This is a genomic window from Larkinella ripae (genome assembly GCF_054780775.1).
The window spans coordinates 288,358-346,028 of sequence record NZ_BAAGVR010000008.1 but is presented as its reverse complement, the minus strand read 5'-3'; the positions used below and the strand labels follow the sequence as shown (position 1 = coordinate 346,028).

At 54.9% G+C, this 57,671-nt stretch carries 49 protein-coding genes (2 of these 49 only partly in view); 12 read left to right on the top strand and 37 right to left on the bottom strand.

All coding sequences use genetic code 11. The features are described from left to right. From ACYVHX_RS06290 to ACYVHX_RS06260, 7 genes are all read right to left on the bottom strand, one after another. Window positions 1–1,000, bottom strand: partial view of an FG-GAP repeat domain-containing protein gene (locus ACYVHX_RS06290; protein WP_460670776.1) — the 5' portion only. The gene continues 188 nt to the left of window position 1, outside the view; only the first 1,000 of its 1,188 coding nucleotides appear in the window; the start codon lies at window positions 998–1,000; its stop codon lies off the left edge, out of view. 56 nt (window positions 1,001–1,056) lie between these two features. Beyond that, window positions 1,057–1,932, bottom strand: a complete 876-nt coding sequence (locus ACYVHX_RS06285) for an MBL fold metallo-hydrolase (RefSeq protein ID WP_460670775.1) — start codon at window positions 1,930–1,932, stop codon at window positions 1,057–1,059. Window positions 1,933–1,985: 53 nt separating this feature from the next. After that, window positions 1,986–2,699, bottom strand: a complete 714-nt coding sequence (locus ACYVHX_RS06280) for a glycosyltransferase family 2 protein (protein ID WP_460670774.1) — start codon at window positions 2,697–2,699, stop codon at window positions 1,986–1,988. 64 nt (window positions 2,700–2,763) lie between these two features. After that, window positions 2,764–3,789, bottom strand: coding sequence for a methionine synthase (locus ACYVHX_RS06275; protein WP_460670773.1), 1,026 nt, complete (start codon window positions 3,787–3,789; stop codon window positions 2,764–2,766). A 17-nt stretch (window positions 3,790–3,806) separates the two neighbouring features. Beyond that, entirely contained in the window at window positions 3,807–4,592 is a 786-nt protein-coding gene (locus ACYVHX_RS06270; RefSeq protein ID WP_460670825.1) for a sugar isomerase domain-containing protein, read from the bottom strand. Further along, a complete protein-coding gene (locus ACYVHX_RS06265; RefSeq protein WP_460670772.1) occupies window positions 4,592–5,497 on the bottom strand; it encodes an ROK family protein in 906 nt (301 codons plus the stop codon). Before ACYVHX_RS06265 ends, ACYVHX_RS06270 begins: the two co-directional genes overlap by 1 nt. Before the next feature lie 176 nt (window positions 5,498–5,673). Then, window positions 5,674–6,465, bottom strand: coding sequence for an SDR family NAD(P)-dependent oxidoreductase (locus tag ACYVHX_RS06260; RefSeq protein WP_460670771.1), 792 nt, complete (start codon window positions 6,463–6,465; stop codon window positions 5,674–5,676). Window positions 6,466–6,593: 128 nt separating this feature from the next. Between ACYVHX_RS06260 and ACYVHX_RS06255 the strand changes: the two genes are divergently transcribed. Together ACYVHX_RS06255 and ACYVHX_RS06250 are read left to right on the top strand one after the other, a co-directional pair. Continuing rightward, window positions 6,594–7,325: a GntR family transcriptional regulator gene (locus tag ACYVHX_RS06255; protein ID WP_460670770.1), complete on the top strand. Its 732-nt coding sequence runs from the start codon at window positions 6,594–6,596 to the stop codon at window positions 7,323–7,325. Window positions 7,326–7,501: 176 nt separating this feature from the next. After that, entirely contained in the window at window positions 7,502–10,003 is a 2,502-nt protein-coding gene (locus tag ACYVHX_RS06250) for a PAS domain-containing sensor histidine kinase (protein WP_460670769.1), read from the top strand. A gap of 51 nt (window positions 10,004–10,054) precedes the next feature. Here ACYVHX_RS06250 and ACYVHX_RS06245 read toward each other — a convergent pair whose 3' ends face one another. Next, on the bottom strand, window positions 10,055–11,683 hold the full coding sequence (locus ACYVHX_RS06245; protein ID WP_460670768.1) for a sensor histidine kinase: 1,629 nt from the start codon (window positions 11,681–11,683) through the stop codon (window positions 10,055–10,057). Window positions 11,684–11,880: 197 nt separating this feature from the next. Next, window positions 11,881–13,074, bottom strand: a complete 1,194-nt coding sequence (locus ACYVHX_RS06240; protein ID WP_460670767.1) for a Gfo/Idh/MocA family protein — start codon at window positions 13,072–13,074, stop codon at window positions 11,881–11,883. A 309-nt stretch (window positions 13,075–13,383) separates the two neighbouring features. Here ACYVHX_RS06240 and ACYVHX_RS06235 point away from each other — a divergent pair, with 309 nt between their 5' ends. From ACYVHX_RS06235 to ACYVHX_RS06225, 3 genes are all read left to right on the top strand, one after another. Further along, window positions 13,384–13,749: a hypothetical protein gene (locus tag ACYVHX_RS06235; protein WP_460670766.1), complete on the top strand. Its 366-nt coding sequence runs from the start codon at window positions 13,384–13,386 to the stop codon at window positions 13,747–13,749. Window positions 13,750–13,939: 190 nt separating this feature from the next. Beyond that, entirely contained in the window at window positions 13,940–16,237 is a 2,298-nt protein-coding gene (locus ACYVHX_RS06230; RefSeq protein ID WP_460670765.1) for a TonB-dependent receptor, read from the top strand. A 251-nt stretch (window positions 16,238–16,488) separates the two neighbouring features. Beyond that, on the top strand, window positions 16,489–16,800 hold the full coding sequence (locus ACYVHX_RS06225; RefSeq protein WP_460670764.1) for an isoamylase early set domain-containing protein: 312 nt from the start codon (window positions 16,489–16,491) through the stop codon (window positions 16,798–16,800). Window positions 16,801–16,887: 87 nt separating this feature from the next. Here ACYVHX_RS06225 and ACYVHX_RS06220 read toward each other — a convergent pair whose 3' ends face one another. From ACYVHX_RS06220 to ACYVHX_RS06210, 3 genes are all read right to left on the bottom strand, one after another. After that, complete coding sequence (locus ACYVHX_RS06220) at window positions 16,888–17,823, bottom strand: hydroxypyruvate isomerase family protein (RefSeq protein ID WP_460670824.1); 936 nt, start codon at window positions 17,821–17,823, stop codon at window positions 16,888–16,890. Window positions 17,824–17,847: 24 nt separating this feature from the next. Then, window positions 17,848–20,958: a PVC-type heme-binding CxxCH protein gene (locus ACYVHX_RS06215; protein ID WP_460670763.1), complete on the bottom strand. Its 3,111-nt coding sequence runs from the start codon at window positions 20,956–20,958 to the stop codon at window positions 17,848–17,850. Window positions 20,959–21,074: 116 nt separating this feature from the next. Then, on the bottom strand, window positions 21,075–21,956 hold the full coding sequence (locus tag ACYVHX_RS06210; protein ID WP_460670762.1) for a sugar phosphate isomerase/epimerase family protein: 882 nt from the start codon (window positions 21,954–21,956) through the stop codon (window positions 21,075–21,077). Between the two features lie 195 nt (window positions 21,957–22,151). On the opposite strand from ACYVHX_RS06210, the gene ACYVHX_RS06205 reads away from it, so the two are divergent. After that, the gene (locus ACYVHX_RS06205; protein WP_460670761.1) at window positions 22,152–22,919 is read left to right on the top strand and encodes an SDR family oxidoreductase; all 768 of its coding nucleotides are present in this window, start codon (window positions 22,152–22,154) and stop codon (window positions 22,917–22,919) included. Window positions 22,920–23,058: 139 nt separating this feature from the next. Here ACYVHX_RS06205 and ACYVHX_RS06200 read toward each other — a convergent pair whose 3' ends face one another. The 7 genes from ACYVHX_RS06200 to ACYVHX_RS06170 form a co-directional block, all read right to left on the bottom strand. Continuing rightward, window positions 23,059–24,048 (bottom strand): Hint domain-containing protein, encoded by a 990-nt coding sequence (locus ACYVHX_RS06200; protein ID WP_460670760.1) that lies wholly within the window; start codon window positions 24,046–24,048, stop codon window positions 23,059–23,061. A 39-nt stretch (window positions 24,049–24,087) separates the two neighbouring features. Next, entirely contained in the window at window positions 24,088–25,650 is a 1,563-nt protein-coding gene (locus ACYVHX_RS06195) for a flavin monoamine oxidase family protein (RefSeq protein WP_460670759.1), read from the bottom strand. A gap of 89 nt (window positions 25,651–25,739) precedes the next feature. Beyond that, window positions 25,740–26,942 carry a pyridoxal phosphate-dependent aminotransferase gene (locus tag ACYVHX_RS06190; RefSeq protein ID WP_460670758.1) on the bottom strand — a complete coding sequence of 401 codons (1,203 nt, stop codon included), beginning with the start codon at window positions 26,940–26,942 and terminating at the stop codon, window positions 25,740–25,742. A 612-nt stretch (window positions 26,943–27,554) separates the two neighbouring features. Further along, the gene (locus tag ACYVHX_RS06185) at window positions 27,555–28,025 is read right to left on the bottom strand and encodes a hypothetical protein (protein ID WP_460670757.1); all 471 of its coding nucleotides are present in this window, start codon (window positions 28,023–28,025) and stop codon (window positions 27,555–27,557) included. A 203-nt stretch (window positions 28,026–28,228) separates the two neighbouring features. Continuing rightward, window positions 28,229–29,596 (bottom strand): M28 family metallopeptidase, encoded by a 1,368-nt coding sequence (locus ACYVHX_RS06180; protein WP_460670756.1) that lies wholly within the window; start codon window positions 29,594–29,596, stop codon window positions 28,229–28,231. 20 nt (window positions 29,597–29,616) lie between these two features. Next, on the bottom strand, window positions 29,617–29,910 hold the full coding sequence (locus tag ACYVHX_RS06175) for a hypothetical protein (protein WP_460670755.1): 294 nt from the start codon (window positions 29,908–29,910) through the stop codon (window positions 29,617–29,619). A gap of 5 nt (window positions 29,911–29,915) precedes the next feature. Beyond that, window positions 29,916–30,437 (bottom strand): hypothetical protein, encoded by a 522-nt coding sequence (locus tag ACYVHX_RS06170; RefSeq protein WP_460670754.1) that lies wholly within the window; start codon window positions 30,435–30,437, stop codon window positions 29,916–29,918. Window positions 30,438–30,632: 195 nt separating this feature from the next. Between ACYVHX_RS06170 and ACYVHX_RS06165 the strand changes: the two genes are divergently transcribed. Both ACYVHX_RS06165 and ACYVHX_RS06160 read left to right on the top strand, forming a co-directional pair. Next, complete coding sequence (locus ACYVHX_RS06165; protein ID WP_460670753.1) at window positions 30,633–31,043, top strand: Rrf2 family transcriptional regulator; 411 nt, start codon at window positions 30,633–30,635, stop codon at window positions 31,041–31,043. Between the two features lie 72 nt (window positions 31,044–31,115). Next, complete coding sequence (locus ACYVHX_RS06160) at window positions 31,116–31,760, top strand: NAD(P)-dependent oxidoreductase (protein ID WP_460670752.1); 645 nt, start codon at window positions 31,116–31,118, stop codon at window positions 31,758–31,760. Window positions 31,761–31,870: 110 nt separating this feature from the next. On the opposite strand, the gene ACYVHX_RS06155 is transcribed toward ACYVHX_RS06160, so the two are convergent. From ACYVHX_RS06155 to ACYVHX_RS06140, 4 genes are all read right to left on the bottom strand, one after another. Further along, window positions 31,871–33,046, bottom strand: coding sequence for a sensor histidine kinase (locus tag ACYVHX_RS06155; RefSeq protein ID WP_460670751.1), 1,176 nt, complete (start codon window positions 33,044–33,046; stop codon window positions 31,871–31,873). A 214-nt stretch (window positions 33,047–33,260) separates the two neighbouring features. Then, window positions 33,261–35,261: a plastocyanin/azurin family copper-binding protein gene (locus ACYVHX_RS06150; protein WP_460670750.1), complete on the bottom strand. Its 2,001-nt coding sequence runs from the start codon at window positions 35,259–35,261 to the stop codon at window positions 33,261–33,263. Between the two features lie 10 nt (window positions 35,262–35,271). Then, entirely contained in the window at window positions 35,272–35,610 is a 339-nt protein-coding gene (locus tag ACYVHX_RS06145; protein WP_460670749.1) for a tRNA-binding protein, read from the bottom strand. Between the two features lie 3 nt (window positions 35,611–35,613). Then, window positions 35,614–37,374 (bottom strand): PA14 domain-containing protein, encoded by a 1,761-nt coding sequence (locus ACYVHX_RS06140; protein ID WP_460670748.1) that lies wholly within the window; start codon window positions 37,372–37,374, stop codon window positions 35,614–35,616. 206 nt (window positions 37,375–37,580) lie between these two features. Here ACYVHX_RS06140 and ACYVHX_RS06135 point away from each other — a divergent pair, with 206 nt between their 5' ends. Continuing rightward, complete coding sequence (locus tag ACYVHX_RS06135) at window positions 37,581–38,957, top strand: PQQ-dependent sugar dehydrogenase (protein ID WP_460670747.1); 1,377 nt, start codon at window positions 37,581–37,583, stop codon at window positions 38,955–38,957. 44 nt (window positions 38,958–39,001) lie between these two features. Here the strand turns inward: ACYVHX_RS06135 and ACYVHX_RS06130 are convergent, their stop codons facing one another. Next, on the bottom strand, window positions 39,002–39,766 hold the full coding sequence (locus ACYVHX_RS06130; protein WP_460670746.1) for a creatininase family protein: 765 nt from the start codon (window positions 39,764–39,766) through the stop codon (window positions 39,002–39,004). 192 nt (window positions 39,767–39,958) lie between these two features. Here ACYVHX_RS06130 and ACYVHX_RS06125 point away from each other — a divergent pair, with 192 nt between their 5' ends. Next, window positions 39,959–41,326, top strand: a complete 1,368-nt coding sequence (locus tag ACYVHX_RS06125; RefSeq protein ID WP_460670745.1) for a cytochrome ubiquinol oxidase subunit I — start codon at window positions 39,959–39,961, stop codon at window positions 41,324–41,326. A gap of 19 nt (window positions 41,327–41,345) precedes the next feature. On the opposite strand, the gene ACYVHX_RS06120 is transcribed toward ACYVHX_RS06125, so the two are convergent. After that, window positions 41,346–41,765: a four helix bundle protein gene (locus tag ACYVHX_RS06120; RefSeq protein WP_460670744.1), complete on the bottom strand. Its 420-nt coding sequence runs from the start codon at window positions 41,763–41,765 to the stop codon at window positions 41,346–41,348. A 26-nt stretch (window positions 41,766–41,791) separates the two neighbouring features. On the opposite strand from ACYVHX_RS06120, the gene cydB reads away from it, so the two are divergent. After that, window positions 41,792–42,826 (top strand): cytochrome d ubiquinol oxidase subunit II, encoded by a 1,035-nt coding sequence (gene cydB, locus ACYVHX_RS06115; RefSeq protein ID WP_460670743.1) that lies wholly within the window; start codon window positions 41,792–41,794, stop codon window positions 42,824–42,826. A 108-nt stretch (window positions 42,827–42,934) separates the two neighbouring features. Here cydB and ACYVHX_RS06110 read toward each other — a convergent pair whose 3' ends face one another. From ACYVHX_RS06110 to nfi, 8 genes are all read right to left on the bottom strand, one after another. Continuing rightward, window positions 42,935–43,966 carry a S41 family peptidase gene (locus ACYVHX_RS06110; protein WP_460670742.1) on the bottom strand — a complete coding sequence of 344 codons (1,032 nt, stop codon included), beginning with the start codon at window positions 43,964–43,966 and terminating at the stop codon, window positions 42,935–42,937. A 17-nt stretch (window positions 43,967–43,983) separates the two neighbouring features. Continuing rightward, on the bottom strand, window positions 43,984–44,799 hold the full coding sequence (locus ACYVHX_RS06105; protein ID WP_460670741.1) for a hypothetical protein: 816 nt from the start codon (window positions 44,797–44,799) through the stop codon (window positions 43,984–43,986). A 23-nt stretch (window positions 44,800–44,822) separates the two neighbouring features. Next, on the bottom strand, window positions 44,823–46,271 hold the full coding sequence (locus ACYVHX_RS06100; RefSeq protein WP_460670740.1) for a S41 family peptidase: 1,449 nt from the start codon (window positions 46,269–46,271) through the stop codon (window positions 44,823–44,825). Between the two features lie 105 nt (window positions 46,272–46,376). Then, window positions 46,377–47,198: a LytR/AlgR family response regulator transcription factor gene (locus ACYVHX_RS06095; RefSeq protein ID WP_460670739.1), complete on the bottom strand. Its 822-nt coding sequence runs from the start codon at window positions 47,196–47,198 to the stop codon at window positions 46,377–46,379. Next, window positions 47,173–48,225 carry a sensor histidine kinase gene (locus tag ACYVHX_RS06090; RefSeq protein WP_460670738.1) on the bottom strand — a complete coding sequence of 351 codons (1,053 nt, stop codon included), beginning with the start codon at window positions 48,223–48,225 and terminating at the stop codon, window positions 47,173–47,175. The genes ACYVHX_RS06095 and ACYVHX_RS06090 overlap by 26 nt, the downstream gene beginning before the upstream one ends. Window positions 48,226–48,404: 179 nt before the next feature. Then, window positions 48,405–49,307, bottom strand: a complete 903-nt coding sequence (locus ACYVHX_RS06085) for a manganese catalase family protein (RefSeq protein WP_460670737.1) — start codon at window positions 49,305–49,307, stop codon at window positions 48,405–48,407. A 220-nt stretch (window positions 49,308–49,527) separates the two neighbouring features. Then, the gene (locus ACYVHX_RS06080) at window positions 49,528–49,716 is read right to left on the bottom strand and encodes a hypothetical protein (protein ID WP_460670736.1); all 189 of its coding nucleotides are present in this window, start codon (window positions 49,714–49,716) and stop codon (window positions 49,528–49,530) included. Between the two features lie 131 nt (window positions 49,717–49,847). Beyond that, a complete protein-coding gene (gene nfi, locus ACYVHX_RS06075) occupies window positions 49,848–50,549 on the bottom strand; it encodes a deoxyribonuclease V (protein ID WP_460670735.1) in 702 nt (233 codons plus the stop codon). 136 nt (window positions 50,550–50,685) lie between these two features. Here nfi and ACYVHX_RS06070 point away from each other — a divergent pair, with 136 nt between their 5' ends. Further along, window positions 50,686–51,396, top strand: a complete 711-nt coding sequence (locus ACYVHX_RS06070; protein WP_460670734.1) for a hypothetical protein — start codon at window positions 50,686–50,688, stop codon at window positions 51,394–51,396. Window positions 51,397–51,442: 46 nt separating this feature from the next. Here the strand turns inward: ACYVHX_RS06070 and ACYVHX_RS06065 are convergent, their stop codons facing one another. The 4 genes from ACYVHX_RS06065 to ACYVHX_RS06050 all read right to left on the bottom strand — a co-directional run. Next, a complete protein-coding gene (locus ACYVHX_RS06065; RefSeq protein WP_460670733.1) occupies window positions 51,443–52,825 on the bottom strand; it encodes a serine hydrolase in 1,383 nt (460 codons plus the stop codon). Between the two features lie 72 nt (window positions 52,826–52,897). Further along, window positions 52,898–55,825, bottom strand: coding sequence for a carboxypeptidase-like regulatory domain-containing protein (locus ACYVHX_RS06060; RefSeq protein ID WP_460670732.1), 2,928 nt, complete (start codon window positions 55,823–55,825; stop codon window positions 52,898–52,900). Window positions 55,826–56,049: 224 nt separating this feature from the next. Then, window positions 56,050–57,192 carry a helix-turn-helix domain-containing protein gene (locus tag ACYVHX_RS06055; RefSeq protein ID WP_460670731.1) on the bottom strand — a complete coding sequence of 381 codons (1,143 nt, stop codon included), beginning with the start codon at window positions 57,190–57,192 and terminating at the stop codon, window positions 56,050–56,052. A gap of 121 nt (window positions 57,193–57,313) precedes the next feature. Beyond that, a protein-coding gene (locus ACYVHX_RS06050; RefSeq protein WP_460670730.1) for a hypothetical protein crosses the window boundary here: on the bottom strand, window positions 57,314–57,671 show its 3' portion. Its footprint extends 56 nt past the window's final position; only the last 358 of its 414 coding nucleotides appear in the window; its start codon lies off the right edge, out of view; its stop codon occupies window positions 57,314–57,316.

Genomic DNA, 57,671 nt, shown 5'->3' with positions numbered 1-57,671 from the left:
CTTTCTTCTCGGCGTTGGGATTCCGCCAGCCGACGGCAATCTGATCCACGCCCAGTTTCAGAAAATCTCCGCAGGCCAGCGCGTGGCCCTGGCTCAGTTGTTCAGTCAGTGTTTGCTGAACGCCGTACATCAGTTTATCCGGGGCGTCGGCAATCGGGCCGTTTTTGTAGACCACCAGTTTATTACCGTGCATGGGCTCCACGGCGGCCACAAACGGGACTTTGCCGTTTTGAAAACCGCGCCGGACTTCCCCCATGCCGTTTCCCGCACCAATCCAGCGATCGACCGGAGCCCATTTTCCGCCTTTGAACGCGACGGTTTTTCCGCCCTCCTTGCTTCCGATCAGCACCCGGGTTTCGGCCCCATCTTCCCAGATTTCAAAATTGTGCGTCAGGTGCATGGTCGAATCGACCAGTTGCATCGGCCACGGATCGCGCGGATTTTTCGGTTTTTCATACCCCAGAATCCGCACTCCGCGCCCTTCGCCGTTTTTGTTTCCCAGGCCGTGCAGCGGCACCACAATCAGCTGGTACCGATTGGGGGCCACGCGCGCCCAGCGCATCCGGTGCGTCGTGATTTCGTGGTGCAGCCGAACCGCTTCCCAGGTTTTCGTTGGATCGCTGGGGCGGATGAGGTAAAAAACCGCCCCGGATTTGGTGGTATCATTGGTTTCGGAAGGATTCCAGCCCGCACCAACGGCCACTTCGACCTTCCCGTCGCCGTCGATGTCGCGGGCCGCAATACAGACGTTATCCTGCGGAGTCAGGTTCTGGGCCATGACGTGCCGTTGCCAGACATCACCCGGTTTTCCGGGATTCCGGTACCAGACAATTTCTTTCTGGTCGGCCATCAGAATGTCCGGTTTTCGGTCGCCATCGACATCGCCAATGGCCAGTCCGTACCCAATATCAATCTGGTTATCAACGACCTGAACGGTGAAGTTCGGTTTTTGGGCGTAGAGCGGGGCAGCAAGCAGGACTAAAACGGCTAATTTTTTCATGGTGAAGAAAGGCAGGGATTGTGGCTAGACGTTCTCCAATATTCGGCATTCGGTACTCAATAATCAATAGCCGGTTTCGAATCCTTCTGACCGCGCCAGTGCTCACCCAATTGCATCACGTAGTAAGGGGTCTGGTGCCGCTCGGCTTCCCGAACAAAGTTGGCCGGATCTTCGGTGTTGAATTCAAACAGATGATAGTGGTGCGGAATAACCAGACCAGCACCCATCTCCCGACCCAGCCGGGCGGCCTCCTCGGCATTGAGGTTTCCGGCCACCCGCCGTTCGGGTTTGTTGCCGTTGATGGGCAAAAAGGCAACGTCAATTTGATACGGTTTCAGGACATCAACCAGGCTATCGTACCAAAGGGTGTCCCCGCTGTGGTAGAGCGTCCACGGTCCGGCCTGCACCACGAAGCCCATGAATTTGCACCGGTTTTGTGCATCGCGCTCCACGGTATTGTGAGCCGCCGGAACGCCATGGATCGTAAAACCGCCCGCTTCTACGGTTTCGCCGTCGTTTAGCCCGGTCGGAAAACCCGGATCGCATTGCAGCCGATCGACCACAAACGCCCGGTTTGCTTCCGGAATGATAAACCGGCTGGCGGGATTGGCCCTGAACAAGGGCAGCAGGGTGTCGGCATCCAGATGATCGGTGTGGTTGTGACTGGACGTAATTACATCGATACCCGTCAACCAAGCCGGATCGACCACCCGTTCCGACATCCGGACGTGCGGTTTATCGGTATTGGCGTATTTAACCGACAACGAATCCGAGAGATACGGATCGAACAGAAGTCGCCGACCCTGCCATTGAAGCAAAAAACCGCTTTGCCCCAGCCACCAGATGTGCAGTTGATTTGGCTCCGAACGAGCGGTTTCCAGGTCCGTCAGGAAAGCTTGCTGTTTTTGAAAAGCGGGAATTAATTCCTTCATAGTCTGTATGGTGTCAGCCTTCCATGTCCGCTTCCCGACTGAAAACGAATGACTTACGTCCGTAAAACCGGACGGCCCGGTAGCGGTTTTCGGGCAAAATTGGCAACTTGCCGCAGGAAATTAAGCAAACCGACGTACTGCAAAACCCCGGCGTACATCATTACATCCTTGTAAAAGCCTTCTACCGGACCGTTCTTTGCTAATTTGTACGTATTTCGCGCCGACCACGGTACCCAGCGAACCTCCTTCTGATGGTTGCCCATGTATTGATTGATTGCCATTTCCAGCTGAAAACCGTCCACCGGTCCCTGTAAAATGGCAGTCAGATCCGCAGTGCGCAGAATGCGTTCGCCGGAAAACAGAATATCGGCCCGGTTCATCTTCACAAACCATTCGGCATGCAACCGGCGCAGAATGATCATATCCACTTCCGGGCACTCGCCTACCGTCCGGACGATTTGCGCCAGTTCATCCGGATCGATGCTCCGCAAATCAGCATCCATCAGCATCACGTACGGCGATTCGACAGCCTGCAGGGCGCGTTTAACGGCTGCGGTTTTTCCCTGATTTTCAGCCATCCGCATGACCGTAATGCGCGGCCACCGTTGCCGGATGCGGGCCAGCGTATCGTCTTGCGAACCATTATCGACGCAAATAATCTGGTCGAAGGAATTCAGGCTCGTCACGATTTCCAGCACGGAAAAAATGCATTCTCCTTCGTTGTAAAACGGAATGATGCAACTCACTCCCGATTTCGTCGTCTCCATACCCCACACGTTTGATTGGCTTCTGAGGTAACAACTCTAAACCATGCGTTGGGGTTTTGACGGATTAGCCCCGGCGGACTTTCTCCGCCCCCGCCACCAGGTTGATCAGCTTCTGACGAGCCGCCCAGCGGGCCGTTTGGCTCAAACCGCAATCGGGCGCAACGGCTAATTTCTCGGCCGGAATGTGTTTCAGACAGGTTTCGATCCGCTCAACGACGTCTTTCACGGTTTCGATGTAATAATTTTTCACGTCGATGATGCCGACTGCAACGTCCATTTTTTGCGCAAACTCCGCAATCCGTTCAATTTCATCGAATTCCCGGTTTGCCATTTCAACGTGGACTTCATCGACCGCCAGATCCAGAAAGTCCGGCAGCATCGGGTGAATTTTCCGGTAGCCCACCGGCCGGCCCTTGAAGTTCCCGAAACACAGGTGCGTCGACAGGCGGCATTTCCCGACCACCGGCGCAACCGTTCGGTTAAAAATATCGACAAACCGCTTCGTATCTTCCTTGTAGGCATAACACGACATCGACGGCTCATCGACGGTAATCTCCTCACAACCAGCCGCCACCAACTTTTCCAGTTCGTCCCGAACGAACGGCAACAGCGCTTCCGTGATGTCGTAGCGGTCCTTGTAGCGATCGTTCGGCAGCATCCGGCCGCTCAGGGTATACGGCCCCGGAATGGACGCTTTCAGGGTTGGGCCTACCGGAGCAAGTCTTTTCAACCGCTGGTATTCTTTCACCGCACCCAGGCCGTTCGGAGCCGTCAATTCTTCAACAATGGAATGCTTGCCGCGCTGGTCGTGGGCGGGCGGCCCGAATTTCCGGGTTTCCGCATGATTCGGCTGGAGTCCTTTGATGTAACCGTAAAACGACAGATTGAAATCCAGCCGGGTTTGCTCCCCGTCGGTAATGACGTCCAAACCGGCGGTCGTCTGGTCGTGAACAGCCGCAATAACGGCGTCTTCGATCATTTCTTCCACGTCGGCGGGGCCAAACTGATCAAGATTCTGGGAAGCAAATTCGAGCCAGCCCGGAAACGGGTAGCTGCCAACGACGGTTGTGCGGATGGGTCTGGGTTGCATGGAGTAGGGGTCTAAAATCAGTGGGTACGTAAAGCGCCAACCTCGGCGTATAGTTTTGAAAGCCGGTGGGCGTGTTCGTCATAGGCCGACTCAAACAGTTCGGTGGCCCGTTCCGAGCCAACAACAACACCGGCAGTCAGCACTTTCGGCGGTTGACCCGCTTCGGTCAGCAAACGGGCCAGCTCGGCTTTGATGCTGTTGATAATCAGGGCCCCGCCCACGGTACTGCCGGGAGCAACCGGCGTTTCCAGGCCCGGAACCGTCACCATCGCATCCCCGACGGGCGCGCCGGTGTCCAGCACCAGATCGGCAAAATCGCTCAGTTTCAGCCCGTCTTTCCGTTTGCTGGTGCTCCGGTCGGAATGTTCTTTCGTGATCAGCGCCACCACTTTTACCCCCCGTTTCCGGAATTCCTCGGCCATTTCAATGGGCACTACATTGCAGCCGCTCGACGAGATCACTAGGGCCGAATCCTGCTCCGACAGGTCGTAATTGCGCAAAATCCGCTCGGCCAGGCCGGAGACGTTTTCCAGAAACATTGCCTGCCGCTGTCCGTTGGCCCCCACCACCAGGTTATGAAAAGTAAGTGACAACTCGACAATCGGATTAAAACCGGGAAACGAACCGTAGCGCGGCCACATTTCCTCGACCATGATCCGGCTGTGGCCCGAGCCAAAAACGTGCACCATCCGGCCCGCCAGTATGGTGTCGGCAAACCAGTGGGCTGCCTGTTGCAATTGCGTAGTCTGCCGCTCCACGGTATCAACCAGTTGGCGGCATTTGTTCAGGTACGATTGTATCATCATAGGGTATGTATCTCGCTAGTCAATGGAACCGCAAAACCGGCCGCACCGATGGCCCCGGCCCAGTCTTCAAAATGAGCTTTGCGAACCGTTGTTTTTTTGCCCGCCGGGCGCCATTCAAATAAATCCAGAAACGACTGCAACGGCCCGAACAAAGCTTCCCCGGCCTGCGTAATCCCTCCGCCCAGCACAACAACTTCCGGCGAAAACGCATTGGCGAGTCCGGCCAGCGTCACGGCCAGTTGCCGCACGGACGTCAGCCAGACCAGCGTCGCCAGCGGTTCGTGCTGGCGGTAGGCTTCGACCAGTTCGTACGTCATTGCATACCGCCCGTACGACCGCCGGGAAACCGTGGCATTGCCAATGGCGTCTTCCAGGTTCGCGGGTGTGCCGGTAATGCCCAGCTGGTTGCTGTCGGCATCGACGGACAGGTGGCCCAGATGACCGGCCATCTGGTAATAGCCCTGGTACAGTTTTCCGTCGATGAGCAAACCGCCCCCCACGCCCGTACCGAGGGTCAGCATCAGCGCGTGCCGGATGTTGCGGGCGGCTCCGTAGCGGGCTTCGGCCATCAGGGCCGCGTGGGCATCGTTCAGCACCTGCACCGGTTCGCCCAGAAAGTCGGACCACACCAATCCCTCCAGACCCGGCAACCGCCCCGGCATGCAGGCAATGGCGTCGTTGGCAGGGGTTGGCAAACCCGGCGCCGACAGCCCAACGCCCGCCAACGACGCCGTGGACGCGGCTTTCAACTGCTGAAATACGTCGGCCACGGCGGTTTTCCACTGGCCTTCCAGCCCGTCGTTGGTCGGGCTGATGACCCGGTGCACCACTTCGCCGGTTTCCGCATTCAGCAACACGCCTTTGATGCGCGTTCCACCGATGTCGATGCCGATTGACTGCATTTGTTTACGGTTTGTTGGTATACGGTTTTCAGTTTACGGTTTTCGGTATACGGTTTTTGATTTCCGCCGGGCCGTCGTTACGGTGTGGTTTCTCACCAGGGCCGTTCATTATTCGCTATTCAGGAATGAATGCGTCAGCCCACCGAAAACCGTATACCGAAAACCGTACACCGTTCTCAGTATTGCCCTTCGCTCACGACCCAGCCGCCATCGACCGCCAGCACCTGACCGGTGGTGTACCGGGAATAATCGGACATAAAATAGATAGCGGCTCCATCCAGGTCCGTGGGCTGACCAATCCGGCCACCGTCCAGCGGCTGTTTGGTGCCGATAAAATTCAGGATGATTTCGTCATTGGCGGCCCGCTGCGCCATCGGCGTTTCCACCAGGGCGGGGGCCAGCACATTCACCCGGATGTCGTGTTGGGCGTAATAGGCGGCAATGGATTTCGTAAACCCGATGATGGCTGATTTGGTAGCCGCGTAGGCGTGGGTAACAAAGTATTTCGGCGACGGCGAAAAGCCCAGCACCGACCCCATGTTGAGAATCGTCCCGCCGGTTTTTTGCTCCAGAAATGCCTGCACAGCCGCCTGATTGGACAGCATCAGCGAAGTCAGGTTCAATTCCACCGTTTTGTTCCAGCCTTCGAGCGTCAGATCGTGCAGCGGACCGTCGCCAAACCGTCGGCCACTGCCGCCGGCCACGTGGTATAAACCGTCAAAACCGCCGTATTCGCCCCGGCACAGCGCAATGGCCGAGATGGCCGTTGCAGGATCGGTGGCGTCGCCGTTCAGCGCCAGGCCAAAACCGCCCAGCTGCGCTTCGGCGGCCTGGCAACTTTCTTCATTCCGCCCGACCACGATCACGCGCGCGCCCTGCCCGACAAACGCCTGGGCTGCCGACAAACCCAGACCCGTTGTACCGCCCACCACCACAATCCGTTTATTTGCCAGCCAGAGTTGGTCCATATTCTAATTTTAGCCGGAAAAAATCCCGACGACGAAGGTATAAAGGCAATTTCAGGATTGCAATGACTTATTATAATAAGTTTCTGTTCGGCCCGTTTTTCGTAACTTGTCGCCAACAACCATCCTCTATGAACGATCGGCCAACCCGTATTCCGCAGTACCAGTACCTGTACGAATCGCTCCGCCAGCAAATTATCCGGGGCGATTATAAATCCGGTGATCTGCTGCCCTCCGAGAAAGACCTGCAGAATCAGTTTCGGCTGACCCAGCCAACCATCCGGCAGGCGCTGGGGCTGCTGGTGCAGGACGGCTACATCCGCAAACACCAGGGTAAAGGCAGTATCGTTCAGCCTCTACCGATTGGGCTGGGCGTTATGTCGATTGTCGGACGGCTGGCCAACACGGCCAATGCGACGAAATCCGAACGGATGTCAACCACCATTTTGACCAAACCCCGGCTGCATGCTTTTCCGGACGACTTTCTGTTTACGCCTACCGAAGACGATCTGAAAGCCGGTTTTTATTTTTTCGAACGCTTGCGGGCGGTGGAAGAGGAGCCGGTTTTTTTTGAAAAGATTATTCTGCCGAACCGCTACTTACCCGGTTTTTCGCGCCAGCGGCTCGAAAACCGTTCGCTGTTCGATTTGCTCCGGACCAAATACGGTTTGCTGGTGAAAGGCGGGGAACAGAAGGTGCTGGCCGTTACGGCCGAGGGGGATCTGGCGCGGCAACTGGGCGTAGCGGCAAACACGCCCGTGCTGCGGCTCGACAAACGGCTCGATACCAATCGCCCCGACTTTAGCTTTTATTCATCACTCTACGCCCGGACCGACCGTTACATTCTGCACGGACGATTCTGAGCCGCCGGAGTCCGGGTCAGCGGCCGTCCGAAAAGCACCTGCCCTTCCTGCCTGCCGGGTCAGCGCGCCGGTCGACAGCGAATAAACGTGGTTATTTGTCCAAAACAACCACCAATAACCCAACCAACCAGCCGTCTCGTGAGTTAATACGCGTACGGATCAATACCCTTGTTTAGATGTCTGGCCAGAAAGCGCCCTTCGATCACGATACAACCGCCCAAAACGAACGGTTAACTTTTGCCCTCCAAGCTGCCGGAATCGGCACCTGGGATTTTGATATTCAGAACCAGCGGGTCTGGTGGGATGAGCGCTGTAAAGAACTTTACGGCTTTCCGAAGGACGATGTCGTTCCGTATCAGGAGGTGCTGGCGTTTGTCTACCCTCAGGATCAGGAGCGGGTCAGGAACGCGGTTCAGTGGGCTTTGAATCCCCAATCCAAGGGTCAGTACGATATTCTGTTCCGCACGCTCGGGGCCACCGATCAGCAAATCCGCTGGATTCATTGCAAAGGCAAAGCCTATTTCGATGCCGAAGGGACGGCCTACCGCTTTTCGGGTACGGCGCAGAATGAAACCGAGCACGTACTGGCCCGCCAGCAGGTGCAGGAAAGTGAAGCCCGGTTCCATAGCCTGATCGAAGAAGCGCCGGTGGCAACCTGCGTTTTCGTGGGTCCGGAACTCCGGGTGGAAATGGCGAATCAGGTCATGATTACCATCTGGGGCAAAGGCTGGTCGGTAATCGGGAAGCCCATCCAGGAAGCTCTTCCCGAGTTGGTGAATCAGCCTTTTCTGGACATTCTGAACCGAATTTACGGCACCGGCGAAATCTATACCGCCAAAGCAATGCCGTGTAAGCTGGACATTGACGGCACGATCCAAGAGTTTTATTTTGATTTCACGTACAAGCCACTGCGCAACTCAGCCGGGGAAATCTACGCCATCATGAACATGGCCATCGATGTAACCGATCAGGTGCTGACCCAGCAGCGGATTGAGGAGAGCCGGCAGCAGTTGCTGGCGCTTTTCGAGCAATCACCCGTCGGAGTCGCCATCCTTGGAGTCGATAAGCTGACGTTTCGCATGGCGAATCCCTTTTACGGTTTTCTGGTCGGACGTTCTCCCGAGCAGCTGGTGGGAAAATCCCTGCTGGAAGCCCTGCCGGAACTGGCCGGGCAGGGTTTTGACGATTTGCTGCGGGAAGTCGTCAAAACCGGCAAACCGTATATTGCGAAAGAGGTGGCCGTGGATTTGATTCGGCAAAATCACTACGAAACAATCTATGTCGATCTGACGTACCAACCCCGGCGCGAAACCGAAACCGGTCCCGTCGTGGAAATTCTGGTCGTGGCCACCGACGTTACTCAGCAGGTTCGGAACCGGCAAGTCGTGGAAAACAGCGAATCCCGTCTGCGGAGCCTGGTGGTCAGCGCGCCCTTCCCGATCGGGGTTTACATTGGCCGTCAGATGGAAATCCAGTTTGCCAATCAATCCATTCTGGATGTGTGGGGAAAAGGAAACAACGTCATCGGAAAACGCTACGCGGATGTTTTGCCCGAACTGGCCGATCAGCAGATTTATGAGCAGTTGGACGGCGTTTATACGACGGGCGTTGCGTTCCATGCCAACAACCAGCGGGTTGATCTGGTGGTGGACGGACGCTTGCAGCCTTTTTACTTCAAATACAGCTTTACCCCCCTGTTTGATCAGGATGGCCGGGTTTACGGAGTAATGAATACGGCCGCCGAAATAACGGATCTGGTGCGGACGCAGCAAGCCCTGGAAGCCAGTGAAAACCGGTACCGAAACCTGTCCATCGAATTGGAACGTCAGGTGGACGAGCGAACGCTGGAGTTGGCCGCGGCCAATGAAGAGCTGGCGGCTGCCAATGAAGAACTGGCCGCGGCCAACGAAGAGCTGGCGGCAACAATCGACAATTTGTCGGAGTCCAACCAGCTTTTAACCCGCTCCAACCTGGATCTGGAACAATTCGCGTACATTGCCTCCCACGACCTGCAGGAGCCCCTGCGCAAAGTGCAGCAATTTGGCGACCTCCTGAAAAGCCAGTACCAGACGCAGCTGGGCGAAGGAATCGGCTACCTCGAACGCATGCAGGTTGCCGCCAGCCGCATGTCGCTGCTGATCCGGGATTTGCTGTCCTTTTCGCGCATCTCGACGCAGCGGGAGGTGAATGCCTGGGTCAATCTCGATCAGGTGGTGAAAAATGTCTTGACCGATCTGGAACTGGTGATCGGGGAAACCAACGCCGATGTCGTGATTGATGCGCTGCCCACGATCCGGGGCGATGCGGTGCAGTTGGGGCAACTGTTCCAGAATCTGCTCAGCAATGCGCTGAAATTTCACCGGAAAGAGACGACTCCCCTCATTCAGATCCGGTGCCAGGTGGTGCCCGGGACCCAGTTGCCGTTTGGCATCAACCCGACCCGGATGGCGGCCAATTACTTTCAGATTGACGTCGCTGACAACGGCATTGGCTTTGACCAAAAGTACACCCGCCGGATTTTCCAGGTGTTTCAACGGTTGCACGGCAAAACCGAGTACGCCGGCACGGGCGTTGGTCTGGCAATCTGCCAGAAGGTGGTCGAGAATCACGGAGGAGCCATTACTGCCACCAGCGAACCGGGGCAGGGCGCCACGTTCACCGTTTATCTGTCGGCCTGAAAAACCGCATTGCCCTGAAAACCGGCGTCACGGATGCAGCCGCTCAGAGCCTCAGGCCGGAATGACAATGGTAAAAGTTGCGCCCTGGTTCGGAAAACCGCTGGCGGTGATGACGCCACCGTGGTTTTCGACGATTTTTTTACAAATGGCCAGACCGATTCCGGTGCCTTCAAACTCTTTCCGGACGTGCAGCCGCTGGAAGATGGCGAAGATTTTGCTGGCATAGCGGTTGTCAAAACCGATGCCGTTATCGGCAATTTTCAGTTCAAGATACGGCCGGCCCGCCGTCAGACCGGGCGGGCGGTTTTCGTCGGGTGCCAAAAACCGGTGCGTAATCCGAATCACCGGCGGAATGTCTTTTCGGGAAAATTTAAACGCATTCGTCAACAGGTTCTGGAAGAGTTGCCGGAACTGCGACGCTACCACGGGAGCCGCAGGCAGATTTTCCGCGTGTACCTCGGCCTTCACCTGTTCGATTTTGTGTTCAAGGGATTGCAGAACGTCGTTCAGAATCAGGTGCAAACTTTGGTTTTCAAAACGCTGGTTCGCCGAAATCAGCGAAACCGACAGCACATCGTCAATCAGGGTGTGCATCCGCTGGGCCGCATCCATAATCTTCGACAGATACAGTTTTCCGCTGGCGTCAATTTTCTCCTGCTGGCTGATCAGCAGCCGCTCCCCGAAGGTGGTAATTTTCCGCAGGGGCTCCTTCAGGTCGTGGCTGGCAATGTAGGCAAACTCCTGCAAACTGGCGTTCGACTGCTCCAGTTGCCGTTTTTTTTCGTCGGCCAGCAGCACACTCTGTTTTTCCAGCTCAATGTCCAGCGCCAGGCCGATGATCTGCCAGGGTTTTCCATCGGGCTGGCGCCGAAAAACCGACTCGTAATTCCGCATCCAGCGAAACCGGCCGGTTTTGTCTTTCAACCGGTGTTCAAACGTCCGGACTTCCCCATCTTTTGTGGTGACAAACGAGTCCAGATGGGCGAGAATCTGCGGAATATCGTCCGGATGATGCACGGTTTGCAGGTACAAATCGCCCATGTCGTGGATTTCTTCGGGCGTATAGCCCAACATGGGTTCTACCTTGCGGTTGGTGAACAGCTCCTTTCGGTCAATCAGATCGAAGACGTAAATGACGCCCGGCGAAGTGTCGGTCAGCTTCTCGTTGAAGTGGAATTGCTCATCAATTTTTTCGTGTAAGATTGAAATGTAAATCTCGAAAGCGCGGCTGGCCAGTTCCATCGTGTACCGGTCCATTTCCCGAACCAGCCCGATGAGTTCCGCCGGATTGGTGGTGTAATGCGCCAGAAACGTCAACATGGCCTGTTTCCGGACGTAGCCCATCAGGGCAATATCCCGGGTGGCAATCTGGTTGCGGTCGAGGCCCTGCAATTGGTCCTGCACCCAACGCTGCAACGTGGCATCCATGTGGCCATCGGCCCGGTTTTCGGCAAAGCTGGTGAGCAGCACCACCGCCGAGTCTTTCGCGATCTGCGCCAGCTGTTCCGGCGGCAGTGTCTTAAAAAACGCCAGCATCGGAATGTCCACTTCCTGAAACAAACGCAGCAATTCCTGGCTAAACTCCGCCAGATGCTGTTCCAGCAGGAATTTGGCAAAACCGGGTAAATGCGTAAAAACCAGCCCCGAAGAACGGCCGGCCGGGGTTGTTAGAGTTGCCAATCAGGTGTTGGGTCGAAGGGTTGATGGTTTACGGTATACGGTTTTCAGTATTCGGTATACGGTTTTCGCCGGGCCGTCGCTACGGTGCATCTCCCCCGCCGGAACTGGCGCTTGCGGTGATGAACGCGCCAGTCACCAAAAACCGTATGCCAAAAACCGTATACCGAATACTGAAAACCGGAAACGTATGAAATTTCTCAAGTCAGATCACGCTCCGAAATCCGGCCGGTTTGCTTGTCCTTCAGAATGACCTTGTGCCGACCGTCGTGCGTCACTTCCTCCTTGATCAGGTAGTAATTTTCGTCGTACTCCACCAGGGTCGATTCCTGCGTCAAGCCCTCCCGACCGCGCCAGACGGGCAGGTGTACCGGCTCCCACTGTTTGGTTTCGGCCGACCGGTAAGCTGCGTCCAGCACCGCATTGACCACGTAACCATCGTAGAACGTTTCGGCGGGTTCGCGCCCAGAGTCGGCAGCGTTGAACATGTCCGTAAACATGTGGTTATAGCCCAGATCATTGACTTCGTCGCCCACCGGAAAAAGCCAGCCCGACGTGCTTTCCGCTTTTTCGGCTACGTAGTTGGCGCCTTTGCCGCTGGTGTACATTTCAAAACCGGTCCGCAGAAAATTATTGATCCAGATCGTGCCTTCGGTGCCCATCACCTCGTCGCGCAGGTCCATCCCACCGCGGAACGTCCAGCTCACTTCAAACTGTCCGATGGCGCCGTTTTCGTATTTTACCAGCGCAATGGCGTGGTCTTCCGCGTCAATGGGTTTCACCTGCGTGGCCGCCCAGCACATCACTTCGACCGGTTTTACGTCTTTGCCGATGAAATTCCGGGAAATCTCTACGCAGTGGCAACCGAGGTCGAGCATACAGCCTCCACCCGCCTGCTCCTTATCCCAAAACCAGTCGCTGTGGGGACCCGGATGCGTTTCGCGCGATTTGGCCCAGAGAATGCGGCCCAAAGCACCGTTTTTGACGCTTTCCAGCGCTTTCAGGAATTTCGGCGTGTAGCACAGGTCTTCCAGATAACCGGCAAAAATACCGGCTTCCTCCACGGCTTTCAGCATCCGCAAGGCTTCCGCACCGTTGCGGCCCAGCGGTTTGGTGCTCACCACGGCTTTCTGGTGTTTGGCGCACAACAACACGGCGGCTTCGTGCAGGTTGTTGGGCAGCGCAACGCAAACCATATCAACGTCCGGATGAGCAATCACCTCTTCCATGTTGGTTCCCCAGATGGAACAGCCGTAGTCGTCGGCAAATTTTTTAGCACTTTCTTCGCGCCGGGCGTAGATGGCCACCACGCGGTCGCGCCCCCGTTGACCGTGAATGGATTCGGCGTAGAACCGGCCAATAAAACCGGAACCCAGCATGGCAATGTTTCGCATGATGTTGCAGGGAAAGTAAGGATTTATAAAGAAAACGCTAAATGTAAAATGGGAAATACTAATTGCAAACGTGAAAGCCAGAAGATTCCTTCGACCTTTAGCTTTCAGCAGTTGATACCGCGCCGGTAATCCGGTTTGCCTTCAAGCTGCTTCTGTCAAATATAACCAGCGCGATCCTTTTTTTGGGGAAAAGATCGAAATAATGTGGCAAGCAAACGAATCGCGTAAAAAATTTAGACAAGTCTAAATCTAATTCCTATATTTGCTAAAATGGTTACCGCGGTAACCTTCAACTTGTTATCAAGAGCCATGCACCGGTTGCCGGTTTATCGTCGACAAATTGCCCGTTTCCTGCTGATCCTGTTCAGCTTGATGCTGGTTAATTCGGTGGTTTTCCGGCATGCGCACCGGCTGGCCAGCGGGCGGATCGTCGTTCACGCGCACCCGTTCAAACCCATTGGTGACAGTCCGTATCAGCCCAACACCCACACCAGCGCGGAGCTGTTCTGGCTCGAACAGTGTACCAACGTCCTGTATGACGGTCTGGTCCCCCTGGTGTTTGTCTGTGCCCTGCTGAGTGCTCCGCGTACGCTTCGTCTGCTGGCGGTTTACGAATCCATCCAGTCCCATTTCTTTCCGTATTTCTCCCATCGCGGTCCGCCGGTTGTCGGATAATGCCGTTCTGTTTCGTCGCACTGCGCGATCCGTATTCCCTGCCCAATTGCCATTACTTTCGGTGATCGCTGGTTTGTACTCAGCGGCATCCCGGTTCATGGCTGGCCAGCGGGAATACCCAAACCCTGTCAGGGCTTAAAGATCCGACGGGCTTGTGCTCATCTCTCCTTTTTATCGATTCAAGACAACCATGCAAAAAACGATATACGTATCGCTTCTTTTTATTGGGTTCTGTGTCCGCCTGGCACAGGCTCAATCGACGGCCACCGTTGAAGGGACGGTTTTTTCAAAACAGAAACCGCTCGAACTGTCCACCGTGGCGCTGAAAGGCACCCGCTTCGGCACCCTGACCGACACGGCGGGGGTTTACCGCCTAACCGGCATTCCGGCCGGGCGCTACCAACTGGTTATTTCGCAGGTTGGCTTTGAAACCGTTCAGAAAACCGTCGTGCTGACGGCGGGGCAAACCCTGCGCCAGACGGTCGATCTGCGAGAAGCGGCCAACACCTTAGGCGAAGTCGTCATTACCGGCACCATGAAGGAAGTTTCCAAGCTCGACAGTCCGGTTCCGGTGGAGATTTACACCCCGAAATTTTTCCAGAAAAACCCCACGCCCAACATTTACGACGCGCTCCAGAACATCAACGGCGTGCGGCCCCAGCTCAACTGCAACGTCTGCAACACCGGCGACATTCACATCAACGGGCTGGAAGGGCCCTACACGATGGTGTTGCTCGACGGCATGCCGATTGTCAGTTCGCTGTCAACGGTTTACGGTTTGTCCGGCATTCCCAACTCACTGGTCGAGCGGGTTGAGGTGGTGAAAGGGCCGGCATCGACGCTATACGGTTCGGAGGCCGTGGCCGGTTTGATCAACATCATCACCAAAAACCCGCTGAAAGCGCCGGTCCTGACGGCCGACGTGTTCGGTACTAGCTGGCAGGAATACAATGCCGATCTGGGCGTGAAGTTTCGGGCCGGAACGGCCAATTCGCTGATCGGCTTGAACTACTACAATTACCAGAAGCCCATTGATAAAAACGGCGACGGATTTACGGACGTGACGCTGCAACACCGGATTTCGGTGTTTAACAAATGGCAGTTTGAGCGGAAAGAAAACCGCCTGGCGAGCATTGCCGCCCGGTATTTTTACGAAAACCGCTGGGGAGGCCAAACCAACTGGACCCCGGTTTTGCGCGGCACCGACAGTCTGTACGCCGAAAGCATTTACACCAAACGCCTGGAACTGATCGGTGCGTACCAACTGCCGACTACCGAAAACATCACGCTGCAATCGTCGTTCAACAGCCACAACCAGAACTCCTATTACGGCACCACGCCGTTCATGGCTACCCAGCGGATTTTCTTTGCGCAACTGCTCTGGAACAAGGAATTCAATAACCACTTTAGTCTGCTGGTCGGAACGCCGTTTCGGTATACGTTCTACGACGACAGCACGCCCGCGACCCAAACCGGCGACTCGCTGCGGCCCGTCAACCAGCCCGATCGCACGGTGCTGCCCGGTATTTTTGCCCAGCCCGAGTTTACGTTCAACGACCAGCACAAACTGCTGGTTGGGGTGCGCTACGATTACAATTCGCGGCACGGAAACATCCTGACCCCCCGATTTTCGTACAAATGGTCGCCCAACAGAGACAACGTGATCCGGCTGAACGCCGGAACCGGCTACCGGGTCGTCAACCTGTTTACGGAAGATCACGCGGCCCTGACGGGCGCGCGGCAGGTGGTGGTCCAGGATGAACTGAAGCCCGAACGCAGCTGGAACGTGAACCTGAATTACACCAAACTCATGGTGTTCGGCAGCGGTTTTCTGAACATCGACGCATCGCTGTTTTACACCTACTTCACCAACCGCATCATTGCCGATTACGAAACCGACCCCAACAAAATCTTCTTTGACAACCTGAAAGGGCACTCGACTTCCAAGGGTGTCAGCGTCAACCTGGATGCCAGTTTTACGTTCCCGCTGAAAGTAAACGCCGGTTTTACGCTCATGGACGTTTACAAAGTGGAGGACGGGGCCGACGGCCAGGCCATCAAAACCCGGCAGTTGCTGACCGAGCGAATTACCGGTACCTGGACGGTTTCCTACGATTTCGGACGCGGGTTGTCGGCGGATTATACGGGCAATCTGTACGGCCCGATGCGGTTGCCGCTGCTGAGTTCCGACGACCCTCGACCGCTGTATTCGCCCACCTGGAGCATTCAGAACATCCAGTTAACCAAGCGGTTCGACAGCGGTTTTGAAATTTATGGCGGCCTTAAAAACCTGCTCAATTTTACGCCCCCGGCCAACAGCATCGCCCGCGCCAACGACCCGTTCGACAAACGCGTTAGTTTCGGGGCCGACGGTCAGGTGATAGCCACCCCCGACAACCCCTACCGGCTGACGTTCGACCCCAATTACGTTTTTGCGCCCAATCAGGGCATTCGCGGTTTTCTGGGTATGCGGTATACGATTCAGTAAGAAAAGAACCATTGCAACGGTTGCGGGCCAATCATTGTCTTACAATTAGCTGACAATTAATTCCCTCTTCAAACATTTTAAAAAAGAAGCGGTTTTATGACAAAAAGTAGGTTTTCTTTTGCGGCTTTTTAAATTATTGCGCCGAACAATAGAACATTTACAAGAAAGCTTAGTTTTAATAGTTTGATAACCATTGCTTTACTATTCTTTTCGTATAAATTTACAACCGTAAACCAAACACTCTACTCAATATGGCACTTGCAAAACAGTATGTAAAAAGCAAGCCTACAATTTGCAAAGTAACGTTTACGCTGCCCGCTGACGCTGTGAATGGCGCCAAAGAGGTTGCCCTAGTTGGTGATTTTAACGGCTGGGATGCGTCAGCTACTGCTCTGAAGAAACAAAAAGACGGATCTTATAAAACTACGGTTGAACTCCCCGTTGGCCAGGACACGCAGTTTCGCTACCTGATCGACGGCGAAAAATGGGTGAATGACCCGGAAGCCGATAAGTATACGGGCAGCGGTGTTTCATCGGACGACAATTCAGTGGTTGCTTTGTAATCAGGTCTTCCTGAAGGGTTGCGCAGAAACAATACTCAGAAAAAAGCCCGGCCGGATGGTCGGGCTTTTTTCGTGGGTTCGTCCGGACTAAACCGTAAAGCTATCGGACTCGACGTAGGCTTTGATCAGGGCGGTTTCGCCTTCCTTGCCGGGGTAGGCATTGCCGTGTTCCATTCCCCAGATAAACTCTTTGTTTTCGGCTTTGGCTTTCTGGTAACAGTGCTTGAACACGTTTTTGTAATTGATTTCGCCCGTGGTTGGCTCCTTCCGACCCGGATTGTCGCCAATCTGGAAATAACCGATTTCGCTCCAGCACCAGTCGATGTGCGGAATGATGTGCCCTTCGTTTTTCTGCATGTGGTACACATCGAACAGAATTTTGCAGGCCGGGCTGTTGACGGCGCGGCAGATTTCGTAGGTCTGGTCGGACGTCCGTAAAAACAGGTTGGGCGTATCGCTGAGCGGTTCCAGCACCATCGTCAGGTTATTCGGAGCCAGAATGTCGGAACCCCGGCGCAGGGCGTCGATGACGTGGCCCGTTTGAATCCCGATGGGCAGGTTCCGCTGAAAATCGCCGGGCACCACCGTCATGTATTTGGCGTTCACGCGTTTGGCCACTTCCACGGCTTTTTTGCAACCCGCCAGAAAAATGTCGATAAACTCCTGCTTACCGGCCGCGAGGGTGTTGGCGCCATTACCGCCTTTATCGACCACGAACACGCCCATTTTCATGCCCAGGCGGTTCATTTCCTTTGCAATTTTCTCCTGCTCCTCCACCGGCCGGCCCATCATGCCGTTGTCTTCCAGCGCCATAAAACCGTTGTCGGCCATGAACTTCAGCTGATCGACGACGTCCTTTCCGGCGCTGTTCGTAAACATGCCAAAGTGGGGCGCATACAGCAGCTTGAACTGGTTTTTGGCTGCGGTTTTCGGTTGAGCTGGCTCGGTACCGGCCAACGAATTGCCCGCCAGCGCAGCGCCGGCCATTCCTAACGTTGATTTGACAAAATCGCGACGTTGAATCATAATGAAGAGAAACGAAGGTGTTTATTTTCTTTTTAAACTCGCTAGATAATCGACTAAATCCACCAATTCCTGCGTCGACATGTTTTCCGGCAAACCCGAAGGCATCATCGATGCATCCAGTTGTTTCATGGAAACCACGTCGCTCATTTTGTAATCGGTCACGACCCCGCCCGGAAACTTCATTTGCAGGTCGGTTTCGGTTTTGCTCGAAATGATGCCCGAAACCGTGCTGCCGTCCTTGAATTTAACCTCGAAGCCTTCATACCCGAAACTGATTCCGGCGTCGGGATACAGAATGGCCAGGTATTGCCCTTCTTTCGGCAATTTACTGCCGATTTCCGACAGTTTCGGGCCGAAATCCATGCCGGTGCCGTTGACCTGGTGACAGATCGAGCAATTGGTTTTGAAGACGTTCAGACCCCGGCCAGCGTCGCCGGTCATCGCCAGCAGTTCCGGAATAGCGGGCAGTTTCTTACCGCCCCCGCCTTTGGCTCCGTCCAGGTAACTGGCGGCTTCCATCCGAACTTTCTTCCGCCAGGTGTTGGCCACGCCCTGCACGGCCGCCGTCTTGTATTCGTCCTTGATCTGGCCCGAGCGCAGCAGCGACAGGATCAGTTCCTCGCCGTCGTTGCTGCCGCCAATGGCCCGCGTGGCTTCCCGGCGCAGGGCCGAGGGCCGGTTTTCGTCGAGCGCCACGGTTTTCAGCATCTCCAGCGATTCCTTACTGCCCACCCAGCGCAGGGCCGACGCCATGTTCACGGCGGCTTCCGGATTGTTTCCGTTGATGACTTCCCAGACCATTTTGCCACCGCCCTGTTTCAGCAATTGCCGGGTGGCATCACGGCCCGTCATCTCGTTGAACTGCTTCTGACTCAGGGCCAGCAGCCGCGGGTTTTCGGAAACCGGTTCGTAACGGCTCACCATTTCGATGTATTCGGGCTTGCCGTAGGTATCGTCCAGCAGTTTCGTCAGGGCAGCCATGGCTTCCGGCGTGCTTCTCACAAAATTCGGATCCAGGTGGCGCAGGGCCAGCTTGTTGATTTCAATGTCGTTCGGATTGGTTTTCAGAATACCGAGCAGGGCGTTGGATTTTTCGGTCGTGCCGGGGTTGAAATCAAACGCCCGGAAATACCGCAGTCGCCCCGTCAGGTCGGTCTGTGGATCGGACGCCAGCCGCGCCAGCATCGGAACAGCCTCTTTGGTGCGGGCCCGCCAGACAATGTCTTTGCCACCCGCCGTGCTCAGCGGATTATCGCCCGAGCGTTTCAACCAGGCGGCATAATACGCATCCCACTGGCCATCAGCGCCAATGCCGAGGGCTTCCAGATACCAGCGGTCTTTGCCATCGTGCCGGGCCGCCAGTTGCGCCCACAGATCGGGGGCATCGGGGGAGGCATTCCGGTGCAACGCAATGGCGCATTCCCGCAACACCTGCGGATCGCGGTCGTTCACCAGTTGCTTCACATACGGAATTACATCGCCTTTCAATTGCCGGGCCGCCCGCAAACCCGCCATCCGCAGATTCGGATCCGATTCTTTCAGGGCGGTTTCGATGTATTTTTTGCCTTTACCGTCCAGTTTGCTCAAGAGCCACAACGCCCGGGCTTTCATGCGCGGGTCGGCTGCGGTTTTATACAATTTTGCCAGGTCTTTTTCGGCTTTTGGCCCCAGTTCGCGCCAGTGGTTCCAGGCCGCGTAGCGAATCGCCATGTTCGGGCTTTGCAGCGCTTCGATGGCTCCGGCGGTGCTTGCCAGATCGATTTTCGGGATTTTATACGGGGTATTCGGCGGAGCAACGCGGTAGACGCGGCCCCGGTTTTGGTCGCCGGCCTGGTGTCCTCCCACGCCGGGATCATACCAGTCGGAGATGATGAGTGAACCATCGGGGGCGACACACACATCCGAAGGCCGGAACCACTGGTCGCGGACGCCTTCCAAAACCGGCACAATGGTCGCTTTGTAGCCCGCGCCCTCGTTTGTCACCGGATAGGCACGCACCACGTTCGGGCCGGCGTCGCAGTGAATCACCTGGCCCTGAAAGACCTGCGGCAGCAGTTTCCCTTCGTAAACCAGAATTCCCGTGGGCGAACCCGCGCCGGTTTGCAGCAGGTTCGGCACCACGCCGGGGTCGTTCAGGTGCCAGTGCCGCAACGGAATGGTTTCTTCCAGATTGGTCCGGTTGGCCCGCCAGCCTGCGCCGGTCATTTCGTCGGTGTAGCCGTAATTCCCGTATTCCATCACGTAATTGATCCGGACGCCCTTGTTGCCGTCGTCGTCGTTGTCCGACTGCCACATAGCCCCGTACGAATCTACGGCCACTTCGTAGTTATTCCGGAAATTATGCCCCAGAACCTCCATGTCGCTGCCGTCGGGATTGCAGCGAAACACCATGCCCTGCCGGAAGTTTTTCAAATCGATTTCTTTGCCGGTGCTGCGGTCGATGATCGGCTTGCCGTCTTTATCGAGAATCTGCTTGCCCTCGTTCCCGAAATTGAAATACCATTTTCCATCGGGACCGAACACGAACGAGTGCATGCCGTGATCGTGGTCACCGCCACTGATGCCGCTGAACAGCAGTTCTTTTTTGTCGGCTTTATCGTCGCCGTTCTCGTCGGTGAACACAAACACATTCGGGCTATCCGACACAATCACCTTGTTGCCCTGCACCCAGATGCCGAGCGGAGAAACCAGCTCCGGCCCCTGGTAAAACGTCTTGGTGACGTCGGCCTGACCGTCGCCGTTGGTATCTTCCAGAATCAGGATGCGGTCGCCTTCGGGGCGGGTGGGATTACCGTTGATGCCGGCGCGGTAGTTATAGGCTTCGCACACCCAAACGCGGCCCCGCGCATCGACGTCGATGTTGGTGGGGTTGGTCAGCATGGGTTCGGCGGCAAAGAGCTTCGCTTCCAGACCCGGTGCCACGTTCAGGCTACCGACCGCGTATTTCGGGTCGCGCTTGTCGTCGTCGGAAAGACCGGCAAAGAGCCGGTTGAGGTAGTTCGCGGAGGCCCGGTTGAGGTTCGTATTTTGCCAGGCGCCAACCAGAACGCCCCCGGCCAGAAGACCGGCGGTTGACAAAGCCAACGCCCGCCGGGGTAACCGGACTTTTTGAAAGTAGCGAGTTGGGATCATAAACTTCCCGTAAGGGTAGAAGGGTTGGAATAAACGGTGTAAATGTAGTAAGAAAACCGCAAACTTTTCCGGGTCCGCTGGGCTCACCCGCCCCCGGTTTTGGTTTCCGGAAGGTCTTAGTTCAGGTACGGTTCAATCGCTTTGGGGTAATCGGCAAAGGCAATTTCCGGTTCGGCAATTTCCGGGTGCCACATTTTTTCCCATTCAAAGCTGTAATACCCTTTATAACCACCGGCTTTCAGCGCGTCGATGGCTTCCTGTAGGGGCGCGACGCCTTTTCCTACCAGCGTATACACCGGTTTTCCATCGACCAGGTTGCCATCCTTGATGTGGGCATGCCGGATGTATTTTCGCAACGTCCGGTAGACCTCGGCGGGCGGCTCTTTGGTAACCGACCACATGTTAAAAATATCCCAGATGAGTCCCACGTTCGGATGGTTGGCCTGCGTCATGATCCGGAGCAACAGATCTTTCCAGATCACTTCACCGTGCGATTCGAGCAAAACCGTGGTGCTGCCTTTCTGGGCGTAGCGGCCCAGCTCCAGCAAGCCGTCACTAATCAGGTTGATGGTTTTTTCCCGATCCTGGTCTTTTGGCAGATCGTTGGGAAACACGCGCACGTAGGGACACCGGAGTTCCTGCGCCAGATCGATGAAGCGTTTGGCTTCGTCCAGGTTCTTCTGCCGTTTGGGCCCATCCGCATCGTGCAGGGCCGCCGAAGCGCCCAGGTTGCAGATTTTCAACCGATTGTCGGCAAAGAGTTTCCGGGTTTCAGCGATGCGGGCCGGGGTGCTGAATTCCGGGCATTTGGGCAAAAACAACTCCCCCTGAATCCCCCGGATTTCGATGGCTTCGTACCCTTCGGTCACGGCGGTTTTAATAATCTGGCTCAGCGGCCATTTGGGGCATCCCAGCGTGGAAAAGGCCAGCCGTGACTTCGCTTTTTTAGCGGCCAGACCCCAGGCAGCGGCTCCGGCCAGTCCAAGGGTGCGTTTCAAAAAGGTCCTGCGCGTGTTCATGCCACCTATTTTATTCAAGTCAACCTGAAAAGCGTTTCAGCCCCAGAAACTAATGGGTTTTCGGCAAAGATTACCGTCCGCTCCTTCCGGTCGTCGCTCAGATTGTGCGTTCCGATTTGGAAAATCCCGGCGGGAGTTCGTTTCTTACCGGCCTGAACAAATTTTGTTTCTTCTATGACCCCTTCCTGGCAACTCACCCACCAACGCGCACTGGTTACCGGCGGCACCAAAGGCATCGGCGAAGCAATCGTGAAGCAATTGCTCGATCTGGGGGCCGAAGTGTTTATTGTGGCCCGCGACAACGCCCTGCTGCAACGCCAACTGGCGGACTACCGCGAACACGGTTTTTCAGTGGATGGGCTGGCGACGGACGTTAGCCAGCCGGGTGCGAACGCGCACCTGATCGAAGTTCTTAAAAACCGGTGGGGCAAACTGGATCTGCTGATCAACAATGCCGGAACCAACATCCGCAAAGCAACGATCGACTACCACCCGGCCGACTTCGATCATTTGCTGAACACCAACCTGCGGTCCGGCTACGAACTGTGTCAGGCGGCTTATCCCCTGCTGAAGGAATCCGGCAACGGCAGCATTGTCTTTGTTTCGTCAGTTTCGGGCCTGACGCACACGAGCAGCGGCTCGATTTATGGCATGACCAAAGCCGCGCTGCACCAACTGGCGCGCAACCTGGCCGTCGAGTGGGCACCGGACGGCATTCGGGTCAATGCCGTGGCTCCCTGGTACATCCGCACCCCACTGGCCGAACCGGTTTTAACGAATCCCGAACGTTTAGAGAAAATCCTGAACCGCACGCCCTTGGGCCGCGTCGGCGAACCGGCCGAAGTGGCAGCCGCCGTCGCGTTTTTGTGCACGCCCGCAGCGGGCTACATCACCGGCCAGACGCTGGCAGTGGATGGTGGCCTGACGGCCTGGGGGATGTAAACGGTTACGGTATACGGTTTTGGGTTTACGGTGACTGACGCCGTTGCGGCTGATCAGCACCCGCTTCCGATCAACCGACAGATACCGTAACGATGGCCCAGCGGAAACCGAAAACCGTATACCAAAAACCGTATACCATTTATTTATCCAGTACCACCACCTCGTTGATCAGGTAGCTGCCTTTCTCCGTCATGAGGTTGTACACTTTCTGAACCGTCCGGACGTTGGTCTGGACAGCGGCAACTTTCCAGGCGGAAACCGAACGGCTGGCGCCATCGTAGCGGTACAACACATCGCCCGTGCGCAGGTCGCCCAGTTTTTTGGCACCGGTAACGGTCTGAATCGGGTGATTCGCGGTCGCTTCCAGCAAAACCGGCCTGGTTAGTGACAGGCTGGCCGAAACCTCTTCCGCCGGCGTGAGCCAGACACCGGCAACGGCCAGATCCGGTTTTTCGTGAACGCTGACCTGCTGCACGTTCGTCGGGACCAGCATGTGGGTTTTCGCATCGTAGGCCATCACCGCGTCACCCGGTTTTACGTCCTGAATCGCTTTGGTTTGCCGGTCGGCCAGCGTCACCACGGCATCCGCCGGGAAGCAGAAGTTGTATTCCTCCTTTTTCTTGTCACCGCCTTCTGCCTTCGCTCCGCCACCGCCCAGCAGTAGGGCCATTTCGCGCGACAGCACAAAACCGAGCGCCGACATCAGGCCGGCTTCTTTTTCACCCACGTACTTCAGATCATCGATGTAGGCATCCCAGGCCTTGCGGTCGGCGCTGGCCCCGGGAATTACGAACGGTTTGGTTTCTTTCGTTTTGCCGTTTTCGTAAACCGCCAGCAGACCGAGCTCCTTCGTATCGGCGGCCGTGAACACCTTGTAGAGGTAAATTTTCCGGGGAATGCCGTCACTGTAGTTGAAGACATAGGCCGGACGTTCCTCGTAGCGATCCAGAATAAAGTCGCCGGATTTGAAGTAAGTATCTTTTTCCAGGTTTCCGATCTTGATCGCCTTGATGGCCTTCAAATGGTCCAGCGACATGGATGCGGTTTGCGCCCAGGCACCCTGCGAAACCAGGTGCAAAACCGCTACGCAACACAGCAAAAGAAAGTGACGGAGTAGGTTCGTTTTCATTTTAGTTCGTGACTTGTGATTGGCTATTCGATTTCCAGACTATTTCTTCGTGTATTCGCCGACGCGGGCGTGCAACGCATCGACCACCCGCCGGGCGGAGGTGAACGCGCCCGCCATCCAGGCCGTCAGGTACGTGGTGTGCTCACCCGCAAAGTAGATGTTGCCATCCGGTTCGAGCAGCGCTGGGTAAAATTTCCGGCGAACCGCATCGTCGTAAAGCGCCCAGCCGCCTTCGTTGTACGGGATTTTCTGCCAGGCCAGCGAAAACGAGTTTTCAAATTCCTGCGGGTATTGGGGGTGCAGTTTATAGCCCTGCTCCAGCGCCATTTTTTCCCGGGCCGCCAGTGTCAGGTCGCCCACCGCTTCGGCGCGGCTGTAGAAATTATAATACCCGATCAATACGCCTTTCTGCCCCAGCAGGCCGAACGACGGATACCAGATCTGGTTGATATCCAGGTTGGTCCGGGAAATGCCCCCGTAAATGGCCTCGTCTTCTTCCCAAAACCGGCGCTTGAACTGCAGACCGATTTTGCCGGTTTTCATGTACGGTATAAAATCCGCCGAGCGTTTCACCATCGGCGACAGATCGGAGTCAATTTTTTTCAGAATCGGTAACGGCAGCGTACAAACGCAGAACTCCGCCGTCAGTTCGGCCGGTTTTCCGTCTTTCTGGTAGACCACGCGCACCCCGGTTTCGGTTTTCCGCAGTTCGTTCACCGGCGCGTTGAACTGAATTTTGCCGCCCAGCTTTTTCTCCAATGCTTTCGGAATGGCGTCCATCCCACCTACGGGTTGCAGCAGCGTCGAATGCTGCTCGAACGTATAATCCCCGTTGTTGTAAAAAACCGGCTGCATGTAACCGGAGCGCAAATACTCCGTTAAACCGTAGGGATCGGTCAAATCGCCGGGAACGGTGCCCGCGCCGGGCGGATTTTTGTAGCCCCGGCGGTTGGTGCCTTTGTAGAGTTTGCCGGTGTTCAGATCGCCTTCATTTTTCAGGAAATCAATCAGCTTCTCAACGTCTTCTTTCGTCAACTGCTGGTCGAGCGACGCTTGATCCAGCGCCTTTGCCAGCAGTTCGCTGGTGTACCCGCGCAGGTCACTGTGGTATTCCCGAATCCGCATCCGTTTGTTCGCCAGCGCCCCGGTTCCGCCCTCGTTATACAACCAGGCCGATTCGTTGGAGCCGTTGAAAATTTCCAGCGGCACGCCCAGCTCCCGGCAATAGTGCAGCGTCAACTGGTGGTTGTGCGGAATCCGGGCGGCTCCCCCGTTAAAATACTGACCATCAACAAATTTACAAACCTGCTCGGGGCCGCCCATTTCGGTTTCCTTCGTCCCTCCGCGCACCGTCCAGACCCGGCCTCCCGACCGGCTGCGGGCTTCGAGCACGGTGCAATCGTAGCCCAGTTTTCCCAGTTCGTAGGCCGTGGTCAACCCGGCTAAACCGGCTCCGAGAATCACCACCTTGCGGGCTTTTCCGTCTCTCAGGCCGTTGGCGGGCAAATCAAACGCTTCGGCAGGTGCCGGTTTCAGCAGTCCCCACGCCAGCAAGGTTGCGTACGTCGCTCCGGTTGATTCAATAAAAGTACGTCGGGTCATCTGAATGAATGATGAGTAAGGAATGATGAACGATGAGTTCCTTACTGCGGTAGCTCATTCATCGTTCATCATCCATCATTCCTACTTAACTAAACAATTTTCTTGAACACCTCCATAAACAGGCCCATTTCATCGACGGTGCCGATGCTGACGCGGCAGAAGGGCTGGGCATTGTATTCGCGGGTGGAAGTGAGAATGCCGTTGCTGAGCATGTCTTTCTCGAACTGTTTCGTTTTCATCCGAATCGGAAACAAGACGAAGTTGGCGTAGGAAGGCACGTAGTCGTATCCTTTGTCTTTCAGCCCCTTGTAGAGTAGTTCGCGGGCTTTGTCGTTTTCCGTCCGGCAGAAATCCTGCCATTCCAGATCCTGATAGCTGGCAATACCGGCTTTCAGCGTCGTTACGCTCGGGTTCCATTCACCCCGTGAATAATCCTGAAGCTCTTTCAGAAATTTTTCGGGGCCGATGGCGTAACCCAGCCGCAGGCCCGCAAACCCGTGAATTTTGGAGAACGTGCGGGTCAGGAACAGGTTGTGACCTTCGGCCACCAGTTTTGGCAGGGCCGGGCGGTCTTCCGGTTTCAGAAAATCGATGTAGGCTTCGTCGATGAAAACCGGCAGTTTGGGCGATACGGCTTGGCTGAAAGCCACCAGTTCTGCCGCCGGAATAACCGTGCCGGTCGGATTGTTGGGGTTGCAGATGTACACCAGTTTGGTTTCCGGGGTGATCCGGGCTTTCATGGCGGCCAGATCGAAGCGGTACTCTTTCGTGAGCGGCACGGCGTCGATTTTCGCGCCGAATTTTTTGGCGCAACCCAGAAAGTCGTCGTAGGTAAACTGGCTGGTCAAAACCGTGCCGCCCCCGCCTTTGGCCGCGCTGCCCGTAAAATAAACCGCCATCGCCGTCAGCAATTCCGACGATCCGGCCGAAAGCATGATGTTTTCGGGCTTGACGCCTTCTTTCTGGGCAATCAGTTTTTTCAATTCCTGGCCTTCGAACATCGCGTAGCGATTGCCACTTTCAACCGCTTTCACGATGGCTTCTTTGGCTTTCGGCGACAGGCCGTGCGGGTTCTCATTGAACGCGATGCGGGCCTTGATCTGGGGCATTGGCTCGCCCAGACGGGCGAATTCGTTAACTAAAGTTTGTTCATGAAGTGCATGGGCGGCCACCGGATTCCAGGAATCCTGACCCAGCGTGGCCCGACCGAAAGTAGACCGATCCACGGTTAGGCCAGCGGTCAAAAGAGCGCCCGAACGTAACCAGTTTCTGCGGGTAATGGGTTGATCCATTGTTTCGTAAGTTTTTGTACTAAACTACGACGGTATTTTATTATTTCCGAATACTACCAAATTCAATTTTGCCTTTTCAAAAATAAGCAAAATTTTTAAAATCAATTCCGATTAAAAGTAGATTTATATTCTTTTCTCAATTATTCCCATTATCTACTTAAAAAGTAAACTCACTTTCCTATTTATCGCAATTTTTTCCAAAAAGTTACCTAAAATTTAAACCTGCTTATTTTTACTTATTCCGGATTGAGCCTGCGTACTTTCCCGCAAAAAATGCGTAGAAAGATTCGAAATGTTCCGCCGGAAAATGCCGGCTATTTGATCTGCGTACTGCCCGCTCCGGAAGCGTATTCACCAGTCAGTTTTTTAGCGACGTAACCACTAAAACTGACTCGTATGACTAACGGATCGACTGGATTCCGGCTGATCATGTAAAACCGGTGAGTGAGGGATTGATTGTTTCGCAGAGTTACGCAGAGGAAAAAACATCTCTGTAAAACTCTTTTAACTCCGCGAAACTCTGCGATATAACCCATTTCAAAAATTGAAAGCAACAAAAAACCTCCGACACAAGATTCTGTATCGGAGGTTTGAAAAGAATAGGCTTTGAACTTATTGCTTCTTGTAAACGAGTTGCAGAGTAAACGATACCAGTTCCGCTTTTTTGGTCGTCGGATTGAGCAGTGAATCCTGCACCGCAAACGCTTCGCTCAGTAACTGCGATTTGGCTTCATCATAGCTCAGCGTTACTTCATCGCCGTCGCTGTATTTCTTCGTCAGAGCGGTACCGGCGTAGTCCCAGGTGCCGTCAAAATCAACGACGGTTCCGCCGGAGCGGTCGGTTTCCGTAAAGGTTTTATCGTTTTTTAGCTGGAAACTGGCACTGATTCCAAACTGAGTCAACGCATCCAATTCCTGCCCGTTCGAACTGGTGTACGGAGCCGGCAAACCACCCAGTCGAATCCGATCGGTCGCCCAGGTGCCCACAATCGGCAACGGCTCCGGATCATCGCTCCCCTTGTTACAGGAACTCAGGCCCGCTGCAAACACCACTCCACAGATCAAATAAAGTAAACGCTTCATAACTTTCAGGTTTTTGTGAGTAACAGGTTTCGTGTGAATGGATGAGATGACCGTTGGAAACGTAAGCTACAAAAAAAAAGGTCAGCTTGTAAATTTCCGGGTAAAAACGCCGTATTTTCTATTTACCAATACGGCAGAAACCGCCCCAACGTTGCGTAACGGGTTTCTTTTCCCGAATAATTCCCTATTTTCTGCCGGATTTTTTACCGAAGACCCGGCCGTGGAATCACCGGCAGGCTCTCGTTCCCGTCTTCGCTAACGGCCTGAACGGCAAAGAAATAGTTGTCTTTCGAATACGGCAGCGTCAGGCCATTTTTATCGGTGAAAAATTTCTTCTGCCAGAAGGGCCAGTGGGTTTCGCGCATCAACACGTAGTAGCCCCTGATTTTCCGGCCACCCGACGCGCCGGCTTTGGGCGTCTGCCAGAACAGAATAGTCGAATTGGTCAGGCTGCGGGCTTCCACCGTCACGTTCTGCGGCATCGACGGCGCTTTGGCCAGATTCGCCAGAACCGCCCCGTTCATGGCGGTGTTTTTCTTCAGGTACTCAAAGTCCATAAACTTCACGTAATCACCGTACTCCACGCCGTCCTGCGTCCGCAAATCCTGGTGCTGGTGGGCAAAATTTTCGTTCATTTCCGTGATTCGAACCGCCGGAAAACCGCGCGTCACAAACGGCGTGTGGTCGCCCCCGCGCAAAAACCGGTCGTTGCGGTACACCATCACCACCTCGAGCTGATCGACATACCGCTCGCCGACCTCTTTGGTATAGCGGGCCAGTTGCCGCGACTTCCCGTCGTTTTCCAAACCGTATTGCCGGATGTTTGCCGCCAGCGAATCCGTCTGAAAACCGGGTAAGCCTTCGCTAAACACCCGGACGCGCGTGTTGTCCGTAATTTTCGTATCCGGGCTGTTGTTCGAGCCCACAATGTCGTTGTTCAGTAAGCCTTCCAGGTTCCACTTTTCGTCCTTCGCCCGTTGGGCCAGGTGATTCGCACCCAGCAAGCCCTGCTCCTCTCCGCTCACGGCCACGAAAATGATGGTGGCCGGAAAGGGAATTTTGCTCATCACCCGGCAAAGTTCGATCACAGCGGCCGTTCCCGAACCGTCGTCGTTGGCCCCCGGCGCATCAGCAGTGCGATTCATGACGTCGGTAACCCGGCTGTCGATATGACCGCTGACCAGAAAAATCCGGTCGTCGTTCGGGTCGGTGCCCTTGAGCGTCGCCATCACGTTGCCCATCGGCGTCACCTGATCCACCCGCCGACCGTCGGGTTGCAGCGTCCACGTATCGATCTGGGCCGTCAGCCGGCCCCCCGATTGTTTGGCATACTGCTGAAATTTACGCAACACCCACCGCTGGGCGGCCCCCAACCCGCGTTTGGCATCCGTCGGACTGCTCAGGGTGTGCCGGGTTCCGAAACTCACCAGGCTGGTTACGTGCGACCGGAGACTGTCGGCCGAAATTTCGCCGACCAGCCGGGCAATAACCGGATCACGAACCACCGTTGTCTGGCTCCGGACGGCACCCGAAATAAGAAGAAAGGCAAGCGATACGAGAACGGTTTTCATCCGGTACGTTGAAGAAGTGATTAAGGAGTTTGCCGCCGAAGATACAGCGTCGTGTCGGTTTTAGCACGTTTCGCCGGACGCAAAAAGCGCTTTTCAGGCGAGTGCAAACCCGGTTTTTGACGCAGGCCCGGCCGGTTTTTCCGGTTGCCGGGCGAAAAAATCAGGGCTCCGGCCAACAGCAGAGACAAGCCAATCGACCCAAACGCAATCGGACGCGTGGGTAACTGAAACACCGGCCGAAAGAACGCCCGGGTTTCGTCATCCGAGAATAATTCCCGGAAATCCGAGCCCGTGTTATCGTCCTGCGGTTCCATGCGGTTTACAGTTTTTGGGTCAGGCTCAGTCCGAAAGCGGTTCGGGTTGTTCCGGGCAGCGGTTGCGCCGAAAACCCGAATCGGGCGGTGGCCAGGGTTCGGTTGTATTGCGTGACGGCTTTGCGCACCTGGGTATTTCCGATCAGCGACAGACCCAGCGTAACCCCAATGGACCCAAAATACACGGTCCAGTATTCGCCGGAACGGGTGTAGGTATTCCGGGAGCGGGTCAGCACATAAATCAACGGCACCACCGCAACGACCTGCCCCACCGTCGACAAGGTTCGGAAGATCCGGAAGTGTCGGTTGACAAGGCCATCGTTCAGTTCATGAAAAGGAATTTCGAGCGAATTGGGCGAGCGGAGCCGTTTGCCCCCGTAAAAGTAAGCGCCGTAAGCGCGTTCGATGGGCTTCAAATGCGCCGGAATCGCCCGGCCTGACCGGTAAAAAGTAGAATCGGCGGGGCGCTGGGCAGCGGCCGTCCCCAGAATCCCGATACTGAACAGAATGAAAAAGAAATAACGCATAGTCTGGTAACGCTCACGCACTCGTTGGTATTCTGCCCGATAATAGCAAAAAGAAGTGAGAAAAAGATGAAACCACGCCGTCATCGGGCTCACTTTCTCAATCCTTTTTCCAGGAAATTCATTATTCGCTAAAAAACCGGGTTGACGGGAATCATTTTTCGGTTACCTTTGTACTGTAATAAATTCTATTACAGAATGAACAACAGCCGGTTTTCGATAGCCATGCACATTCTGACCCTTTTATCAAAGGCCAGCGGTGAACTATTGTCTTCGGAATACCTGGCCGGCAGCGTGAACATTAACCCGGTTTTGATTCGGAAAGAAATCAGCAATCTGCGCAAACACGGCCTGGTAACGAGCAAAGAAGGCAAGAATGGCGGCAGTCTGCTGGCCAAACCGGCGGACCAGATTCTGCTTTCGGCGGTTTATCAGGCCGTGCGCCAATCGTCTTTGCTCGGTCAGAACCGGAACAGCCCCAACCCCGCCTGTCCGGTGGGCCGTCAGATTAACAATCACCTGGGGCAGCTTTTCGAGGAGGCCGAACAGGCGTTGATCGCCCGGCTTGATCAGAAAACCCTGGCTGATTTTAGCAATGAGTTTGTTTAATTTTTTTGAACAAAACTGTAATATTTTTTAATACAGTTAAGTACCAGTAATCCAATTATCCCTTTTAAAACTATGAAAATTGCATTGATCGGAGCTTCGGGATTTGTGGGTTCCAGTTTGTTGAAAGAAACCCTCGAGCGGGGTTATGAGGTAACAGCCCTAGTACGGCATCCGGAAAATATTACGGTTTCGGATCCGAACCTAACGGTAAAACAAGGCGACGCCCAGCAGGAAAACGAGGTTGCTGCGCTGGTGGCGGGCCACGACGCCGTGGTGAGCGCCTACAATCCGGGCTGGACAAACCCCAACATTTACGCCGATTCGCTGGTGGGTTTGCAGGCCATTCAACAGGGCACGAAAAATGCCGGGGTCAGGCGCCTGCTGGTCGTTGGTGGCGCGGGCAGTCTGGAAGCCGCGCCGGGTGTTCAACTGGTCGATACGCCCCAGTTTCCGGCCGAGTGGAAACCGGGTGCGCTGGCGGCCCGCGATTACCTGACGATTTTGCAGAAAGAAACGGAACTGGACTGGACGTTTTTGAGCCCGGCCATTCTGCTGGAACCGGGGGAGCGGACCGGGAAGTTCCGCCGGGGTCTCAACCAGCCGGTTTTTGACGAAAGCGGAGCCAGCAAAATTTCGGTGGCCGATCTGGCCGTTGCGATTTGCGACGAGCTCGAACAGAATCAGTACATTCGGCAACGGTTCACGGTCGGTTATTAGGGAGCCTGAAACCGGAGCGCGGACGAATCAATGGCGCGGATTTGAGCGGAATGAAATCGGTTTCATCCGCGCTCCGGTTTTTCATTAAACGAACGGAACGATGGCACACACTAATTGGTAAGTGGGAGCGATAAATAGAAGGTCGTACCGGCACCCGACTCGCTTTCAAACCAGAGTTTTCCCTTTTGCATTTCGGCGTATTCCTTACAAAGAAACAGTCCGAGACCCACGCCTTTTTCGTGATTTGTGCCGAATGTCGAGCGCGATTTTAACGAAAAGATTGTTGCTTGATCATCCGATAAAATACCGATCCCGTTGTCTTTTATAACGATCAGACAGGTTCGATCATACACTACCGTTTCAATTGAAACCGTGCCGCCAGAGGCCGTAAATTTAATCGCATTTCCGACCAGATTCCGCACAATAAGGGACAGCATATTAGTATCCGCCAACACGGTAAAATCGGTATGCATGGTGTGCGTTAAATGGATATTTTTTTTATCGGCCAGTGGTTTATAAATCTCAAGAATTGGTTTTAAGACGCCGTACATAGCAATGGGTGTAAGATGCATCGTTACACCGTTCATCTGATTTGACGACCAGGATAACAGATTGGTCAGCATCTCCTGCGTATGACTGACAACCCCCAGCAATTCTGATTTAATCGTCTTCCGTTGCTCCTCCTCCAGATTGGTTTCCCGAATGATTTCAAGGTACTGCTGAATCGAAGCCAGCGGAGATCTCAAATCGTGCGAAATAATGGAGAAAAGTTTGTTCTGCTCGGCGTTAAGTTGCTTCAAAACCGCCGATTTCTCCTCGACCAGCCGCTGTTCGGCCTTGTAGGCTCTCCTGAAAAAATACGTTGCCAGATAAATCATGACAATACTGACCAGGTAGGTGGAGGCTACATCGATCGTGTGATTTAAACGGTTTGAATAAAAGGCTTTAACACTTTGCGGATAGATGTATTCGATGGTGAGTAGACCAAATACAAGGATTAAATTAAAGATCAACCAGAATAAATACTGCCGGGATGGCGCGACAATTGACAATAAAAAATAGATCAGCATAAAGAGCAGCAACGACGAGCCCACCAGCCCGGCGTTAAAGAAATAATTTACGGCCAACAGGAAACTGATGAGAATTCCGGCCGTAGTAATGCTGATATAAAACTTATTTTTTATTCGGGAGAGATAATATAAAAAAGAAAACAGGATAAAAAGAAGGAGCGAAATGAGCGATGCTTCCATTAAACCGATGGAATAATTAAACGGAATATTATACACCATCGCCAGAATTCCTACCACGCATATTGAATTAAAAATGCGGCTTTCAAGCGTCGTATTTCCCGGTTCGCCAACCAGAGAGCTAAAAAGTTTTCGTAAGGAGTTGAACGGTAAAGTTTTTTCCAAAGTCGTTTCCGATAATAGCGACATAAAAATAGGTGATTAACGCCTAAGTTTAATCACCTATTTTTACAAAATATAAATAATTACAAGACTATTTTACAACTTTTAGCGTACCCTGCATCAGCGAAGCGTGCCCTGGAAAGGTACAAACATATTGATAATCACCGGGAACCGTTGGAGCCACAAAATAAAGTGCTTCCGAACTTTCGGGCTGCATCAGGTTGGTATGAAACAATACGTTCGGGGTCACCGGCACGTACTGCATCCTGGACCCGTTCAGATTCAGCTTTAAAGCCGCATCACCGACCACAGTGGCCGTCGCCGGTTTGACGATTACGCAATTGTGCAGCATGTCGTCGTTGTTGCTGAAAATCCACTTGACGCGACTTCCGGCCTTCACTTCCACCTGCGTTTTGTCAAATTTCAAGCCCGGCACCGTGCCGATCGTAATCACCTGATCAGGACCATTCGTCCAATCGGCGGGCTGTTCAGTAACTCGTTTGGCGATGGCCGTCGCTTTACCTTTCGCGCCCGCAACCGGCAGCCCGGTTTTCGTCGAAGCCAGGGCCATGTCGGCGTGATTGTGTTTCACAGGAGCCGCAATTGTCAGCTTCGTACCCGGCGCAATGTGGTTGAGCGTGTAGTACCCGGTGTTGTGCAGCAAAGCCAGCCCGGCCGCCGACTTGATGCCTTCGGCTTTTACCTCGTGAACATAGCCCTCGCGCAAAACCGTATCCGCTACGATGCGAACTTTCAGACCGTTATCAGCCACCACGACGCCCCGAATCGGCACGGGCCGCGCATCTTCAACCGGGCTGCCGTAGATTTTATGGTATTTATAGGTAAAGCTGTTCAGGCTGTAGGACGCCAGATTCTCGGCGGTTTTCTTGTCGACCGGCAACGTAAATTCTACCTCAAAACCGTCGGGCATCGAGCGGATGGCTTTCATTTCAAACGGAGTCAGGCCCGTCCAGGCCAGGCGCTGAACACCAAACGGATCTTTGCCAGTGGCGGCCCAGCCCCGGCTGGTTTGTCCGACAAACATGGAACCATCAAGCCCCCAGGCCATCCGCAGAATACCGGACTGGAAGCCCGACCGGAACGGAAAACACGCGCCCTGGTATTTGCCATCAACTTTTTCCAGAAAAACGCGCATCACCTTGCTGTGGCCCTGATCGCCCACAAACAACTGCCCGTCGAAAGGCCCGAACCGGTTGGCGGTCGTGTCTTCCAGAATATCGGAAGTCGAAATGCCCATCAGCGTGTGCGGAAACCAGATGGCCGGTTCTTTCAGATTGGGTACTGACTTCACCATGTCGTGCATGGGCTTGCCCGTGCTCGGCACATCTTCCGGTTTCAGTGTCAACGGTGAACCCGGTTCCGATGTCCACTTCAGGCCCGCCGGATTCCCGGCAAAATCCCCCAGTTCCAGGTGCGTCATTCGGCCCGATCCGACCCAGTCACCCTGGTTTTCGGTGTAAAAAATGCTGCCATCGCGCAGGGCCCGGTAACTCGACGGTGACCGCAAACCGGTAGCAAACGGTTTGATCTCGCCTTTCTCGTTTACTTTCACCATCCAGCCCCGCCATTTGGACAGACTGGCTCCGCGCCCGATCCAGCCGAGGTTCAGCGTAATCAGCATATCGCCATCCGGTAAAAAAAGCGGACCGTATGAATACTCATGGTAATTACCGGACAACGGCCACTTCACAATAGACTGGTATTCGTTGGCTTCATCGTCGCCGTCGGTGTCGATCATCTTGGTCACTTCGCCCCGTTGAGTGGCGTATAAAGCGCCCTGGTGCCAGGCCAGCCCCAACGGTTCGTGCAAGCCGTAGGCAAACCGCTTGTACTGCGGCACCCGGCTTCCTTTCATGTACGGATTGCTGATGAGCCAGACTTCGCCCCGGCGGGTCGAAACCCCGAGCCGACCGTCGGGCAACACGGCCATTCCACCCACTTCCAGTTGGACACCGGCCGGAACCGGAACGGTAATGAGCCGGTAATAATCATCTTCCGTCAGCGGACGCTGGGCCATCGCCAGGGAAGAAAGGGTAAGCAAAAAAAGGAGAAACACGAGTCGGTTTTTCATATTTTTATGACTAGGCAATTCGGGAGCCATTTTCAGTTTTTCGTTCGGTTTGTAACAGGGTAACCGCCCCATCATTGCCCAGCGCCCCCAGCACCAGGCACTCACTTTTGAAGGTGGCAATTTGCTTGGGCGGAAAATTAAGTACCGCAACAATCTGCATACCAAGCAAATCCACAGGCTGGTAAAGCTTCGTTAACTGGGCCGATGAGCGTTTGATGCCTTTCGCACCAAAATCAATCGTTAGTTTGTAAGCCGGTTTTCGGGCTTCCGGAAACGCATCGACGGCGACAATCGTACCGGTTGCAATCTCTATTTTTTCAAAGTCGGCCCACGAAATGTCATTTTCCATGGGCTACCACAAAAGGGTATATTGCACCGTTGCCGACCCATTTTTCATCGTCACCGGCATCACCAGTTCCTGCCGCCCCGAACGACTGCGCACCGTCGGTTTTGCTTTCGCATCGAACCGGAGGTAATACTTGCCATCGATGGAATACAGCCCTTTGGCGACTTCTTCCAGCAACGTACCTGACGCCAGCCGGCAATACAACGATTCGTTATCGGGGCCTTTGACCGCCAGCGTCCGGGTGAACGATTTGCCATCGGCATCCGGCAAAACCGCATCCTGAATGTCCAGATCCCGCAGCCGGTACCGGGTGATCGGGAAGCCCTGTTTATCCATCGACAGCCCTTTGTATTTCCACTCATTGTCGGACAGACTATCGGGCCAGTACTGGGTCGGATTCGCCAGCAGGGCCAGCGGATTCTGAGCCGACAAAACCGCCAGCGTACCCAGCGGTTTCAGCAATTGCGGCTCTCCGCGTTCGTACCACATATCGGTCACATCGGCAAAAGCACCCCGCCACACCTGCAACAAGGCACCCTGGTTCAGATCGACGGTGTAGTTCAGGCCCGACGGACTGCCAACCGAGATGCAGTGGGTTTTCTTTTTGGAGCCAAAATTCACAAACGAGCGAATGACGGCCGGTTTGATACCGGGTTCAACGTCGATCTCGCCGACGGGATCCGGTTCGGGCAGTGAAGCACGCGGGTGCAGGGCCTGAAACTTGGTATCGGGCGCCGAAATAAAGAAGCCCAAACCGGGCCGGGGCCACGACCGGCCGAAGAACAGGGTAAACGGATGATTGCCCGCCGTCAGGTTGACTTTGGCCGTGTTCATATACCCCAGATCAAGCCGTTTGTTGGCAATCACCTCTTTACCGTCAATTGCCAGCGACGCAAAACCGCCCTGTTGCAAAGCTAGTGTATAGGGCCCGGCTTTATCGACCACCAGATCGCCGGTGTAGACAATGCCGTGCCAGCGCGGCTGCCCAAACGACACTTCGTAGGTCAGGGCCGAAACCGTATCTTCCTTGACCAGCTTCAGGTTGGCTAATTCGGCCTGCGAGATGGTTTCGGTCTTGTTCTCGTATAACTTGTACCGGATGTTGGTCAGTTTCGCCACCGGCCGATCCGTAATCAATTGATACCCCATATTCCGGATGGCCACCGTACCGGTTTTCACCGTCAGCAGAACCGAACCGGCAGCACCGCCGGCTGCGCGGGGCAACATCAGATTTTCGTGCAGCGTGACGCCATTGAGCGCCATTTTCTCCAGGGTAACCGGGCCTGTTCCACCGCCCTGAATCTGCACTTCCAGCGGTTGCCACAAACCCGGCGCTTTGACGGCATTCTGCAAGGGTAACAAAGCCGAACGGCCTTCAATCGCGCCGAAGGTAGTCGTGTTGATGGCCGGACTGCCCCAAGTGTCGGCCAGACGAATGGCCGTCGAACCGAAGGAAAGCGTAGCTTCCGCTCCCGGCGACAACAGGACTTCCATCACCAGCCGGACATCGCTGGCGTTGGTCAGCAGGGAAACCGCCTGGCCCGGTGTGCCGACCAGCAACCCCGTACCGGTTTTTGTTTTCAGGTCCGCTTTGAAAGGGTTCGCCTGAATCGAAGCCGCCGGTTTCCAGTTGGCGGGCAGGGCCGACAGCCGATCCGTGGGCAAGGGCGTTAAGGATTCGTCAACCGATTGGGCCAAAACCGGCACGGTTCCCGACAGGAGCAGGAAGGCCGCTCCCCGGCGGAACCATCGTAGAATGGGATTCATCAAAATAAGTAAAGTTTCAGTGTTTAAAGCAATTAGTTGCAAGTCTGCCGGATTGACTGCTTATTTTGCAAAAGGGAAAGTAACCGTTTTTTTTACCCTAAATCAAACCCGAACTTTCGCATTCTACCGACTTGGTTTCGTAAAAATAATGCATTCCGGTTTTTTATTTCAGTAATTATTTCGGCAGATTTCAAATTTTTATCACCATGAAAAAACCGTTCTTCGTAAAGACTCGTCTTCTTTTTCTGACCGAATTCGCCATTGTGCTGCTGCTCTGGGCTTTTACGAATAAAAAAGCCGAAATTCATTTTGGGAACGTTTCCATTGGCTCGGCGGCTTTCCCGGCCCCCGACCCCGACAACGGCGGTCTGAAACTTACCACCGGTTTTGGTGCGCTGACGGTCGCCGAAGACCTGGGTTCGGCCCGGCACATCACGGTCGATCCGGCCGGAACCATCTTTGTCAAGCTGAACAAACTGAAGGACGGCAAAGGCATCGTTGAGTTGCAGGACACCAACGGCGACGGAAAAGCCGACAAAACCGTGTCCTTTGGCAACTACGCCGGCACCGGAGTGGCGATTTACAAAGGGTATCTGTACGCGTCGTCCGACACCTCGGTTTACCGCTACAAGCTGACCAACGGCCTGGTTGATCCGGCGACCAAACCGGAGCCCATTGTGGTGGGCCTGACGCTGCAACGGCAGCATGCCTCCAAACCGCTGGCTTTTTCGCCCGCCGGAAAAATGTACGTCACGTTTGGGGCACCGTCGAATGCGTGTCAGGAAAAAGACCGGCAACCCGGTTCGAAAGGTCAGGACCCCTGCCCGATTCTGGAAAATTACGGCGGCATCTGGGAGTTTGACGCCGACAAACTGAATCAAAAGCAAAGCGACGGAACCCGCTACGCCACCGGCATTCGCAATGCCGTGGCCATCGACTGGAATACGGCGTCCAATACGCTTTACGCCCTGCAACACGGCCGCGACAACCTCAACAACTGGGGCGGAAAATTCACTAACGAAGTAAGCGCCGAATTGCCGTCGGAGGAGTTTCTGATGGTAAAAAAAGGGTCGGATTTCGGCTGGCCATATTGCTACAACGACCACGAACAAAACAAAAAAATCCTGGCGCCCGAGTACGGTGGTGACGGCGCCAAAATTGACCGCTGCGCCGGTAAGGAAAAACCGATCATGGCATTTCCGGGCCACTGGGCCCCGAACGATGTGTTGTTTTACACCGGCAGTCAGTTTCCGGCCAAGTACAAAAACGGCGCGTTCATCTGCTTCCACGGCTCCTGGAACCGCGCGCCCTTGAAGCAAGGTGGTTATTTCGTCGCTTTTGTGCCGTTTGGTTCCGATGGAAAACCGTCGGGAAAATACGAAGTGTTTGCCGAAAACTTTGCGGGTGTGGCGGAACAAGGCCAGCCCGGCACGGATGCCAACGCGGGCAAACTCGACCTGTCCAGTCCGGGCGACGCCAAACACCGGCCGATGGGGCTGGCCCAGGGGCCGGAAGGATCGCTCTACATCACGGATTCGGTAAAAGGGAAAGTCTGGCGGGTGATGTATACGGCCAGGAAGTAAATGTTTTCGGGTACGGTTGTCGCCAGCCACGGAGGACCAAGCCCTTACTCGTATAAATCATCTACATTCAGCCTCGCCAGCTCGACCAGCAAACCGCTCAGTTTTTGAGTGACATCCTCAAAATAGCGTTTCCCTTTCTCGGCCGTGGCGGCTTTCGGATTGCCAATGCCGGTATCCGCCGTCACCTGCGACCATTTGCGTTCGGCCCACGCCCAGCCTTCCCGCAGACCCTGGACCTTCCAGGTTTTGGCCGCTCCGTCGCCGGCTTCGTCCAGCGGCAACACCAGATCCGGACGCAGGTGGAGCAACAGGCTCGTTTCCATTTCGTCGGCGTGGTCGCCTTTCGGCTCGTCGAAATACGTTGTTTTGTCCAGCGTATGAAACCAGGAGCAGGTGGTCAGGAACATATCCGGATAGCGGACGCCCAGTTCGCGCAGCATGGTTTTGAAATCATTGCCGCCGTGGCTGTTCAGAATCAGCAGCTTGCGGATGCCCTGCCGGTTCAGCACCTCGATGATGTCGTTCAGAATGGCTTTCTGCGTGCTCGGATACAGGTTGATATCCAGCAGAATATCCGTCTGTCCGGTATTGACGCCAAACGGCAGGGTAGGCAACACCATTACTTTAGCGCCCTGCTCCCACGCCAGCCGCGCCGACTCCGCGGCAATGGTGTCGGCTTCGATCACGTCCGTTGCGTACGGCAGGTGGTAATTGTGGGCTTCGGTGGCTCCCCAGGGTAGAATCACCAGGTCGATGGGGTGATCGTGAATGTGTTTCCAGTTGGCTTCGGCCAGAATATAGGGACGCATAATGAAAAGGTGTTTCGCAGCGTTTAGCAGAGTTCACTTGAGTTAAGCGGAGTTTTTCTCGGATCAGCTCTGATTTCTCCGCTAACCGCTGCGAAATAACCTTTTTATTTTCACACTCAAAAATCTTGTTCAAAACCATCTTTTCGTGTGCGGTTCCGTAGTAACTTGCCCCCATTCCCATCTCCACCGGCTATGGATAATGTTGAATTACTTTCCCGCATTCAGTTCGCGTTCACCATCGCTTTCCACTACATCTACCCACCCCTGAGCATCGGCCTCGGCGTCTGTCTGGTTTTTATGGAAGGTCTGTACCTAAAGACCAAAGACAAGGTGTATGAAGAACTGACCCGGTTTTGGGTCCGGATTTTTGCGCTCATTTTCGGAATTGGTGTCGCCACCGGCATCGTCATGGAGTTTGAGTTCGGTACCAACTGGGCCGTTTACTCCCGCTACGTCGGCGACATTTTTGGCAGTGCGCTGGCCGCCGAAGGAATTTTTGCGTTTGCCCTCGAATCGGCTTTTCTGGGCATTCTGATTTTCGGCTGGAACCGCGTCAGTCCGCGTGTTCACTTTCTGTCGACGGTGCTGGTGGCCCTGGGTTCGATGTTTTCGGCGCTCTGGATTGTCGTCGCCAATTCCTGGCAGCAAACCCCGACGGGGTACCGCATCGAGGGGGAAGGCATGAAGGCCCGCGCCGTGGTAACCGATTTCTGGGAAATGGTGTTCAACCCCTCGTCCATCGAGCGGTATTCGCACGTGCTGATCGGGGCGTTTCTGGCCGGATCGTTTCTGGTTTTGAGCGTCAGCGCCTGGTACATTCTGCAACGCAAGTACCTGGTTCATTCGCAAAAAGCGTTTACAATTGCGTTGTGGGTAGCCGCCATCTCGTCGCTGGGCCAGTTGTTTACGGGCCATAAATCCGCCGAGGTGATTACAGAATACCAACCCGCCAAACTGGCCGCCGTGGAGGGGCACTTCGAAACGGCACCGGCCGATATGTACCTGCTGGGCTGGGTCGATGCCGAAAAACAGACGGTCACCGGCCTGAAAATTCCGGGCGGTTTGTCGTTTCTGGTGCACCAGGATTTCAAAAAGCCCATTCCCGGCCTGAACAGTTTCAAACCCGAAAACCGCCCGGGCGCCGTCAATTTTGTTTTCCAGACGTATCACCTGATGGTGGCCATCGGCATGGCGCTGATCGGTTTGTGCTGGCTGGCCCTGTTTCTGTTGTACCGCCAGAAACTCTTCCAGACCCGCTGGCTGATGGCGGTTTTTGTCGGCTCGGTGCTGCTGCCGCAAATTGCCAACCAGGTGGGCTGGTACACCGCCGAAGTGGGCCGCCAGCCGTGGGTCGTTTACGGGTTATTACGAACGTCCGACGCGCTCTCGCAGGCCGTCAAAGCCGAGCACGTGCTGATCTCGCTCATCCTGTTCACGCTGGTGTACGTCATTCTGTTTCTGCTGTTCATTTACCTGCTCAACAAGAAAATCCAGCACGGCCCCGACGTCGATCAGAATGACCCGGAAACGCCAGACTCGAAATTGAATTATGAAGTATGAACGATGGATGATGAATTGATCAGGCTGCGAGATTTTTCTTTGTATTAAGAACAATGGTGCGAATCAATTTTAACAATCCGGAAGCATCATTGTAGATACTGACAAACTCGGCTTCCGTTAGGTAATCGGTTTCTTTTAACAATTCAAGCCAATACATGGATTCATCGCATTCCTTCTGGGCAATACCCATTTTGTTAATGAAATCCGCTTTGCTTACGGCATTATCGGCTTCACGAACATTCGCTCCAATCGACGTACCGGAGCGGATCAATTGTTTACTCAACACGTATTCTTGTTTTCGCTTGGTCAGATATTGAAACAAATGAATGACCCGAACGGCAAATTGAAAACTTTTCTTACGAACAATATTATCTCTTTTCATGGGCAGGACAGTAAATGATGATTGCCCAGAGCCAAAATCATTCCATTCATCGTTCATCGTTCCTAATCCACCATTCGAAAAACATGGACACCATCCTCGGTCTTGATCTTCCCACCTGGTGGTTTTTGCTGATCGGCGCGCTCATCAGCGGATACGGTATTCTCGACGGTTTTGACCTGGGGGCGGGGGCGCTGCACCTGTTTTTCCGAAAAGAACAAAGCCGCCGGATTGCCCTCAACGCCATCGGCCCGGTCTGGGACGGCAACGAAGTCTGGCTGGTCATTGGGGCCGGCGCCCTTTTTGCGGCCTTCCCGCTGGTGTACGGCACGCTGCTGTCGGTGTTTTACCTGCCCTTCATCGGCCTGCTGGTCGCCATTATTTTCCGGGCCATCTCCATTGAGTTTCGCAGCAAGGAAGAAATGAAATGGTGGCGCACAACCTGGGACGTCTGTTACTGCCTCTCCAGCACCAGCATTGCGCTGCTGTTCGGCCTGATTCTGGGCAACCTGATTCAGGGCATTCCGCTCGACAAAGACCACCAGTTTGTCGGACGGCTGCGGGATTTCTTCAATCCCTACGCCCTGCTGATTTCGGTGACGGTTTTGTCGTTGTTCATGCTGCACGGAGCCATGTATCTGGCCATGAAAACCGAAGACCGGCTTTACGCCCGGATGACGGTACTGATCAACCAGACCAGCAAGTTTTTCATTCTCTGCTTCATCACGGCGTCGATGGCCACGCTTATTTACGTGCCGCACATGGAAGCTATTTTCCACAAATACCCCGTCATGTTTGCCCTGCCGCTCACCGCCGTGCTGATTGTGCTGAACATGCGCCGGATGATCGAAAAACGGCGGTATTTGCGCGGCTTCATCTCATCGGGTGTCACCACGGCCCTGCTGCTGATCCTGTTTGCCTCGGGCCTGTACCCCAACCTGGTGCTTTCCAAAGTCGACGCGCGGGGCCACATCAGCATTTACGAAGCCGCTTCAACGGACGGATCGCTCCGGACCATGTTGCTATTTGCCGCCATTGGTATGCCGCTGGTGCTGACCTACACGGTTTTTGTGTTCTGGACGTTCCGGGGGAAAGTGAAGCTGGAGGAGCATAGTTATTAAAAGGGCTAGGGTGTTTCACAGCGTTAATCAGGGAACATCAGAGGTACACAGCGTATTTTTCTGATCGTCTCTGACATCCTCTGATTAACTCGGTGTAACAACCAAGCCTCAAAACCGCCCCAAAGCCACTTCCAGCACCTTGTCCTTGCCGGCGGCAAGATCCGCTTTCGTGTTCACCACCTGAATTTTGGGGGCAATTCCGATGCCTTCGTAATTCTTGCCGTCAGCGGCCCGGAAATCGCCCGGGGTCACGCTGTAAATCCAGCCATTGGGCAACTCCCGCTTCGGATTGTCGGAAAAAGCGCCGTAAGTTTTGTCGCCCAGCTGCGTCACCGTGGAAAGCTGGTTCATCGCCAGGGTAAACGTTTCGCCCGCGCTGGCCGTGATGCGGTTCGTCAGCAACACCACGGGTTTCGTGTACTGGCTTTTGCCGGTCGGTTCCACGTACCATTCAAGCGGGGCCGTGAAATCCGTGTGCCGTGGGCCGTTGCGAAACCGGGTCATCATGAACAATTTCCGCTCCGACGCAAACCGCCCGGCAACCTGCTGACTCGACCGGTCCAGACCGCCGGGATTGTTCCGGACATCAACCACCATGCCTTTCGTATCCGCCAGAGCCGCCAGCGCGTCGTCCAGCGCCTTGTCGTAAAAACCGGGTTCCAGCCCCAAATCCGTGATCAGGAGGTAGCCCACATTGCCCGCCAGTTTGCCATACAGCAACTTTACCCCATCGGGCGCACTGATTTCTCTGGCGTTCGGCACGTAGTGCTTCACCACCTCCAGGCTAAACTCATCCAGCGGATAGCTCGGGCCGCTGTCGTACCGGCGGTAACCGGGACCCGGTTTCAGCAACCAGAGGTGGCCGTTGTTCAACTCACCCAGCAGGCCGGACAACACATCAAACAGCTGGTCGTCCGACATTCCCGGTTTTACCCGCGCCCGGTATTTTTGTCGCATGGCATTCCAGTCCAGGTTCTGCACGTCAAACAAACCGTACATGCGGTCGAACTCCTGCCAGAGCAGGTCAAAATTGGATTCTGGCGTATTGGCCGGTTCCGGCCCGACCGTCAGATCATTACAGGCCGTCATAAACCCGACCAGCAGGCCCAGGAGGACGGTTTTTAAAAAATTCATTTTCATGATTAAAAGCGGGTTGTTTACCGAACTTGGCGTTGAAATTTATAAACTACTGAAAGTGAAGCCGTGTGGACCGCCGTACGAATCGCCCGTGGTTCGGAATACCGCAGCCAGCCGTAGCGGTAGTCGGCCCGGAAAGCCAGTCGCTGGCTCAGATCGAAACGGTAGCCCATGCCCAGTTGCGGATTCAGAAACCGGGTTACGGTGGTCAGCCGCGTTCCGTCGAAAAAGGTGGCAGCCTCCGAGCGGTTGGGTTTCGAGACCACGTTGCTGTAGGGCATCCGGCTGACAGCCGCCAGAACCGGCAGCGACGCCTGAACGTCAATGGTGCTTTTCCGGCCCAGTTGCAGGCTGGTCTGGTAAAGCACGCTCAGTGCCGCCGAGTTCATCGTCCAGGTGGTCAGCGCCAGCCCATCCGCATACCCGAACGTGTCGTGAATGCCCACGCCCAGCCAGGTTTTCCGGTGACTGCTCTGGTGGACCAACCGACGGTATTCCAGTTCGAAACTCGCCCGGTAAAGCGTCGGAACCAGCCAGAGTGGTTGCTCCTGTTCCGGCGAAAATTTGATGCCCCGAATGCCTAAGGAGGGCGCGATCAGGTCGGCAAAACCGGCCTGGAGGGCAAACCGCCAATTATTTTTCGTCGTCTGCCGGGTGTAAGTCAGCCGACCACCGTTCAGATTGGCGACGTAGTGCACCGGCGACACCTGCAAATCCCGCAGGTGAAACGTTTCCCGAACATAGCCGACGTGCAGTTCCGAAACGGTTTTGGGGGATTGCGCATGGGCAACAAGACTCCCCACCGACAGCAGCGCTGCCGAAAATAGTGTTTTCATAACCTGTTCGTATTGGTTGGTAATTAATGGATGGTAAAATGGCTTCCGGCCGGAGTCGCAGACTCCTGAATCAGTTGCAGCGCCTGCTTCAGGGCCCGGTTGTTGCCCGTCAGCACATCCTCGACCGTCGGCACCACGCGATGATCCGGAATGATGCCCTGACCGGGCTTTAAGGTGGTCGGCAGGTTGGCCATCTGGTAGCCGAACATCCCGATGCCGAGATCAATTTTGGAGTTTGGCAATTGCGTGATGGTAAAAATGCCGCTGTTGTCGCCCACGTAGCCGCCACCGGTTTCCTGTCCGACAAAAACCGCCCGTCGATCGGCGTGCACCCGGGCCGCAAACTCGGTCGTTACCGAAAAACTAAGGCCATTGACCAGCACCACCAGCTTTCCGTGAAAGGCATCTGGCTTCGGTTTCTGCATTTTCAAACCGGCCTGTTTGGTAAACACGTATCCATCGCCCCGCCTTTTCACCACCAGCCATTTAAAGCACCGGTAAAGCGGTGGCGTCCAGGCCGGAAACGAGTAATTCTTCTTTTGCCGGACGCGGATGTGATCGTAATAGCGGAACGGTTTCCGGGCCAGATACTGGTAGAGCAGCAGCCCGTAATTTTCTTCGCCACCTTCATTGTTTCGTACATCAAGCACCAGATTTTCCACCTGTTTTTCCCTCAGTTCGCGAAACGATTCCTTTAAAAAAACCGCATAATCCTGTTCTTTTTTGTCGTCCCAAAACCGCTCGATGGTCATGGTGGCCGTCTTCTGGTGGCCCGAAAACGTCAGCCGAAACGGCAACTGGCCGGTTGCTTTGTGTTTTTCCCGATGCGCCTTGATCCGGTCTACTGAAACGGACGGAAGTTGGGCGGTTTTTTCCTCGTTTTCAAACCGATACCGGACTTCGTGCGTATCCGGCGCGGCAATAAAGGTGGCGTAATAACCAGCGAAAAAGTGGTTTAGATCTTCGTATTTTCCGGTGGTGGTCGCGCCGTCGGCAAACGTCATGTTGGGCAGCAGGTTTTGAAGGATCGCATCCACCGGCTGGCCGTTCATCCGGAGCAGCTCGGCGCCGTTCGGGACGGTTTCGTCGCCGTAACTTCCAACGACCCAGATCCGGTTTTCCACCACGTACACCTTCAGCGGAAACAATTGGGTGGTGTTGAAGGGATAGTGTTCATCCTGCCCCGCCGGAATCCATTTGATGTGTCCGTCTTTCAGCGCCACCAGCAGCGGTACCATCGTGACGTAAAATTCCTGCTGCGTCATCGGCCGATTCAGCCGCGCCTGCGTTGCCGTAAAAAGGGAATCGAATGTCGCCTTGGGCGTGTAGCGATACGGGTTCGGATGCACCTCATTCAGCGCCGTCCTGAAGCGGGTGAAGTCGGCACCCAACTGCTCCGGCGACAGTGTTTGCGCCGACGCGACGGCGCAACCGATCAGGAGGAGCAGCGAAAGTAAAGATCTGGTTTTCATGGCATTTGCTGTTATCGTTGAACGCAACAAAGCTGCCCGAAAAAAGCCGCTGCCCCAACGTAGCCCGCACTGAACTGTGCACTTTTGCATCCGAAGCGTCGGATTTCACTCCCCTAACCAAACTTTAAATTCCCCGGCTTTTTCGCGGCTGACGATAACTTCCTCGTCGAAAGCCGGTCGCAGGCTAACTTTCAGCTTCCCGTTAAAGTACAAATTAACTTTGTCGATGGCCCGCAGTTCGGCGATGACCTGGCGGTTGAGCCGGAAAAACCGGCGGGGATTGAGTTGAGCCGCTAATTCATCCATCGAATAATCCACCATCCAATCGTGTTCGTCGCGGGTTTTGATGAACGATAGCTTGTTCCGGGTGAAAACATAGGCGATATCGTCGATCGGGACGGAAAACAGCCGCTGCCCCTGTTTGACCAAAAACCGGTCGCGATACGTGGGGCCGCTGCGGGCGTTTGACGACGGGCCGGGTTGCTCCGGTTCGGCCCCCGACGATGCCGCCATTTTTCGCAAAAGGTGGGCCAGCGAGGTTGGCAAGTCTTCGGTTTGCGCCAGAAGCGTTTCTTTCAGGCTCTGCAACTTGGCCAAAGCCGCCCGGAGGTCAGCCTCTTTGACCGGTTTCAGCAAGTAATCGATGCTGTTGACTTTGAAGGCTTTGATGGCGTACTCGTCGTAGGCGGTGGTGAAAATAACCGGGCTCCTGACGGGTATCTGGTTGAAAATCTCGAAACTTTGCCCGTCGGCCAGTTCGATGTCCATCAGAATCAGATCCGGTTTGGGATGGTTTCGCAACCACGCCACCGATTCTTCCACGCTGACGGTCAGACCCACAATGTTGGCGGACGGTTCCACGTCCTGGACCATTCGCTGAAGCCGCCGGGCCGTGGCTTCCTCATCCTCTATTAGCAGAATATTCATAATCGCTTGCCTGAATCAGGGGAATCATGACCTGAAAGCATTCCTCGGTTTGCCGGATGACCACTTCGGGCTGTTTCAGGAGCCGGTATTTGGCCCTGATGTTGGCCAGTCCGGTTTGATTTGAAAAAACCGGGTTGGGCTTTTTTCGTAAGGTATTGACAATAAACAAATTATTAACCTCGTCGGTGTAAATCCGGATCAGCAGCGGCTTGTTGGGCAGCGCCACATTGTGTTTGACGGCATTTTCGACCAGCAGTTGCAGCGTCAGCGGGGGCACCAGAAAACCGTACAGCCGCTCATCAATGTCTACGTCCAGCTCGACACTGCGCCCAAACCGCATTTGCAGCAGGTTAAAATAGGCCCGAATCATGCTTAATTCGTTGTCCAGCGTCGTGAGGGGCTGTTCGTTGGTTTGCAGCACATACCGATACACCGACGCCAGTTCTTCGATAAACCGCTCGGCCTGCCTGGCATCTTCGGACACCAGCGACGACAACGTACTGAGGCTATTGAACAGAAAATGCGGATTGATCTGCGCCTTGAGCGAATCGAGCTGGCTTTGCAGATTTTCTTTTTTGAGTTGTTCGGCTTCGTAATAGGTCGCCCACCACTGGCGGTAGAGGTGTTGCCCTTCGTAGATGGCGGCAATCGGCAGCGTAAACAGAAACGAAACCAGCGTGGTGACCCAGTAGGTGCCCCCCGGCAGCGGATAGCCCCAGAACTGCGTAACGTCATAGATATACGTCACCGTCACCCGCTGGATGATGGTGGCTCCGACGAACCAGCCCAGCTCCAGCAAAATCCGGCGGGTGGTCTGGTTGAGCCGGGGAAATTTCCGCCGGGCGAGCAGAATGCCCTGCCGGTTGACTTCCAGCAGGATCGTCCACTCGATCAGGCTGATGAGCAGGGCGTTAAACCAGCTAATGTCTTCCGGACCGTTGTCGGGCTGGTAAAACACAAAGTTGGCCACCAGCGACACCACCAGAATCCCAAGCACCCGCAACCACCGGTCGTTCAGTTTTTCCATCGTTTCGTAAAGATGCGGGAAAAGCCGTTGAACCGAAAGATGGCCCCGCCGAAGTGTCGGAAAATAGAGCCTGAATGCGAAAAAACAGGATTGAAAAGCGAAAAACCGGCTAACGGGCGGAGCGAAAAAAACTGCCCCCTCGGTATACCGAGGGGGCGGTTTTGTAAGTCGGGAACGTCTTATAACTTGATTCCGAGCTTTTTGGCAATATCGGCAAACATTTCCGGATCGATTTCATCGTCTCCGGGAGCGTTGAGCTGCGGTTCTGCTTCGAGGTCCGGCACCGGAAAGCCTTCGGGGTGTCCAAACACCACTTCAACCTCCTGCCCGTCGTCGGGGTGCGTACCGTTCCAGATCAAACCGGCTTTCTGGTAATCGTCCTTGCTGAAGGTGTACAGTTTCAGGTGCAGCTTGTTTTCCATGAACTTCCGTGCTTCCGGGAAGGCGTTGTTGCTCAGGTTCGGAATGGGCAGCAGTTTGGTCACTTCCACCCCGGTCAGTCTTTCGAGTGCCTTGGCATACGCCACAACGTGCAGACCGCCCCGCACCAGGAGGTAACCGATCATGGTCCGGGCCGTCGGATCGCTCACCATTTCATAGACCCGCATCTTGTTGGCCCGCGCCCCGCATTCCAGGAAGAAGTTATGCAGCAAATCCATTTTCAGGTTTCCGCTGCTGAACACGTTTTGTCCGGTCCAGAAGTGCCCCATCGAATCCATCGGCAAAGCCGCCTGGCCGCTGGCAATGAAATGGTGGGTGTTGCGGGCGTCTACCGCATCGGCCAGGGGCGTGGTGGTCGGGTCCATGCCGCGCTTGGACGTTCCCGTTAAAAGCAGATTGACGGTATAAGCCACCACTTCGATGTGACCGTATTCTTCCCCCGCAATGCTGCTGATGACATCGTAAAACGGCCGGATTTTTTTGCGGCCCCGAAAGTTGAAGGATTGATACGTGTAGTTCATCAGGGTGGACATTTCCCCGAATTTTCCACCGAGCAGTTCCTGCACAGCTGCCGCATCATTGGGCGACGGATTCTTGGGAGTGGGCAGCTCAATCGGCAGCCGATCCATTTTTAAAATCATAACACAGCTGGTTTAGATAAAACGATTCGTTTTATCATCAACAACCCGGTCCGGATAGAGTTGGAAGTCTGGAAACGGGACAAAAACGGCGTTTGGCTAATTGCCTAACTCAAAGGCTTTTTGCGGTGTCTGCTTAAAAAGTTGTTAGCCAACGGCCCGGATTTTAAGCCATTGAAACCGCCGGTTTTCCCTTTGGACGGACTGCTCCGGCGTAAACCACCTACCCCCGTAAAATCCAGGAAATAGCGGAATAGCAACTCTCAATGTGCCAGGCCAGCGTCGTCCGGCCCAACACCGCCAGCGTGGCCAGACAAACCGGAAACCACAAGCCCACCAGCAGGGGTCCGAGCGTTGCCCGCCCGGTAGCCGCTTCGCAACCAGGGCCATTACGCCCACCGGAATCCAGCACAAAAAAGAAGCGGTTTTTTCGCCCGGCAGGATGATCTGGTAGATATTCGACCCGTTGGCGACGGTCAGCGCTCCTGACACCGTCCACAAAATTCCCTGGTCAAACTGGGTGACTCCCCGCAAAAGCCGCGTTCAGTGGTCAGGCGACTCCGCTTCGCGTTCTCCCCGTCGCAGGGCGTTGACGAGGTTGTGGGTCCGGCGGGTTGGTTCCGGAATCCGGTAGCCGCCGTTGCAGCGCAGCGTCAGGTCAAGGGCGGTGGGCAGATCGATCAGATGGCCGGGCGAAACGTAAACCGGATTGACCCGGTTTTTGGTGCGCAAAGCCGCTCCGATGGTTTCGCCGTAGTGCTTCATGGGCGACCACGCGCCCCGTTCGGGCGCCGGTTCGTCGTATTTGCCGACCAAAACCGACTTGCCGCAGCCAAACGTCGGGCGGTTCAGAAACAAACCGGCGTGTGAGGCAATGCCGATCCGGCGCGGGTGGGCGGTTCCGTGGCCATCGAACATCACCACATCGGGCTCGGTTTTCAGCTTCGACCAGGCTTCGAGCAGCGAGGGAATTTCGCGAAATGACAGCAAACCCGGAATGTAGGGAAACGTTGCCGTACTGATGGCGCCTACTTCTTCGATGACTTCCAGCGTCTCCAGCCGCAGCACGACAATGCCGGCATACACCGTCTCCTCGAATTTGTTGAAGGAAATATCGCAGCCGGCAATGGTCTCGACCGGTTTGTCCAGCGGCTGAATCCGGATCTGGTGCCGCAGTTGTTGTTGCAGCGCCACGGCTTCGGTGGGTGTCACGGTCCAGTCGTGGAGGAGTTGGTAGGTGGCCATGCGGTTTTGGTTATTGCAACTCCCTAACTCCAATTGCCGGATCGAAGTTTACAAAAACCGCTTTAGCAACCCGCCACCCGACTTGCTTGTGTCTTTTTTTCGCGTAGTTTTGACCGCAAACCTTCTCCTGAAAACCATGAAAAAAGCCTTCCTGACCTTCCTGCTGCTGCCCGCCCTTTCGCTGTACGCAGCCGCACAAACCACGCCTTCGGCCGACGCGGTGATCGCCAACTACCTGACGGCCATTGGTGGCAAGGATTTTCTAGCGACCATCAGTGATCTGAACGTCCAGTTATCGACCGAAATGCAGGGCAACCCGATGGTGATCATGCTCAAGCAGAAAGCGCCCAACAAGTATTCGCGGACGATGATCGCCAACGGCATGGAAGTGTTTAAAATGACCAGCGACGGCACCAAAATCGTCACGGGTGGCCGGCGCGGCAATCAGACGCTGGAAGGCAAAGACGCGCAACTGGGCCTGATTCAGGGCACGTTGTTTCCGGAACTGCACTTTGCCGAACTGGGTATCAAAAGTACCGTGGAAGGCACCGAAAAGGTGGCCGGCAAAGACGCGTACAAAGTGAAACACACGACGGCCGACGGGGCGGTTTCCTGGACGGATTTTTACGATGCCGCTTCGGGCCTGAAAGTGCAATCGATGGCCACCCAGAAAACACCCCGGGGCGAAATGGAGCAAACCATTCAACTGGCTAACTACAAAGACTTTAAAGGCCTTAAATACCCGACGAGCTTTTCGCAGGGCAACGGCCAGTTTCAGATGGAAATGACCGTCGACCGGGTTAAAATCAACGACGGCATCAAAGATTCGGAGTTTGTCATCAAGTAACGGGAAGGTGCGTCAGCGACCGGTTTTGCTGCTGACGCACCGGTTTTCAGATTTTCTTCGCCACGTGATCACCACCCTGATGCACCACCACCTGCGAAACCCTGCCGGTGGCGTCTTTGTGGAACGTTAACTGCGCATCCACCCCTTTCAGGAAAAACTCGGTTTCGGTTTCGGCAAACACCTCAAATTTGGACTGACCCGTCACCTGCAAAAACAGCTTTCCGGATTCGAGCGTGATGGCCAGTTTGCGTTCGGGGGCCAGTTGGTAATCGCCCACGTATTGCCGCAGAATGGTTTCGCTGACCGCTACGGCTTTTCGGTTGACCGGAACCTGGTACGGCAGGTTATACAGGAGCTTCAGAACATCCGTGGCGATGGGTTCCAGGGAAGTCAGATCCGAAAAATCATCGACATTGCTCAGCAGAATGATCACCAGATCATCGTCGGGAACCTGCACGTAAAAGGTGCCAAAACCGGGGATGTTACCGTTCTGATAAATTAGCTTTTTGTTCCCGTTCATGTAATTAACGCCCCAGCCGTAGCCCCAATTCCCGCTGTTCGGGGGCGAAAGGGCCGATTCCCAGGTTTGGGGCTGAAGCACCCGGCGGTTTTGCACCACCCGCGACCAGCGGTACAAATCCCCGACCGAACTGTACATCCCGCCAGCCGCGTAGGCGACGGTCGAGTCCACGGTTGGCACGGCCACCAGCACCGAATCGTTGCGCAACGAATACCCCGTCGTTTTCCCGCTGTTTTTCAGGTTGATGAAATCGAAGCCGGTTTGGGTCAGCTTCAGGGGCGTCAGAAACCGCTCCCGAACCACGGTTTCAAACGGTTTTCCGGTTAATTTCTCAACAACCAGGCCCAGCAGATAATACCCCGAATTGGTGTAGTTAACGGCGGTTCCCGGTTGGGCGGTCAGCGGTTTATCCCTGAATTGGGCCACCACCCACTCCTTGGCAACCGGGCGCGTAACCCGCGCACTATCCGGACCGTAGAGGATGCTCTTGAAATCATAAATGCCGGAGGTGTGGGTAAACAACTGCTCCAGCGTAATGTGCTCGCCCTGCGGATAATCGGGGAAGTATTTCGTTAGTTTATCCGTCAGCGACAGCTTTTTTTCTTCCTGCAATTGCAGAATCACCGCCCCCGTAAACGTCTTGGTGATGGAGCCCAGTTGGTACTGGCTGCTCGTGTCGTTGGGAATTTTCCGCCCGACATCCCGCCAGCCGTAGCCTCTTTTCACCAGGATTTCACCTTTTCGGGCCACCAGCGCCGTGCCGTTGAAGCGTTTCAGATTGGCGGCAGCCTTCAGGTAGTCGTCCAGTTTTTCGGCGGTGGATTTCGGAACCGCGGTTTGCTGCGCCCGGCCGGGCGTGAGGGACAGGCTCGTCAACAAAATGACCAGAACCCAGAGGTGTGTTTTCATGTACGGATGTTTTTAGGCCAAACCAAGGTGAAAACCGGGAGGGAATCTGCTCAAATCCGGATTTGAGCGGGATTATTTTCGGGTAAGCTGCGGTTCTTCGATTTCCACCGCCACGTAAAACCGGGTTTCGTCCACCTCAAAGTCATCAATCTTCATGCTGGGTAACCTCAGGGTTTGCCAGCTAGTCCGGGGCGCAATCCGCACGAACTGATCCGGTTTCTGGGTGATCAAAACCGGCATCCGAAAATTCGGCACATTGGCCTTCCAGCGGTATTTGACCTCCAGCGCCGTCCCTTTTTCCACCAGTTGAACCTCCAGCGTCGGAAGGGCCGTGTAGTTCAGGTACTGGTCAAAAAACCAGCCGTAGTCGGTGCCGGTTTTTTCGTTGATGTACCCGATCAGGTCGCTGGTGGTAATGGTTTGTAACCGAAACCGTTGCTGGATTCCTTTCAACAGCTCCGCCCAGAGCCGGTCGTTGTTGAGCGTGTGCCGGAACGTGTACAGCATCAGCGCGCCTTTGGTATACAGGTCGCCAATATCGTAATGAATGTGGTTGACCTCCCGCACACCGATAACCGGCTCTTTTCCGGTCACCTGCGGACGCAGCGAAGCGATGTACGCCAGCTCACCGGCTTCCTCCACGACCGAATCCAGGTAAATGCCTTCCGAATAGGTTGCAAAGGCTTCGTGAATCCAGAGGTCGGCCATGTCGCGGCAACTGACGTTGTTGCCCCACCATTCGTGCGATACCTCGTGCCAGATTAGCTGCATCAGGTTCAGAGAATCCGTTACCGTCAGCGAATCCGCCGGTTTGGCCGGCAATTTTCCAAACGAGACGGCGCTCTGGTGCTCCATCGGGTAGAGCGATTCCATCAGTTTAAACCCGTCGCGCGGAAACGGATAGGAGCCGTAATGCCGCTCCAGCGTCGCCAGCATCGGTTTCACCCCCGCAAACACCCAGCGGAATTTCTCCCGGTTGTCGGTCAGACAGTAATAATCCAGCGTCAGCGAATCCGGTCCGTAAGTTTCGCGCCAGTGGGCGTACTGGCCGATGTTCAGCGTCACGTTGTAATTGTTGATCGGATAGCTCACGTACCAGTCATACTGCGTCCAGTTGCCGGGCAGGGCGTTTTTTCGCAGCAGTCGCCCGTTGGAAACGGTCAGTAGATCGCCGGGCACGGTCACCCGGATGCGCATGCTGTCGGGTTCGTCGGAAAGGTGATCTTTGTTGGGCCACCACAAACTCGCGCCCGATCCCTGGCAAACGACCTGCACCCACGGGCGGCCGTTTGGGTCTTTTTCCCACAAAAAACCGCCCACCATCGGCACCGAATAATCCGGCACCTGCGGTTTTCCCGAATACGCAATTTCCAGTTCCTGCTCGCGGCCCGGCTGGAGTTCTTCGGGAAACTGCACAAAAACCGCATTGAATTCCCGCGTGAACGTGAGCGGTTTTCCGGCGTACCGAATGGACTGGATGGCCAGGTTGGCGTACAGATCAATTTGCAGTTTATCCAGCGGTGCCAGCACCCGGAACCGCATCCGGTTTTTGCCGCTAATTGCCTGGTTGTCAATGTCTACCTTTACGTCCAGATCGTAGAAGGTCACGTCGTAGCTACTGCGCAAGGGCGTTAGTTTACCGCGCAGGGTGTCAGCGCGCGTAAACCCATTCCGGCGGTTTCCAACCCGGTTTTTCAACGAATCCGGCTTTGCTGCACCCGGACCAATCGGCTTTATTTTTTCCGAAACCGGATCGGCCGACGCCCGTTGCTGAATGTTGTAATTTTCCCAAAAATCCGGATCATTCTGTTCGCCAATCAGGTTGTGGAACGGGCTGTTGTTTTCTGCGATGTTGCCTTCGGTAAACGGTGAAATCCCTTTGGCACCCACTTCCGTGATTGTCAAACTGGTGGTTACTTCCCATCGTTTGTCGATCAGGTTCCGGGAGGGGCTATTGATCCGATAACCGTATCGCCTTTCAACGTTGCTCAGGTTCCAGCGGCCTTTATGTTGGGCAAACGTCACAACTTCCTTTAAATCGGTAAATTTCAGGGTCAGTTTATGGACCGCCGACGCCAACTTTTTTAAGAGCCAGTCACGGTTGTTTTCCACATCAACTCCGGCCTGTGTAGACTGAAATTCGAACTGAACAAACGCCATGGTTTGGGCATCAATGTAAAGCTTACCCGTACCAAACGCTTTTCGTTTCCGTTTGCCGGGCTTAAAATCGATGACATACATCAACCGGTCGCCCTTAAGGGTCCTTAGCGTAAAATCGTAATACGGATGATTCCGTTCATTAATGATATTCCGTTTATACGATGCCAACTTCACTAAATCGCAGTAAAGCAGCAAGTTTCTGGCGCCATTGCTTAAATTGATGATCGGCGGCAGTTTATGAATTGCCCGATCATACTCTTTTTTTCGACCTTTGATCAACTTCATGCCATCGTTGGTTTCGGTCTGGTTATAAGCCGCTTTGTAGATGGACAACACGGCTTCGCTGAAAACCACCGGTTTAGCGTCAAATTGCTGATCTTCCCGGTAAAAAGCCGTCATCTGCACCGAGGTGGTATCGTAATTGCGCGGAATGGCCGCCACGGCTTCGCGCAGAATATCGACGGCGGTTTTCCGGCGGGCCTGCACCCGCACCTCGTCCAGCGTCACCGTGGCGGTTTTTAAGCGAATGAGCTGGTTTTGGGTGGAGACTGCCAACACCGGCTGCGTAATTGTCTGGTAGCCCACGCTGGAGATTTTCAGGCTGTCGGTGGCAAAGCGGGCCGGGATTTTGAGCAGAAACGTGCCGACTCCATTCGAAACCGTACCGATGCCCCGGCCCACCACCGTGATGCTGGCAAACGGCACGGCTTCGCCGGTTTCCTGGCTGATGACTTTCCCGGAAAGGGTTTGGTAATCCGACTGGGCGCTTGCCAGAGCCGCCCAAAAGGTGAGAAGAAATCCAAAAACCAACTGGCGGAGAAAAGTTGCGGGAGGCTGCATGAAGCGCGTTGTTTGCCCAAAACACGCCAGAAACAAACCTGTAATCTGCTCAAATCCGGATTTGAGAACTAATTTCGACGCATCACAACCCCGAAAGGGGTTGACTCTGGATAACCCCGGATGCAATCCGGGGTGACGGGGTGACGGGGTGGACGGAGTGACGGGGTGGATGGGATGGATAGATGGAGTGGGTGGTCCCGCACCGCTGGTCGGGGTCTGGGTGGTCAGGCGGTTTCGCGGTTCATGTATTCCCGGGGCGAAAAACCGGTCATTTGTTTGAAGGTGCGCTGGAAGGTGGCCTGCGAATTAAAACCGCATTCGAACGCAATGCCCGTCAGGGTCAGGTTGGCATAGGCCGAATCGCTCAGCCGCCGTTTGACGTCGGCCAGCCGGTATTCGTTAATGAACGTATTGAAACTTTTGCCGAGGTGCTGGTTCAGCACCGCCGAAATCGTTTTGGGCGAGACCTGCAAATGCCGCCCGACCTTCTCGACGCTGAGTTCCGGATCGAGGTACAGCCGGTCGGTTTCCATCGCCCGGCGCAAACCGGCCGTCGTTTCCTGAATCAGTTCGTCGGGTAAAACCGTTGCGCCGGGCTTCCGAACGGGTTCCGGCTCCGGCAAAACCGTACTGCGCGAATGAAAGTAACCGCCCAGCCCCAGCCAGTAAATTATCACCGCAATCGGAATGTAGAGCGGATACCAGCCAAACGCATCCAGCAGGGCATTGCTGGTCGCCGGAATGATGTAGGGAATCAGATGCAGCAGCCAGATGGTTTGAAACGCCACAAAAACCAGTAAAAACTGACGCAGCCAGCGCAGATGCAGCCGTTGCGCTTCCGTCACGACCGCCGTTTGCTGCCGAAACCGGTGGAGCCAGCGGTAGGTCACGACCAGGTAAACCGTCCCCGAAATCCAGCGCGGAATGTCGGCATACTTATCGTAGTCGTCCATCCACCCGCCCACTTTCCGGCCATCTTCGTGCCCAAACACGCCCAACAGCAACCCAATCAGAAAGGTCCAGGCCATCAGCCGGCTGCCGCAATCGATGACCACCGTCCAGAAATGCCGCCGTTCCGCTTTCCCGAGTCGAAAACCGGGTTCCAGCAACGAACGGGTGTAAAAATAAATCAGCGGCCCAAACGGCATGGCAATGATCAGCGGAACGAAATCCACGAACAGATTGACCCAAGCGTTTGTGAGGGGGATGCCCACCGCCAGACTAGCCGACGCCAGCAACCCAACCAGAGCCGCCAGCAGCTTGTTCGAGAGCCGGTTGCCCCGGCGGTTAAACCACAGCAAAGCCGCCAGGATAAAGCCCTGCGCCGTGCCGAGTAATAGAATTAAATCCAGGGGTGGAATCGTCATACGGCAAATTACCAAAAAGATTGGCTCCGCTCAACGTTCGGCGGGTGCATTCGCCTAAAAAAATAACCCCGCCTTCTGCACGGAGAAGGCGGGGTTGAGATGGTAGCTGAACGGGCCCGGATTATCCCCGGCGGCCGTAAGCGTTTCCGCGGCCGAAGCGGTTGTTGGACTGCTGGAAGGCAATCCATTGCTGCAACTGTTTTTTGTTCAGCACATCCAGCATTTCCTGCTGTTTCTGGGTCTGCAAACGCTGGAACATCTGCGGATTCCGGCGCTTCATCGTTACCAGTTCCATTTTATCGTAGCGATCTTCGATGCGTTTCAGTTCTTTTTCCTGTTTCCGCGACAGGTCCACAATGGCGTCCAGTTTGTCGATTTTGATGTCTTCTTTCACATCATCAAAGCGCGAACCGGGTTTGGTATTGTTAAACGACGGATTCGGGCGGTTGGCGTTCGGGTTATAGGTGCGTTGCGCCATT

Bases quoted from the DNA above. Each gene is read 5' to 3' on its own strand.
- ACYVHX_RS06285 (WP_460670775.1), bottom strand. From the start codon at position 1,932: ATGAAGGAATTAATTCCCGCTTTTCAAAAACAGCAAGCTTTCCTGACG.
- ACYVHX_RS06280 (WP_460670774.1), bottom strand. From the start codon at position 2,699: ATGGAGACGACGAAATCGGGAGTGAGTTGCATCATTCCGTTTTACAAC.
- ACYVHX_RS06275 (WP_460670773.1), bottom strand. From the start codon at position 3,789: ATGCAACCCAGACCCATCCGCACAACCGTCGTTGGCAGCTACCCGTTT.
- ACYVHX_RS06270 (WP_460670825.1), bottom strand. From the start codon at position 4,592: ATGATACAATCGTACCTGAACAAATGCCGCCAACTGGTTGATACCGTG.
- ACYVHX_RS06265 (WP_460670772.1), bottom strand. From the start codon at position 5,497: ATGCAGTCAATCGGCATCGACATCGGTGGAACGCGCATCAAAGGCGTG.
- ACYVHX_RS06260 (WP_460670771.1), bottom strand. From the start codon at position 6,465: ATGGACCAACTCTGGCTGGCAAATAAACGGATTGTGGTGGTGGGCGGT.
- ACYVHX_RS06255 (WP_460670770.1), top strand. From the start codon at position 6,594: ATGAACGATCGGCCAACCCGTATTCCGCAGTACCAGTACCTGTACGAA.
- ACYVHX_RS06250 (WP_460670769.1), top strand. From the start codon at position 7,502: ATGTCTGGCCAGAAAGCGCCCTTCGATCACGATACAACCGCCCAAAAC.
- ACYVHX_RS06240 (WP_460670767.1), bottom strand. From the start codon at position 13,074: ATGCGAAACATTGCCATGCTGGGTTCCGGTTTTATTGGCCGGTTCTAC.
- ACYVHX_RS06235 (WP_460670766.1), top strand. From the start codon at position 13,384: ATGCACCGGTTGCCGGTTTATCGTCGACAAATTGCCCGTTTCCTGCTG.
- ACYVHX_RS06230 (WP_460670765.1), top strand. From the start codon at position 13,940: ATGCAAAAAACGATATACGTATCGCTTCTTTTTATTGGGTTCTGTGTC.
- ACYVHX_RS06225 (WP_460670764.1), top strand. From the start codon at position 16,489: ATGGCACTTGCAAAACAGTATGTAAAAAGCAAGCCTACAATTTGCAAA.
- ACYVHX_RS06215 (WP_460670763.1), bottom strand. From the start codon at position 20,958: ATGATCCCAACTCGCTACTTTCAAAAAGTCCGGTTACCCCGGCGGGCG.
- ACYVHX_RS06205 (WP_460670761.1), top strand. From the start codon at position 22,152: ATGACCCCTTCCTGGCAACTCACCCACCAACGCGCACTGGTTACCGGC.
- ACYVHX_RS06200 (WP_460670760.1), bottom strand. From the start codon at position 24,048: ATGAAAACGAACCTACTCCGTCACTTTCTTTTGCTGTGTTGCGTAGCG.
- ACYVHX_RS06195 (WP_460670759.1), bottom strand. From the start codon at position 25,650: ATGACCCGACGTACTTTTATTGAATCAACCGGAGCGACGTACGCAACC.
- ACYVHX_RS06190 (WP_460670758.1), bottom strand. From the start codon at position 26,942: ATGGATCAACCCATTACCCGCAGAAACTGGTTACGTTCGGGCGCTCTT.
- ACYVHX_RS06185 (WP_460670757.1), bottom strand. From the start codon at position 28,025: ATGAAGCGTTTACTTTATTTGATCTGTGGAGTGGTGTTTGCAGCGGGC.
- ACYVHX_RS06180 (WP_460670756.1), bottom strand. From the start codon at position 29,596: ATGAAAACCGTTCTCGTATCGCTTGCCTTTCTTCTTATTTCGGGTGCC.
- ACYVHX_RS06175 (WP_460670755.1), bottom strand. From the start codon at position 29,910: ATGGAACCGCAGGACGATAACACGGGCTCGGATTTCCGGGAATTATTC.
- ACYVHX_RS06170 (WP_460670754.1), bottom strand. From the start codon at position 30,437: ATGCGTTATTTCTTTTTCATTCTGTTCAGTATCGGGATTCTGGGGACG.
- ACYVHX_RS06165 (WP_460670753.1), top strand. From the start codon at position 30,633: ATGAACAACAGCCGGTTTTCGATAGCCATGCACATTCTGACCCTTTTA.
- ACYVHX_RS06160 (WP_460670752.1), top strand. From the start codon at position 31,116: ATGAAAATTGCATTGATCGGAGCTTCGGGATTTGTGGGTTCCAGTTTG.
- ACYVHX_RS06150 (WP_460670750.1), bottom strand. From the start codon at position 35,261: ATGAAAAACCGACTCGTGTTTCTCCTTTTTTTGCTTACCCTTTCTTCC.
- ACYVHX_RS06145 (WP_460670749.1), bottom strand. From the start codon at position 35,610: ATGGAAAATGACATTTCGTGGGCCGACTTTGAAAAAATAGAGATTGCA.
- ACYVHX_RS06140 (WP_460670748.1), bottom strand. From the start codon at position 37,374: ATGAATCCCATTCTACGATGGTTCCGCCGGGGAGCGGCCTTCCTGCTC.
- ACYVHX_RS06135 (WP_460670747.1), top strand. From the start codon at position 37,581: ATGAAAAAACCGTTCTTCGTAAAGACTCGTCTTCTTTTTCTGACCGAA.
- ACYVHX_RS06130 (WP_460670746.1), bottom strand. From the start codon at position 39,766: ATGCGTCCCTATATTCTGGCCGAAGCCAACTGGAAACACATTCACGAT.
- ACYVHX_RS06125 (WP_460670745.1), top strand. From the start codon at position 39,959: ATGGATAATGTTGAATTACTTTCCCGCATTCAGTTCGCGTTCACCATC.
- ACYVHX_RS06120 (WP_460670744.1), bottom strand. From the start codon at position 41,765: ATGAACGATGAATGGAATGATTTTGGCTCTGGGCAATCATCATTTACT.
- cydB (WP_460670743.1), top strand. From the start codon at position 41,792: ATGGACACCATCCTCGGTCTTGATCTTCCCACCTGGTGGTTTTTGCTG.
- ACYVHX_RS06110 (WP_460670742.1), bottom strand. From the start codon at position 43,966: ATGAAAATGAATTTTTTAAAAACCGTCCTCCTGGGCCTGCTGGTCGGG.
- ACYVHX_RS06105 (WP_460670741.1), bottom strand. From the start codon at position 44,799: ATGAAAACACTATTTTCGGCAGCGCTGCTGTCGGTGGGGAGTCTTGTT.
- ACYVHX_RS06100 (WP_460670740.1), bottom strand. From the start codon at position 46,271: ATGAAAACCAGATCTTTACTTTCGCTGCTCCTCCTGATCGGTTGCGCC.
- ACYVHX_RS06095 (WP_460670739.1), bottom strand. From the start codon at position 47,198: ATGAATATTCTGCTAATAGAGGATGAGGAAGCCACGGCCCGGCGGCTT.
- ACYVHX_RS06090 (WP_460670738.1), bottom strand. From the start codon at position 48,225: ATGGAAAAACTGAACGACCGGTGGTTGCGGGTGCTTGGGATTCTGGTG.
- ACYVHX_RS06085 (WP_460670737.1), bottom strand. From the start codon at position 49,307: ATGATTTTAAAAATGGATCGGCTGCCGATTGAGCTGCCCACTCCCAAG.
- nfi (WP_460670735.1), bottom strand. From the start codon at position 50,549: ATGGCCACCTACCAACTCCTCCACGACTGGACCGTGACACCCACCGAA.
- ACYVHX_RS06070 (WP_460670734.1), top strand. From the start codon at position 50,686: ATGAAAAAAGCCTTCCTGACCTTCCTGCTGCTGCCCGCCCTTTCGCTG.
- ACYVHX_RS06065 (WP_460670733.1), bottom strand. From the start codon at position 52,825: ATGAAAACACACCTCTGGGTTCTGGTCATTTTGTTGACGAGCCTGTCC.
- ACYVHX_RS06060 (WP_460670732.1), bottom strand. From the start codon at position 55,825: ATGCAGCCTCCCGCAACTTTTCTCCGCCAGTTGGTTTTTGGATTTCTT.
- ACYVHX_RS06055 (WP_460670731.1), bottom strand. From the start codon at position 57,192: ATGACGATTCCACCCCTGGATTTAATTCTATTACTCGGCACGGCGCAG.